Raw genomic sequence first — 49,595 nt, 5'->3', positions numbered from 1 at the left:
TGACGGCCATACCGTTTCCATCCGCACCACAAAATCACACGGCCAGTATAATTACACCCAGATGGGAATGGCCAATACCAGAAACGGGAACCCGACAATCCCTTGGGAGCTCTTCAGAGCATTTGCTGATTCTCGCGGTCAGATTGATTGGCAGAGCCAGCATGCATCCTTCAAGGTCAAGGACCAGAAACCGCGCCTGTCAAAAAAGCTGCGTGAGTTCTTTCGGCTGACAGACGACCCGATTGAATACCTAAAGGAGGAACGCTGCTACCGCTGCCTTTTCACAATCAAGCCAGAGGGGGATGACGAATATGCATGACAAAAGCGTCCTTCATTATGATTTTGAAAAGTCCATGCCATCTTCTCTTAAGAAAGCAGCGGACTGGGCATGGACTTGTTATGAACGTCTTTGCCTGTCCTTTTGCACGACGATCTGTATCAAAGATGCAAAGTGTAAACTGCCGCCCCAATTAGAATCGCACAGCCATGTTGGAATTGAGGAAGCTCAAAAAGCATTTCATGAAGCACTGGCTTATTTGCCTGTAGTCGAGGCTGCTAATGACGAATGCCCGGCATGCACTGTTGTAAAAGCGCTTCACACATTTCCACTAATTGCTGCCCGGTCTGAAGCACCTCCCGTATCAGAAATGAAAATGAACGGTGTTGACTGCTATCCTGAAGTCGTTCCCATGGGAGCCAATACAAAAAGATCGTTTCCTTGCTGTATTATAAATACTTGGATAGGAGACTCCGAACACGTCACAGAAAATCAGTACAGGGAAATGGTGCTCCTCAATATGGATATTGAGGAGCTTCCTCCAATGCCTCCGTGGGAATATGAAAAAATCGAGTATTCCTTTATGCAAGGGCAAGCAGTCGTAAAACGATTATGGGCTATCAAGCAAGGGGAACCGGAAGAAGAAATTAAGAAGAGCGAGTTATTTGGATACAATCTTACCAACGCAATTGCGGCAACGATCTGCTTGAGAGACCTTCTTCGAGCAAATGTATTTTATCCCGGCTCAATACCTAAGGATGATTTTAGTGCCTTGGAACGGTCCCTTCTCGAGTGGATTAACCATTCGGTGGAAAACGAGCCTTTGCTTAAAAAAATATACAGTCAGTTATTTACGGACGAATCATCCGAAGCCACAAATCCGCTGGATACTCTTTCTGCATTCTATTCTGTAATGTTGCTTCATCATCCTGACATGCCTGCAATTAATGCTGACGCCGGAAAAACAAAGGAATCAGTTTCGGAAGTCATGAACAAATGTCTTGAAGACTCGTTGCAGCCGATCAAAGAGGCACGCGACTATATCGTTAACGCAAAGCTGCGAAACTGTATATATCCATCACCAGAAGGAAATGCCCAGTATCGTTCTACTTCAAGGTACTTCATGATGCTCCGAGAATATTGGATGCTTTGCCAAAAAGCTGTTAGTGATCGAACCAATCATCATGTGGCCTGGCACCCATACCCCATGTCAACCATTGTGATTAATTTGAAGCACCGGATTGATACTTGTATCAAGGGGATGTCTGAAACAGGATCTGACATTCCTCCGGATATTAGAAGTGACATGGATTATCTGGTGGAAGCCTTGTTGCACTGGGATGTCGATGAATTCAGCATTGGTGGTGAGGATTTGTTGAACAAGATCCAATCTGTCGCTTTGTGGATAGAAGAAACGGATATTCAAGTTGGTAGATCACTCTCGGCAATGATCCCTGAAGAGCAGACTTATATCGAATACGCACACCAACTCTTCGAGAAATATAACAAGGACGCCAAGACTGCTTTTCAAAAGATGTTGAGCAACGCCGACAAGCAAGCCGCACAGTTCAAAAAAAGACACTCAAGCCGATAGCCCCAAAGAAAAAAATGGTGAGACCTTCCCGCTAGCCCAAGGAACAAAGTGGAAGGATGTTAAAATACGTTTTTTAGAAACACCGGCTGTTTATGTCCCAAAGCATGATATACATGTGAGTATGTCAATAAGGATTACAGTAGGAGACGTGGAAAAAGTTGTTAGCTGTGATTCAATGGGGATGACTAGGAAGAACAATCAAATGCCCAAAGATCAGTGGGTATTACTTTACATGATGGCTCCTAAGTATGAAAAACTTGAAGCTTCTGGAAATGATTTAGGGCCAAGTAAATGGGCGGTATCTCAAATTAAAGAACTCAGGAAATCACTGAAATCGTTTTTCAAGATCCAAGGCAATCCCATCCAAGAATGGGACCGTGATTTCAATCGTTATAGTTGCAATTTTGAATTGATACCGGAGGATCATGGGAAATACTGACCGCTGGAAATCTGAATAAATATCACTTCCCGAAACCTGCGAGAGACTTTTGGTTTGTCTAAACGGGTGGTTTTTCAGACCGTTTGATGTCTTAACACAACCTCAAAATACCGTCATTTGGCTAAATGCTTAATCTGAAAGGATATCTGTAACCGGACGCGTGTTGGACCCTGTCCGAAGAAAACAGAGAATACCGCCCCAAACAGAGAATGAACGTCGGGAGAATGGAGAGAATCTGGTGGCTGGAGAGAGGTTCCGGAAAGATGTCAAAACGACCGAAACCCTTTGAATACAAGGGGAAAAAGAAAACCCGCCTACCCAGATAATTACTCTGGAGAGACGGGTTGCCATTTTCAAAATGGTGGAGGCGGCGGGAGTCGAACCCGCGTCCGAGAACATTCCACTGAAGTTTCTCCGTGCGCATCCCCTGTTTTCATTTAACGCCTTTTCGCTCCCAGAGGCAGGATCGATCAGGCGCGGTCCTGTTGATTTTCGCCAGTTTCCCCACAGGAAAAGGAAACCGGCTATCCTGTCTTGTCGACGCCCTCATCCGACCCGACAGGCGTGGCCGGGAGGACGGTAGCCTATGCGGCTACGGCGTAATCGTAGTTGTCTGCGATTATGTTTAATCCTACCTATTTAACGAGGCCTGTAGGAACCTCGGCACGCTTCTCCAGCTTCAACTATCCCCGTCGAAACCGGTACGCCCCCATGTAAAAGATCGAATGACACTGTTATTATATGAACCATAACCGCTGAAGTCAAGCACAGCGGCGGCCCTATTCCTTCCATTTGCGCGACTTGAGGGCCCGTTCCATCTCGCGCTGATCGTCCCGTTTTTTTATGTCGGCCCGTTTGTCATAGAGTTTTTTCCCCTTTGCCAGACCAATCTCAACCTTGACCTTGCCGTTTTTGAAGTAGACCCGCAGCGGGATCAGTGTAAGACCCTTCTCACTGGTTTTTCCGTACAATCGCCGAATCTCCCGTTTGTGCAGGAGGAGTTTCCGCTTCCGGAGCGGCTCGTGATTCGCCCGGTTTCCGTGGGTGTAAGGGCTGATATGCATGTCGTGAAGGAACACCTCGCCGTCCTTGATCCGGGCGTAGCTGTCCTTGAGGTTCGCCCGCCCTTCGCGGAGGGATTTCACCTCCGTGCCGACGAGGGCAATGCCCGCCTCGTACGTATCGTCTATGTGATAATTTCGGAAGGCCTGCTTGTTCCGGCATATCAGTTTTTCACCAGAGTCCTTTTTCGCCACTGGCGACCTCACATCGTTCCGGTCTTCACTATTCTGAAGACCTGCCCTTTTTTCTTCACCACCTCACGGGCACCGCTCATGAGGTAATCGGGTTTGACATGGCCCAGTGCCCTGAAGATGTTCTCCCTGACCTGAGGATTGTCCTTTTCCAGCTCGTTCAACAGGTTCTTGATATAACTCCTCTTTGAATCTACGCTGGACGGGCAGGGGTTCTCTATCACGGGAAAGGACCGCTCCGCCGCGTACTTCTTGATCAGCGGCTCTCTGATATACGCCAGGGGGCGAATGATATGAAACTTTCCCCGGAAGAGCGGCTGTCTTGGCATCATGGTGCTGATCTCGCGGGCGTAGAACATGTTGAGCAGCAGGGTTTCTATAATGTCGTCCTTGTGATGGGCGAAGGCGATCTTGTTGCACTCCTGTTCCTCGGCTATTTCGACGATTCGCTTGCGGCGCAGGCGGGAACAGAGAAAACAGGGATTTTTGCGGTTAAAGTCGCTGTGGGAAAGGACTCCGATATCGGTTTTCTCCATGATGTATTCACACTGCTCCTCTTCAAAATGCCGTCGGAGCATTTCATAGCCCTCATGGGACGGATCGAAGCCGAGGTCGATATTGACGGCCAGGACCGAAAAGGCCGGCAGATAAATCATGGGGGAACGAAGGAGGTCGAGAAGGACCAGGCTGTCAAGGCCGCCGGAAACACCTACAAGGACCCGATCACCTTCGTGGATCATATCGTATTCAACGGCGGCTCTCTCAAGCCATTTCTTCAGATGCAGATACAATTTCGTCTCTTTTTTCTTTGACACCCGGCCTTCTCCATTCAATAATGCCCGTATATGTTACCATTGTCGGGCATCCTGTTTACCATGAAGGCGGTGAAGTGTCCAATGGGAATACGTGCGGACAGGAAAGGCTTGCTGTCACTGTCTGAGAACAGGCGGGTATACGTTTTTCAGCGCAGGTCCGGGAACCCGCAGGATACGCAAAAAAAGTGGTATTGTTTTCAGTATGTTACTGATAATTTTTATCCGCTCACAAAAAAAATATTTGCAAAATTACCGCATCACATATATACAGAATCATAAATATGGAGTAGAAAGGGGGGGAATTTTTTTTGATATTTTGATTTCTGTTCCCCGCAACGTATTGATACTATACATTTTTTAGAGGACCCCCTTTCAGAACACCAAAAACTTTGTTAGATCTTTTAAGCTCTCCACATATGGGTAAGGCGTATCAACCGGGTAAGGAAATTCATAGTCTCACTGTTGAGCACGTTGCGGATAGTGCGCAATAACGAACCACATGAAACAGCCGTTCATTTTCAGAAGCCTTTGAAGCTTCTCATAGAAAACGGTAACTTCGCCGGAGAGTTTCATACATGATTCCATTACTCATCAATCAATCCGAGTCCATGGTCAAGGTCCGCCTGGTCACGTTGAAGGATCACGCGGAAGACGCCCTGAAACGCTTGCAGGAAATGGGACTGCTCCACGTGGAGGAAGCCCGGGAACTCAACCCCGTCGATCGTGAGGCGATAGAGAACCAGCGGAACCGGGTCAGGACGACCCTGAATACCCTCAACGACATCATCGACCGCCTTCCGGGCGAACGGACCGTATCGATCAGCGACGACGGGAGTCTTGCACTCGACGACATCATTGAGCAAACCGCCCGGATGCGCCGGAGCATTTCGGAAATAACCGACAAATACGACCTGTTCAAGGCCGACCTGGACAACCTGCTCGAACTCGGTCAGCACCTTGAGCTGCTGTCACGGAGCATCGACATCCCCCTCAGAGACCTTCAGTACTCCGGCAGTTACCTCTTCACCAATGTGGTGGTCCAGTCTGAAGAACTGCACCGGATCTTCGCGGAGCGGGCGTTCCCCCTTGTGCTCCATGAAACCTCGGTGGCCGGCGGCGGCGCCGTGGTCACCTACTTCGCGGCCAAGACAACGAACCGGAAAACCATAGAAACGATCATAAGGGACCTTGGGATCGCGACGCTGAAGATGCCTTCCGATGACATCACGGTGGGACAGTTCATAGAGCGGAACAGGGAGATCATACAAAAGCGCCGGCAGGGTCTGGAGGATCTCCAGCGGGAGATCCAGCAGACCGTCGAGAACAACCTCGAGGAACTCGTCCTCTTCAGGGAAGTGCTCGCGGGAGAGGATGAACGGCTGACGGTCCTGCAGCAGGCGAACGAGGCACGCTACGTGACCCTGATCGAGGGATGGGTTCCCGAAAGCCGCTCCGCTGAAATAACGGCGGGACTGCGGGAATTTCTCACTTACTCATATGTGGAAACAACAGAACCCGTCCGCGGCGATGCACCGCCGACAAAACTAAAAAACCCGAAGGGGGTGCAGCCCTTCGAGGTCATTGTCCAACTCTTCAGCCTGCCGAAATATGGAGACTGGGACCCCACACCCAGCGTGGCCTACTTTTTCGCCTTCTTTTTCGGCCTCATGCTGAACGATTTCATTTACGCCGTCGGTCTCCTCTTTCTGGCCCGGTTTCTTCTGGACAAGCTGGTGGACGACCCTACATCGGAAGGAACCCGCCTGTTCCGCAACGTCCTCTACATCAGCGGTTCCGTCGCCGTCGTTCTCGGTATCCTTTCGGGTACGTACCTGGGTGATTTCTTCCAGATGTTCTTCGGGATTCAGCTTGAGTCCCTGGCACTGATCAAGCGGGTCCAGACCCAGCTTTCGAATCCCATCTCCTTTATCATTCTTTCTCTCATCATCGGTCTCATCCACCTGAACATTGCACACATGCTCGCCCTCATCCGGGGGGTAAAGGAGCACCATCCGGGAATCGTTATCAGCAAGATCGGGCTCTTCCTTGTCCAGATATTCGGCATCCCCTACCTGTTCCAGAACATGCTGGGCATCAATCTGCTTCCCCTTGATCCCGCCCTGTACGGATCATTTCTCTATCCGCTTATCGGTGGTGTCGTCCTCGTTATCGTCGGTGCCTTCGTTGAAATGGGCGCTCTCGGCGCCGTCTTCTGGATCTTCGACCTGACGGGCATCCTGGGGGATGTCATGTCCTATTCACGCCTTGCCGGCGTGGGACTGGCGACCTTTTACCTCGCTTCATCCTTCAACCTCCTGTCTGACTGGGTCTCAAAAACGATCTCATCGGCCGTTCCGGGCATCATCGGCATCATCATGGCTTTTCTCGTCGGTGTCGTCCTGCTTCTGGCCTTTCATATATTCAACCTGCTCCTGAGCACGCTGGCCGCTTTCATCCACTCGCTCAGGCTCTGCTTCGTCGAATTTCTCCTGAAGTTTTATGAGGGCGGAGGGAAGGAGTACGCGCCCTTTCACCTGAAGTTTCGAAAAGAAATAATTGTCGGGAAAAAATCTTAAAGAGAGGTGAAAAAATATGACTGAACTGCAAGCCTTGGCAACGATCGGTGGTGCGATAGCACTGATAGGGGGCCTGGTCGGATCGGCAATCGGCATCGCCATGGCCGCATCTGCCGGACTGGCGACGTTATCGGAAGATTCGGGCCAGCTCAGGAACGTTATCGTCCTGGCATCGATGCCGATGACGCAGAGCTTTTACGGCTTGATCATTCTTATCATTATTCTGACCGTTGTCCTCGCGAAAATAGACGTGGCGGGGCTCGGCGGCGGAATGGGGGTCCTGGCCATCGGGATCATGGCAGGGTTCGCAGAATTCTTCTCGGCCATATACCAGGGTGCCGTGTGCTCCTCGGGTATCGCTCTCCTTCCGAAAACAAAGGGCCGGATCCTGACGGCATCAATGATGCTCGCCGTGTTCGTCGAGTTGATCGGTGTTCTCGGCCTGGTCTTTACCATCATGGCACTGAGTATCCTCAAGCTTATGTGAACCGGGAAGGGTGAGAGATATGGAATCCGATAACATCAGAGAAGCCATCCTGAAAAAGGCGCGTGGCGAGGCGGAAGCGATCATAAAGGATGCCGAATCGAGGGCGGGCGAGATCATATCGCGCGCCAGGGGACAGAAAGAGGAAAAGCTCAAGGAGGCCCAGAAGAAGATTATCGGCGAAGCGCGGCGCGAAGAGGCGAAAATGCATGCCCAGGCGTCCCTGCAGGCCCGGCAGCAGATCCTGCGTGAAAAGGACGAGATCATCAAACAGATCGTGGAGCGCGTCAAAAAGGAACTGTCCGGCAAGGCAACGGACAGGAAGATCCTGCTCCACCTGATACGGGAGTCCCTCGAAGCCTTCGGCTCCGATGATACCCTCAGGGTCCTCGCGGCATCCAAGGACCTGAACTCCATCAAGGAAGTGGTGGCCGAAGAGAACGGCCTCGGACAGAAGATCACCGAAGTCAAGGAATCGGACATGCTCGGCGGCGTGATGATCGAGACACTGGACGGAATGGTCAGTATCGACAACACCTTTGACATGAGGCTGGAAATGCTGATGCCGAAGATCCTGCCAGAGGTCGGCAAGAAACTCTTTGGGAGTTGATACCGTGAACCTTGTCAGCATCCGTTACGCATTCACATCGGCCTACCTGAAGGCAAAGGACGCACGGGGGATCGGCCCCGACCACATCGATGCCATGCTCCAGCGGGCATCGACCGTGCAGGACGCCCTGGAAAACATCCGGGACACCGACATCGGGGAATTTCTCCTGAACCAGCCGATCAGGAACTTCACGGAAGCCGAGGCGTGTCTCTGGACCTACCTGGCGGGTTGCATGGAGAAGCTCGAGCGATTTCCCCTGCCCCGGGACATGTCGGTCATGCTCACCCGCTACAAGGAAAAATTCGACGTGGCGAACCTGAAAGCGGCCCTGCGGGGAAAACTCACCGATGAAACACCACCGATGATCCCCCTGGGAACGCTGTATGAAAACGGGTTCCTTGAGCTGCTGGTGGACGCGGACACGCCTGACACGATCAGGGACATCCTCGAAAAATGCGGGCTTCACGGCTACCTGTCGATCGTGAGAGACCTGAAAGAAAACGACCCGCGGTCGAATTTCGAAATCGAGTTCAGGCTCGACCGGCACTACATGAAGACCCTGCTGGAGACCATGGCGGCCATGAGCGACGGCAGGGTTCTCGGCACGGCATTGCGAATCATGACTGACCTGACCAATCTCCAGGCCGTTTTCAGAACCGTCCTCCGGGAAGAAACGGTACCCGTCGTCGATTTCATCCTTCCAGGCGGGCACTCCTTTTTCGAGGCGGACATCCGTGAGCTCTTTTCCCTGAAGGCACAGGAACTTCCGGGAAAACTGGAAGGCTCGGAATACAACCAGACGGCCCTTGAGATCATGCGCTCCTATGACAAGGAAAAATCCATAACCGTCGTTGACAGGGTCATCGAAAAACACAAGTACCGCTTGCTGAGAAATATTCTCTCTCCGCGGGCCATGTCCCCCTGCAACCTTTACTGGTATCTCTATCTTCGTGAAATAGAGATCCGGAATCTGCGGCTTATTCTGAAATCGGTCTCAGAGGGGATCGCCCCATCGGAAATACGGGACTATCTGGTGACGGCATTATGAACGGACAGGACACACTGAACATCGGGGTCATCGGGAACGCGGATCAGTCGACCCTCATGCGGCTGGCCGGGGTCACCCGGTACCGGGTGCTTGACGAGAACGACCGGGACTTCAGGGACATGTTGAGAAAGGCTCTGAAGGACTTCGCCGGCGACAGTGAGATCGCACTCATTATCATTCCCGAGACCTGGCAGGAGCATGTTGACGACATGGTGAGAGACATGAGGAAGAAAAAGCGGATTACCACCGTCGTCGTCGCGACACCGTCCTCCTACGCGGCGGAACCGGAGAATGTGAAGGAATACTACAAGGCCTATACGCGGCGGATGATCGGATTCAATATCGAGATATGAATTCCGGGAGACTGCCGAGAGTAACAATATTCCGGGCGGGATTGACCACCCGGTGCTGGTATAGAGAACAATAAAATTACCGAAGCGAGGCATGACCATGGGGAAAATCTGGAGAGTATCGGGGCCTGTCGTAATCGCTGATGATATGAGGGGATCACAGGTATACGAAGTCGTCGATGTGGGAGACGAACGGCTCACGGGTGAGATCATCGGCCTTGAACAGGACAAGGCGGTCATTCAGGTATATGAGGACACCACGGGACTTCGGGTGGGCGAGCCCGTCGAGGGGACCGGAGAAATTCTGATGGTCGAACTCGGACCGGGGATCGTCGGCAACATCTATGACGGCGTTCAGCGCTCCCTTGTAACCATGAAGGACGACATCGGAGACTTTCTCCTCCGGGGGGCGCGTACCGCCGCCCTGGACCGCGAAACAAAGTGGCATTTCACTCCCACCGTCAAGGTCGGCGATCCGGTGAGTGAAGGCGACATCATCGGCACGGTCCCCGAGACGGGCCTCATCGAGCACAGGGTCATGGTCCCTATAGGGGTACAGGGAACCATCACCGAGATCGCCGAAGGCGATTATACGGTCAAGGACGCCGTGGCCACCATCGAGCATAACGGCTCGAAACGGCCCTTGACAATGATGCAGCGGTGGCCGGCGCGAAAACCCCGCATTTACAAGAAACGCTTCGACCCCGAAGACCTGCTCGTCACGGGAACACGGATCATCGATTACCTTTTTCCCCTCGCCCTGGGAGGCAAGGCTGCCATTCCGGGCGGGTTCGGCACGGGGAAAACGGTCAACCTCCAGCAGATGGCCCGATGGTCGCAGACACACCTCAATATCTACGTGGGCTGCGGTGAGCGTGGAAACGAGATGGCCGACGTTCTGTACAGCTTCAAAAAACTCAGGGACCCCGCCACGGACCGGTTGCTCCAGGAAAAGGAGATATTCATCGCCAACACATCGAACATGCCCGTTGTCGCCCGGGAGATCAGCATCTATCTCGGGATTACCATGGCAGAATACTTTCGGGATATGGGATACGACGTCCTGCTGGTGGCCGACTCCACCTCCCGCTGGGCCGAGGCGATGAGGGAGATCGGCGCCCGGCTTGAGGAAACACCCGGCGAAGAGGGATTCCCCACCTATCTCGGTTCCCGGCTCTCAAGTTTCTACGAACGTTCCGGGCGCGTCGAGTGCATCGGGAAACCGGACCGCATGGGTTCGGCCACGGTTATCGGTTCCGTCAGCCCTCCCGGCGCGGACTTCAGCGAACCCGTCACACAGGCGACGCTGCGCATCATCGACGCCCTCTATTCCCTGGACGTGGCCCTGGCCAACAAGCGCCATTTTCCGACCATCAACTGGCTCCAGAGTTACAGCCTCTACGCCGAATCGGTCGACAAATGGTGGAACAAGGTCAGTCCCGATTACACCGATGTGCGGAACAGATCGCTCATCATCCTGCAGAACGAAGCTGAACTCGAAGAGATAGTCAGGCTCGTGGGTCCCGAGGCACTGCCCGAGGACGACAAGCTTCTGCTCCTCATAGCGCGCATGATCCGGGAGGATTTTCTCATGCAGAGCGCCTATCACCCGGTGGACACCTACTCGCCTCCGGAACGTTCACACATGATGCTGAGCACCATCATCAAGTTCTATGACCTGGCAAAGGAACTCGCTGAATCAGGAATGCTGGTCAACGAGATGTCGCAACTCAAGCTGGTGCAGAGGATCTCGCGCATGAAGGATGTTCCCCATGATGAATTCAAGGCCTATATGAAAGGCATCTGGGATGAAATGGAAAAGATGGCCATCACCCAGGAAGGAGGCGTGTAATGGAAGCCCTGCAGCTTTTCACGCGACAGACAAAGGCGATCAGCACGGCCAGACGGTCCCTTCTCATGATCGAAAGCATACCCGGCATCCGGTTCAACGAGATCGTTGAGGTGGAGCTCGGTACGGGGGAAACGAGAACGGGACAGGTCATTGAAGTCGGCAAGATCATGACGGTCGTCCAGGTCTTCGGCGGTGTCAGTGAGGTGGACCTCCTTAACAGCAAAGTGCGGTACAAGGGCGAAACGCTGAAGCTTCCCGTATCCCCGGACCTCCTGGGACGAATCTTCGACGGCAGCGGAAACCCCATTGACGGAGGACCGGCGATCATCTCGGACAATTACGTTGATATCAACGGCATTCCGGCTAACCCCGCGTCACGTATGCCGCCGGCTGAATTCATCGAAACGGGGATATCCGCCATGGACGGCCTGAACGTTCTCGTCAGGGGACAGAAGCTTCCCATATTCAGCGGCTCCGGCCTCCCTCACAACAAGATCGCGGCTCAGATCGTGCGGCAGGCGGCGCTGAAAGGGAAAGCCGAGGAATTCGCCATCGTCTTCGCCGCCATCGGCGTCAGTTACGATGACGCCGCGTACTTCATCTCCAACCTCGAAGAAACGGGCGCGCTCAGCAGGGCCGTGGGATTCATAAACACGGCGTCGTCCCCGGTCATCGAGCGCCTTTCGACGCCGCGGCTGGCCCTCACGGCGGCGGAATACCTGGCCTGGGAACTGGACCTGCACGTTCTCGTCATTCTCACGGACATAACGAATTACTGTGACGCTCTTCGCGAACTGGCGGCCATGCGCGGTGAGATACCCAGCAGGCGTGGCTATCCCGGATACATGTACACGGACCTGGCCTCCCTGTACGAGCGGGCCGGCAGGATCGCCGGGAAGGAGGGCTCCGTCACGATCCTCCCGATCCTGACCATGCCCGATGATGATATCACCCATCCTATCGCCGACCTGACAGGCTATATCACGGAGGGACAGATCGTTCTGTCCCGTTCACTGGAGCGGAAAAGGATCTATCCTCCCATTGACGTGTTCCTCTCCCTGTCGCGAATGATGAAGGAAGGGATCGGTGAGGGAAACACGCGGGAAGACCACAACAATGTGTTCATGCAGTCCTATTCGGCCTATGCCGAGGGAAACTACCTGCGTGAGATCTCGACGGTCATCGGCTCCGAGGCGCTGAGCGACAGGGACAAGATATATCTCGAAGCGGCCGACCGGTTTGAACGGGAGTTCATATCCCAGAACCAGTTCGAACGGCGCAGTGTCGAGGACACCCTGGGTATCGCCTGGAACATCTTTTCCATGCTTCCCCGGGAGGACCTCAAACTGATACAGGAAGAGTACATCCGGAAATATCTGCCGGAAAAGAAGGCTACCGAGTGACGATATGGCGACGAAAGTTCAGGTCACGCGACCGACGAAGATCGAACTGGCGAGGCTGAAACGGCGGCTCAAGCTGGCCACCAGGATACAGAAGATCGTCAAGGACCGTCTTTCCATCCTGGTGATGGAATTTCTCCAGACCGTCAAGGAATGCGCCGTGGTCAAGGAGCGGCTCCTCGCCGAGTATGCCGAAGCGTACAAGGCCCTTTCCATCGCGACGGGATACCACGGTGATTTCCAGATAGAGAAGGAGCTTCTGGTCCCGGGACGGATCATCGAAATAACGGCCGGCATACGGAACGTGGCGGGCGTCAGGATACCGCTTTTTGAAATCGAGAAGACCGAGCACGTGCATGCCCGGCAGCGGCCCATGACGGACACGTCGTCGCTCCTGGATAAAAGCACCGAACTGGCGCAGCGCTGCCTCGCCACTACGGTCGAACTGGCGGAACTCGAAAGCGCCCTGGAGCTCCTCGGCGCTGAGATAAACAAGGTGAAACGGATCAACAACGCGTTGGAATATATCGTGATCCCCGGCCTCGGCGAGACCATCAAATACCTGAACATGAAGTTCGAGGAGCGGGACCGCGAGGAAGTGGCGCGGTTGAAACACGTCAAGCTTCTGATAGAAAAGAGAGAGGCTTTCGCGTACTGATGGCGTCTTCCGAAAAGCTATTCCCCGATTACCTGGTGGGGGAACTCAGATCGATCAATGCCCATCTTCCAAGGGCGCGGAAGTCTCTGGACGCTCTCTTACATGAAGAACGTCCGCATGTCGTGTGCGGCGACGGCAGCAGGCATCTGTTCAAAAAAAAGGAGCTCCATTTCCTGGCGGGAATTCTCAGTGAAGATGAACAGCAGCTTCTGATGCTGCCGATCCTCTTGGAGGTATCGTCGGACCAGGGGGGTGTCGTCATACGGTCCCGGGAAGGCCTGGAAATCAAGGTCCTTGAAGCGGTGCTGGACATGGCGCTGCCCCGCGGCGACGACAGGATCATCATTTTCCGCCCCCAGGTAAACGTGGTGAGGCGGGTCCTGAAGACGACGACCCAGTATGTTTTTCTTTGAGATGACGCAGCGAGGTGCGTTATGAAACAGGTATTTGCCGACAGGCTCATCAACATTCTTGAAGCCCACCGTGACGAGATCGCCACCCAGTGGTGCAACGCCGTGAGAAGCAACCCGAGGACCCCGTCTTACCACCGGGTCCCACAGGAAAAGTGCCGGCAGAACGCGATCGGCTTTTACAAGAAACTGGAGCGGATCTATCACAGCGAGAAACCCTACACGGAAGTACGCGACTATTTCACGGCCTACGCGCGGACCCAGCACGGAAACAAGATCCCTCTTCACGAGGCGGTTTACGCGCTCATAATGATGCGGCGGCACATGTGGCTCTACGCCGATTTCCAGGCCCCGTTTCTCACCGCCGTTGAGCACCATCAGGCGGTGGAGACCATCAACAAGACGATCCGTATTTTCGATCACGGGATCTACCTGGTCATCCAGGAATACGGGAGAATCGAAAAAGGATAAGGAAAGCACCAAAGGAGAAGAAGCCAATGGCCGAACAGATGCAGACAACCATCCAGGAGATCGAGCGCGAAGCGGAACGACTGATCACGGAAGCCAGGCAGAAGGCGAAGGAGATCATGGAACGGGCGAAGAAGGAATCGGGGGATATCCTTTCAAAAGAGCTTGCCCTGGGCGATATGGAAAAGGAACGGGACAAGATCCTGTCCGACGCCCGCGAGGAAGCAAAGAAGCAGCTCGACGAAGCCCAGAAAAAATCGGCAAAGATCAAGTCGTCGGCATCGGCGAAGGTGGATGAAATGGTCACCCTCATCATCGGCCGGATAGAGGGAACTCGATAACCATTCGTCTCCCCGGGCATCGGTGCGATACTCGCCTTCCGGTGCCCCGCGTACCTTCAGACCGGCACGGACGCAGCCCCGCCGGTCCGCTCCACACCTCAATCCCCTTGTTTCAGTGATCAAAAACTATGGATTGATTCCTGGATTCTGTGATACAAGTTTCCCGAACCACCGAACCCATCAAGGAGGCGTTATGACCGAGATCATTGATGTATATGCCCGGGAAATACTCGATTCACGGGGAAACCCCACCGTTGAAGCGGAGGTCACCCTCAGCAGCGAAATAACCGCGAGGGCTTCCATACCGTCGGGGGCTTCCACGGGTGAGCACGAGATGCTTGAACTGCGCGACGGCGACAAAAAAAGGTACCTGGGTAAGGGTGTCCTGAACGCGATCGAAAACGTCATGTACCGCATCGGCCCGGCCATTATCGGCATGGACTGTCTCTACCAGAGGGAGATCGACCAGGCCATGATAGAGCTGGACGGAACGGAAAACAAGGGCAACCTCGGCGCCAACGCCATCCTGGGAGTATCACTGGCCTGTGCCCGCGCGGCGGCCGAGGTCGTGGGTCTTCCCCTGTACCGCTATATCGGCGGGATCGTCGCGAAGGAACTCCCGATCCCCATGATGAATATTCTCAACGGCGGCCAGCATGCCGATAATAATGTCGATATCCAGGAGTTCATGATCATGCCCGTGGGAGCCCCGAATTTCGCGGAAGGCCTGCGGATGTGCAGCGAGGTCTTCGCACACCTCAAGATGGTCCTGAAAAAGAAGGGATACAGCACGTCGGTCGGTGACGAGGGCGGTTTCGCGCCGAACCTCACGTCCAACACCGAGGCCGTTGAACTGATCCTCAAGGCGATAGAAGCGGCGAGATACAAACCGGGAGAGGATATCTGGATCGCTCTCGATGCCGCGGCGAGCTCCTTCTATCACAAGGGGACCTACGTACTTGCCGCCGAGAAGAAACCGAAGAAGAAAGCCCCCGAGCTGGTGGAATTCTACCGGAACCTGGTCGATTCCTATCCGATCATCTCCATCGAGGACGGCCTGGCCGAAGACGACTGGGACGGCTGGAAGCTCATGACCGAGGCGCTGGGCTCCAAAGTTCAGATCGTGGGAGACGACCTCTTCGTAACGAACAAGAAACGCCTTAAGAAAGGCGTCTCCCTCGGGGTGGCCAATTCGATCCTCATCAAGCTCAACCAGATCGGCACGGTCACGGAAACGCTCGAGACCATCGAATGTGCCAAGGAAGCGGGGTATACCACGGTCATTTCCCACCGGTCTGGGGAAACGGAGGATCACTACATCGCTGACGTGGCGGTCGCCATGAACTGCGGGCAGATCAAAAGCGGCTCGGTATCGAGAAGCGAGCGACTGGCAAAATACAACCAGTTGCTTCGAATCGAGGAAGAACTGGGAGAAACCGCCGTATACCGGGGAAAGGAAGCCTTCTACAGCATCCGGTAGCACCGTCCGGGCGGGGTTATTCAGCGGTCATAGGAACGAAAGAGATTGGTAACACCTCCCAGCATGAAGGATACCGTTTCCTCGGCAATATCGACGAGGTCCTCTGGATGTCCCCGCCAGAGCAGGTAATGGCAGGCGATGCGTTCGTAGATACCGACGATGCAGACGGCAATGAGTTCCGGGGACGCGTCGGTAACGAACTCCCTGTTCAGGTCCGAAGCGATACGGATTACCGCCTCCCTGATATCAGAGGACAGTCTGATGAAGAGCTTTTTCCGCTGCTCTTCAACCTCGGCGCTCTGACCGACGGATTCCCGGAAAAATATCGTTATCTTCTCAGGATACCGCAGGCAGAAATCATTCAGGAACGCCACGGCGATATTGCGGAGGCTCTCAAGGGACAGTTCCGCCTTCCGCAGCTCATCGCCGAGCAATTTCCGCAGGTCGTAGCCGATATCCTGCATCAGCGTGATGAGGAGGTCCTCCTTGTTCTTGAAATAGAAGTATACGGCACCCGTTGATACTTCCGCCATGTCGGCGATCTCTTCAATGCTCGTCTGGTGGTATCCCTTCCGGCCGAAGAGCGTTTCAGCGGCGGCAAGGATGGTCTTCAGGCGTTGCTCCCGTTCACGCTGCCTGCGCAGCGCGCTCCGTGACGGGGTGCCGTTCTGTTCCTTCATTTTTCCCATCGTGATCCTAAAAACCCTCGATGCGCGCTATAATTTCCGACATGACCTCGTTGGCGCCGCCGCCGATCGACATGATGCGGGCGTCCCGGTAATACCGGGAGATCTTCGTCTCGTTCATGAATCCCATTCCACCGAACATCTGAAGGCATCCGTCGGCAACCTCGGACATGAGCGGCCCCGCGAACAGTTTTCCCATGGAAACTTCACGGGTCACGTCGCGACCCTCCATCTTCATCCGGACGATATGGTATGTCAGCTGTTTGAGACATTCGCTTTTCGTCAGGTAATCGGCCAATCGGTGTCTCAGGACCTGCTTGGTGATGAGCGGCTTCCCGAAGACGATGCGCTGCCGCAGGTAATCGACGGTCATGTTCACCATGTTCCTCACGGCGACATGGGTCCCCGGCAATATGGCGAACCGCTCGTGCTGGAACTGTTTCATCTGGTAAATAAACCCTTCTCCTTCCTCGCCGATCATGTTCTCGACGGGAACCTTGACGTTGTCGAAGAAGAGCTCCGCCGTGTCGCTGCTTCTGAGGCCCAATTTATCGAGTTTCTTGCTCACGACAAACCCCGGAAGATTTGTGGGAACCACAAAAAGACCGAAGGAATGGTATCCGTCCCCTTCCCCTGTTCGTGCCAGCAATGTCAGGAAATCCGCCTGGACCCCGTTGGTAATATAGGTCTTCGACCCGTTCAACTCATAGTGGTCACCTTTTCTTACGGCCCGTGTTTTGATGGCAAAGACGTCAGACCCTGCGTCGGGTTCGGTCACGGCGATGGCGGTGACCATGTCACCGGCGATGGCGGGCTTCAGGTAGGTCTCTTTCAGATATTCGCTGCCAAAGGCGTCGATCGCCGGTGTCGCCATGTTGGTCTGAACGGCGATCGCCGTGGGCACACCCATGCCGTGAACGTTGCCGATCTCTTCCAGCAGTATCGTCTCGAACCAGTAATCAAGGCCCTGTCCGCCGTATGCCGGGTCGTAGCGGATACCGAGAAATCCGAGACCACCCATCTTCTTGAAGAGGTCGTGCAGGGGTGCCGTCGTCTCTTCCCATTCGTCCATGTTCGGGTTGATTTCCTTGTCGACAAAGCGTCTTATCGAATCTCTGAAGGCATCGTGTGTTTCATCGAAATACATGGGAACCTCCTTTCCCTCTCATCGAGGCCTGACGTCATCTGGTACGATGGATTCCGGAATGTCTGCATATTTCGCTCGCAGGTATTCCCCGAGGGTCTTGGCCTGGGGATCGCTCCGCAGCGACGCGGCCACACCTTCACCGAGAACACCCTTGATATAGAAATTAACAGCCAGGAGATTGGGCATCTCGTAGCGCTCCATGTCATAGTCCTTCATATCCTTCAGGAGTTCCTTCAACCGTTCCGTCGTCAGAAACTCCCGCAGGAAGGCATAGGCTTCGGGCGTTTTTGCCCACACCCCCAGGTTCGCGTTACCGCCCTTGTCGCCTGAACGGGTAGCGAAGACCCGTCCCAGGGGAATCCTGACAGTCCTGCCTGCCGGTACCGGCGGGATCGTGACCCTCGAAGCCTCGGGAACAGGGGCTCCGGGCTCCACCGGAGGCGGTTCCACCGGAATCTCATCACCATTCATCACGACCTTCTGCTGGAGGTTCTTGACGGAGATCAGTGCCGGCCAGTGCATGATCGCCGGCGTTCCCTTTGTGGGCGGCGCCGTCGCCGTAAACCCGGGAATGTTGGCAAGCCCCAGCTCGACGATCTTCGCCGAGAATTTGCCTACCTTCTTCGCGTCGGGATCCATCACCGACACCCGCAGATAGGCGAAGGCCTCGTCATTGACCGCGGGATCCTCCTTGTCGGAACGAACAAGCTGAACGTCCTCGACGGCAAAGGTCCCTCTTCCGCCGATGCTCGCGAACAGGGCTTCCTCGAAGACCTGGGCCTTTTTTTCGATATCAAGGCCCGTCAGCACGATCGTCATCGAGTTCCGGTATCCGCCGAGATTATTGATGCAGACCTTGGTCGTTTCGGGCGGCGGCTCACCTTTCACACCCGTGATCCGTACCCGGTCCGGGCCTTCCTGGGATATCCCGATGGTATCGAACCGTGCCGCCGCGTCCGGGGTCAGATACTTCGGTTCTCTCACCTCGTAGAGAAGCTGGGCCTTGACGGTATCCACCGACACCAGGCCGCCCGTTCCGGGGTGCTTCGTGATAACGGAGGAGCCGTCCTCGAACACTTCCGCGATCGGATAGCCCACATTGACAAAGGAAGGCACTTCATCAATGAAAGAGTAATTGCCGCCTGTTGCCTGGGCGCCGCACTCCACGATGTGGCCCGCCACGGCGGCGCCGGCAAGTTTATCCCAGTCGGTGCGCTTCCAGTCAAACCACCATGCCGCTGGGCCCATGACCAGGGACGCATCGGCGATCCGCCCTCCCACGACGATATCGGCACCCCGCGACAGGGCTTCGACGATCCCCCAGCATCCCAGGTAGGCATTTGCCGTTATGGGATTGGCCCCCGCATCCTTGAGCGCGATCCCCTTGTCGAGATGAACGAAGGCTTCGCCGGCTTCCTGGAGCTCCTGCAGCCGTCCCATCAGGTCGTCTCCCTCGATACAGGCGATCTTCGGGTGAAGACCCAGGGTATCGGCGATCTTCCGGAGTTCTTCCACGAGCCCTCGGGAATTCAGGCCGCCCGCGTTCGAAACGATCTTGATATTTCTGTCGAGGCACTCCCCCATGACCTGTTCCATCTGCTTGAGAAAGGTCGGCACGTATCCCGCTTCAGGTTTCTTGAGCCGCAGGCGGAAAAGGAGCGCCATGGTCAGCTCGGCCAGATAGTCCCCCGTGAGAAAATCGATGGGGCCTCCCTGCACCAGTTCCCGCGCCGCCTCCAACCGGTCCCCGAAATAGCCGCTGCAGTTGGCGATGATGACCTTATCTTTTCCTTTACGATTTTCTTTCCCCATGTACACTCCCCCAGTCTGTGAAAAATGTTTTTCAATCAGGTATTGTTTCGGGTGGATTAGACCTTTTTCCGGGCACCATGCACTCGCAGCGAAGCGGCCGCACACGCAACAAATCACCTTCCCTTGAATACGGGCGGCCTTTTTTCGATGAACGCCGTAATGCCTTCCACGGCATCTTCCGTGCTCGCCACTTCCCCGATCTTCTTTGCGAGGAACTGAAGCGCCTCGGCAAGCTGCATGCCCTCCATCTCATAAAACGCTTCCTTGCCGATCCTGATCCCGATGGGACTCTTCGCGGCAAGGGCTTTCAGCACCTCCGCCACCTCCTCATCGAGCCTGTCCGCCGGCACCACCCGGGTAACGAGCCCCCTGTCGAGTGCCTCCCGGGCCGTCAACCGCTCACCGAGAAGGATCATTTCCATGGCCTTCTTCTGAAGCACATTGCGGAAGATCAGGGCGCCGATCATCATCGGCCAGAGACCGACATTCACTTCCGGCGTTCCGAACCGGGAATCGTCACTGGCGATCACGATATCGCAGGCAAGCATGAACCCCATGCCGCCGGCCAGGCAGAATCCCTTCACCCGTGCCACTGTCGGTTTCGGAAAACCCGCGATCTTGTTCAGGAGCGCCGCGTAGTCGGCGAACACATCACGGCCTTCAGTCGATACGGCCCCACTGAGCTGAGCCCCCGTGCAAAAGGCCTTCTCACCGGCGCCGGTCACCTGCACGACCCTGACGGCCTCGTCACGGGCCGCCTGGTCCAGATACTCGTGTAAAAGCGCCACCGCCTCCGGTGTTATGGCATTCCTTTGCTGCTCTCGATTGATCGTGATATAGGCGACCCCGTCCCTTACATCATACAATACGTGCCGTTCATCCATGGTACGCACCTCCTTATCCGCGTCCGGTTCGAATTCAGCCGCCTGCTTCCTGCTGCTCCGCCGCCGGCTCCCCGTCCCTCTCAATATCGACCAGTACCTGCCCGGGCATGACCTTGTCTCCCACGGCAACATTGATACTCGTCACCGTGCCGTCAAAAGGCGCCGCCAGGGTAGTCTCCATTTTCATGGCCGTGACGACGATGACACCGCTGCCGGCAATCACCGTGTCACCCGCAGCCACGAGAATCCTGACGACAACGGAGGGCATGGGCGGCGTTATATCCTGTGGAATTTCCCGGGGGCCCCTTCTGTTTCGGGAAACCTGTTCCAGGGCATCAACATCCCGAACCACATACGGAACACCTGCTATAACGACGGTCTTTTCCCCCCCGTTGCCCGTCACATAGGCGGTGACACCGATCCCGTCTATCACAAGATGGAGCTGATTATCGGAAACACGGGAATAACTGACGTGCATCTCTTTTCCATCGAGGGAAACCTCTACTGTGTTCTCCTTCGCCGTGTCGCAAGCGACAGGAATGATCTGATCGTCGATCTTCAGCCGGTATTCCATCCTCTCAGCGCCCCCTGTTACTCCTGTTCCTCATGATCCTTTCAGCGACCCCAATTCCCCAGTGTAAACCAGGGAGAACGAAGGGACGCTTCGCTTCCCTTGAATGACGGCGTCCCCCTCCTGCCGGCCAGTTCGTCGATCACAAAGGCGACGGCGGCCTCGCCCGCGTGGGTCCTCTCCGGTTTCCAATCTGAAAAGTGAGCGGCAATGAAGTCGGTGAAGGTCTCGCCGCTCTGAAATTCCCGTGAACGAAGCACATCTATCAAAAATGGGATGGGTGTCCTGATCCCCAGGATAACGTATTCACGCAGCGCCTGTATCATCCGCTGCACCGCCTGTTCGCGGTTCCCGGCGAGAACTACCAGTTTCGACAGGATCGGGGCATACTCCACGGGAACCGGAAAGCCCGAATACACACCGCAGTCATTACGGACCCCCGGTCCCGAGGGCTCACGCATGAAGTGGATCATCCCCGGTGAAGGATAGAACTCCTGTTCCGGGTCTTCCGCGTATATCCGGCATTCGATGGCATGCCCCCTTCCGATGATATCGCTCTGGGAAAACGGCAGGGGGTGCCCGGCGGCGATTTCCAGCTGACACCTGACGATATCGATACCGGTCAGCATCTCCGTTATCGGATGCTCGACCTGCAAACGGGTGTTGACTTCCAGAAAGTAATATTTCCCGTCCTGATCGAGCAGAAACTCCACGGTACCCGCATTGAGGTATCCAGAGGCGCGGGCGGCGGCCACGGCCGCCTTTCCCATGGCTTCTCTAAGCTCGGGATCCATGGCCGGTGAGGGTGTCTCCTCGATTATCTTCTGGTGACGCCTCTGGATCGAACACTCCCGCTCAAGCAGGTGAACCACATTCCCATGATGGTCAGCCAGTATCTGGAATTCGACATGTCTCGGCCGCACCAGATATTTCTCGAGGTAGATCGAACCGTTCCCGAAAGCACTCTTGGCTTCGCTTGAGGCTGAAATACAGGCCTCTTCGAACGCGGCCGCTCTCTCGACGATGCGCATCCCCTTCCCACCGCCACCGGCGGCCGCCTTTATGAGCACGGGGTAACCGATCTCCTCGGCTTCACGGGCAAGCACCGCGTGGTCCGACTCGGCTGAAATCATTCCCGGAATGACGGGCACACCGCTTTCCATCATCGTCCGGCGGGCGATCGTTTTATCTCCCAGTTCCTCTATCACCCGCGCCGGAGGACCGATGAAAACAAGGCCCTCCTCTTCGCATCTGCCGGCAAATACAGGGTTCTCGGCCAGAAACCCGTATCCGGGATGGATCGCTTCCGCACCGGTTTCCCGTGCGGCGTCGATTATTTTGTCTATGTTCAGATAACTTTCCAGCGGATCGGATTCACCAAGGCACACCGCCTGGTCTGCTTCCAGGACATGGAGGGCGGTACGGTCCGCATCGGAATAGACGGCCACCGTGGCAACGCCCATTTCCCGGCAGGTCTTCAAGATACGGCGGGCTATCTCCCCACGGTTCGCCACAAGGATTTTTTTAAACATGTCATCTCCCGGTTGACCTGTCATATCGAGTGGGACCGGCCCAGCCGGCCGCAGAAGCCGGTTATCGGCCCCTTACATTCTGAAAATACCGTACCCGAACACATCATCACGGATGGGTGCGTTCGCGGCGGCGGAAATGGCAAGGCCGAGCACGTCCCGGGTAGCGGCGGGATCGAGTATGCCGTCATCCCACATGTTGGCCGTGCTGTACAATGCATTGCTCTCCTTACGGGCATTCTCGATAAGGGGGTCCCGTATGAGGGCCTCTTCCTCGGGGGTCATGGGCGGCTTTCCCTCCTTGGCAAGCTGGTCGTTCCGAAGTGTAACGAGGACACCCGCGGCCTGTTCGCCACCCATGACGGCGATCTCCGCGTTCGGCCACATCCAGAGCAAGCGGGGTGAGTACGCCCTGCCGCACATGGCGTAGTTACCCGCGCCGTAGGAAGCACCCACGATAACGGTGAACTTCGGCACCGTCGCCGTCGATACGGCGTTGACCATCTTATGTCCGTTCTTCGTGATCCCAAGTCGTTCGTATTCGCTGCCCACGATGAACCCGTTGATGTTCTGAAGAAAGACGAGAGGGATTTTTCGCCGGTCGCACAACTGGATGAACTGGGTCCCCTTCAGGGCACTGTCCGGAAAGAGGACACCGTTGTTCCCCAGGATTCCCACGGGATAACCATGGATAAACGCCCAGCCGCACACCAGGGTGGGGCCATAGAGTTCCTTGAACTCAAGGAACTCGCTCCGGTCCACCATGCGTGCGATGATTTCCCTGACATCATAGGGCACCTTCAGTTCCCTGCTGACGATACCGTAGATCTCTTTCGGGTCATAGAGCGGAGGTGCCGGCTCTTGCAAGGGATGCATGGATTTTTCAGCAGGAGGCAGGTTCTTTACTATCTTTCGAAGGATCTCGATGGCATGGGTATCGTCCTCCGCGAAATAATCGGATACCCCCGAATCCCGGCAGTGGAGATCGGCGCCTCCCAGCTCATCGGCCGTCACTTCTTCACCGGTTGCCGCCTTCACCAGCGGCGGTCCGCCGAGAAAGATCGCTCCCGTTCCCCGTACGTGCACCGTTTCGTCCGACATGGCGGGAACATACGCGCCGCCCGCCGTGCACAACCCCATCACCGCCGTTATCTGGGGAATTCCCATCTTTGAACAGATGGACTGGTTATAGAATACTCTCCCGCCGTCATCAATGTCGGGAAAGACCTCCGACTGCAGGGGCAGAAACCCGCCCGCCGAATCAACGAGCGTCACGGCGGGCAACCGGTTTTCCATGACGATCGTTTGCACACGCAGCGTTTTTTTCACGGTCATCGGATAGGTCGCGCCGCCCTTGATGGTCGGATCGTTGCCGCTGACCAGGACCTCTTTTCCTTCCACGACGCCTATCCCCGATACAAGACCCGCTCCGTGGACAGCTCCGTCATACATGCCCCTGGCCGCCAGTGGAGCTATTTCAAGAAAGGGGGTATTCCGGTCAAGGAGAAGCTCGAGCTTTCTGCGAATGGGAAGTTTTCCTTGGTCCGCCAGGCGATCACGCGCTTTCTGCGACCGGTCCTCCCGTGCCTTTCGCAGTTCCTCCCGCAATTCGGCGAGGAGCGTTTCCATCCGCTCATAGTTCTTCTTATATTCATCAGACTTTGTATCTATCCGGGATTCAATGCTGTCCATATCTCGACATCCTTTCACCGCATACCGGCCCACACCGTTAAGCGGGAATATTGTCGTTCAGTTGTTGAATATGATTATGTGATATAATGATGTTCATTATAATAGTCAAGCTTTTTCAGAGGAAATATCGATTTTTGTCGGAAAGGAAGGGGAAAAGCGCCCGATGAATCGGCAAACTGCATCCGTTTTGACGTCATTGCCCAGTAGAGGTGGGCGTGGAATGGTTCCGTCCTGTTGAAAGTTATCCTATCGCATGAAAGTGAAGAGCCTGCGCCGCAGGGTCTCGAAGTTACTGCGGTCGACGTCGAGCGACAGGAGACGCGGCTGTTTTTCCCCGGACGGTTCCGACATCTCTATGATCCCCGCGTCGGTGAGGAACCGAAGCGCGTTCCGGTAGGTATCACGGGAAAGGGCTTCCGGCTTTGATATTTCACCCTTTTTGTACATCTTTGTGCCCAGTTTCTGGATCTTTTTGACGATATCCTTTTCCGGCCGGGCCTTTTCCCGAATATAGGTGCATCCGCGGACGGTGATCCAGTAGGATTCAATGTAATTATTCACGAGGCCGGCAAAGCCCACGAGGTCCCGCCGTCCCTTTCCCTTCACTTCTATCCACGTTCCGGCCCCGTCCTCGAATCCGGCTATCATGCCCCTGTTTCTGAAATAATCAAGGATCTGTGCTACCTCTTCAACGTCGGTGACGCTTTCATCAAAGATGAATTCATGGCGGAACAGGCGCTTGAGAAACCGGAAATCGTCAACGATCCGATACAGGGAGACTTCGTCGTTCTCACTTGCCAGAATGGCCGTTGCCACAAAGGATATGGGCAGGAAAAAATGCAGGATATTACTCTTGTAATACTCAAGATTCAACCGCTTATCTTCATCGATGGCATAGATGACCTCTTCGAACTCCTCGTCCTCTTCATCATCAGGTCCCATTTTTTCGATCAGGCCCGATGCCTCGAGTTGGCTCAATGCCTCGGCAAGCGCCTTATCACGCTGATCCATGGTGGCGGCGAACTTGACCTTCCGGTAATCAAGATAATCAATGAATTCGAATATGTAATTCATCAGCTCGTCGTTCGTGACACCCCGCCTGAAATGACAGAGCAGGCCCGCCGCAACAAGGGAATAGGGGGTGATGACGGAATGCTTGTTGATCTCGTGGGCGATCTCATAGCTCATTCTCCGGTAGAGCCGCTGCCGTTCCTCCACCGACATGTCGTCGATAGGAACTTTCTGGGACGCGAGATAGGCCTTCATCTGGATCGGTTCACCCACATTCATGTATATCCTGCCGTATCGCTTTTTCAGGACCTTCCTGCTTTTTATGAGCGTCGACGTCTTTTCGGGCTCTTTTTCGCCACCGCCCAGTTCCTTGAGATAGGATGTCTCCTCCACCACCCGGTCGTAGCCGATATAGACGGGGACAAAGGCGAGATCGTTGCATGCCCCTTCGCGGTATGCCTGTATGATCATCGACAAAAGCCCGAACTTCGGCATGACCATTTTGCCGGTCCTGCTTCTTCCTCCCTCGATGAAAAACTCCAGGGGAAACCCCTCCTGGAGAAGCACCTTGATGTACGTTGAAAATACCTGACCATAGAGTGGGTCGCCCCTGAAACTTCTCCGAAGGAAAAAGGCCCCCGATTTTCTGAAGATATGGCCCATCGGCCAGAAAAGCAGGTTATTACCGGCGGCGATGAAGGGCTGCTGAATGTTATTACGATACAGGACATGGGACAGCAGAAGGTAATCAATGTGACTTCGGTGACAGGGAACCACCACAAAAGGCATTTTCCGTGCTACCTCTCGTATCCGGGCAAGCCCCTCGCGGTCTATGACGACCCCGTCGAAGATACTGTTCCAGAGCCAGCTCAGCGCCCTGTCGAAAAGACCGATATATATCTCGCTGTAGTTCGCGGCGATCTCCAGCAGATCTTTCCGCCCTTCCTTTACGAGATCCGGGTAACTTTTCTTCCCCGAGGCGGCCATGTCTTCCATGAACGCGACCAGCGCCGGGTCCCGGAGCACCATCCCGATGACCTCTTCTCTCGATTTCAGCACCGGTCCCACAACGGTCCGTTTTTCAGCATTGATTCGCTCTATCAGATCACGACGCAGCATGTACGCCATGATATCAACGGAATTTTTACTGTGCTGCTCGACATAATCCCTCAAATCAACCGGATCGGCGGCGAGGATGAAGGCCTGCTTGGAATGTCTCAAAAAGGTCAGGATCCGCTTGACGGCACCGGGATTTTCGGACTGACCGAATAAAATATCGCCGATACCTTTATCCTTTTTTTCTCTTTGTCTGCCGTAGGTGACCAGGATGGGAACGAGGTACACGGGCACCTCTGTCTGGATGGCCGCATCGATCAGAAAGGCAAGGGGGTCTTTATTAAAGGTGCTTCCGATGGAATCGGAACCTCGAAGATAGATGACGGAGCTTTTCTTTTCCTCCGTTACTTTTTTCAGATATCCTTCTTTGTAGGGATTATGGAAGATCCGCGACAGCAGCGCTCTGAAGGCATTGGTAAAGGGCTGCCAGAGAACCATGCAGATGCCGTGGCAGTATTCCGGCTGGTCGATACCGGTCCGTCCCGCAAGATTTCTGAGGATCAGACAATTCAGCTGGCTCTTGTTCTTGAGCGTATAGACGACGATACCTTCGTTGCCGAGATTCCGTATCTGCTCGAGCGATCCGTCATCAATATTTACCCGGGACAGCAGCCGGTCCAGTATCCAGAAGAAGGGAAACCTTCTTCGAGGATACAGGGTATTGACGTAATATTCACCGATCTTTTTTTTCCATGATTGCAGGGCTGTTTGTATCGACATAATGTAAGCTCTTCCAGGGTTTCTGACCCAGCACATCCGTTATATCCGTTCATTCAGACCCTCGTAATTCACGGGACACAGCTCGGGGAAACGCTCCGTCATGTAATCCCGAACGTATTCTTCAACTTCATGGGCCTCCATGAATCCCAGGATATTTTGAATCAACTCGGTTGATTCACTGTAAGTGGATTCCCGCATTATTTTCTTTATCCGAGGTATCGCCAGCGGCGTCATGCTCAGACCATCGAGGCCCAGTCCCATGAGCACCAGGGCATACAGAGGATCACCGGCCATTTCACCGCACATCGCAACCTTGATCCCCGCGCGATGTCCCGCCTCCACCACCTGCTTTATCAGGCGCAGAATAGCGGGATGGCATGGTTTATAAAGATAGTCCACCCGTTCGTTCACCCGGTCGATGGCAAGGGAGTATTGAATGAGGTCGTTCGTCCCGATGCTGAAGAAATCGACCTCCCTGGCCAGGAGATCGGCGATCACCACCGCCGAGGGGACCTCTATCATGATTCCCAGTTTGATCCCTTCGCCATAGGGCTTCCCCTCTTTTTTCAGTTCGTCCTTTACCTCGGCGATGATCTCTTTGACGTGCCGTATCTCCTCCACACCGGATATCATGGGAATCAGTATGCCTGTATTCCCCAGTACGCTCGCCCTGAGAATGGCCCGAATCTGCACCTTGAAAAGATCAATCTCACGAAGACAGTAACGAACGGCGCGCAGCCCCATTGCCGGGTTCATTTCCTCGGCCAGACGGGGATCTGAAATGAACTTGTCCCCCCCCAGATCAAAGGTCCGGATCGTCGCCCACTTGATACCTTCCGTCTCTATGACCCGCTGGTAGTGATAGTAGTGCTCCTCTTCCGTGGGCAACTGCTCCTTGTTGATATAGATGAATTCCGTCCTGAAGAGACCGACGCCGTTGGCTCCGTGAGATACGGCGGAAACGGCCTCATCGCTGAACTCTATGTTCGCCCCGATACCGATGCGGTGCCCGTCTTTCGTAACGGAGGGAAGGGGTGCCTCCTTATTGAGGTCCTCCTCCATGATATGGTAATGCCGCCTCTTCTCTTCGTACCGTTTGATCAGCTCCGGATCCGGGTTTACGATAACGGTACCCCAGGTACCGTCAATGATCACGATGTCGTTGGTTTTGACCACCTCCGAGACGTTCTTGAGCCCGACGGTGGCGGGGATCTCTATGGCCCGGGCAATGATCGCCGTATGCGAGGTCTTGCTTCCCACATCGGTGGCAAAGGCAAGTATCTTTTCGGTTTTCATCTGAACCGTGTCAGCGGGCGAGAGGTCGTGGGCTATCAGAATGACCCTGTCCGGGATGTCCACTATGCTTTCATGAGTGTCACCGGAAAGGTTCCTGAATACGATCTGGGCCACGTCTTCAATATCCTTGATGCGGCCTTTCAGGTAGGCGTCCTCGATCTTTTCGAACATCTCACGATAGCGGGACACGCTGAGGCTCAACGCCCATTCCGCATTGATGCTCCGGCTTCTGATGTTCCGCACCGTGCTGCCGACGAACTTCTCATCCCTGAGGATCATGATCTGTACATCAATAAAGAGCGGACCGATCTCCTCGCCCTCTCCGAGACGTTCCTTGATGTTCAGAAGCTCCTTTTCCGATTCGTCCAGGGCCTTACGGAACCGTTCAACCTCTCGTTCGATCACGTCCTTGCCATAAAGATTGTAGTGCAGTGCCTTAACGTCCCTGCGGTCCAGGACATATGCCTTTCCGCTCACAATGCCGGGAGACACACCGATGCCCCTGAGAAGAACTGTTTTCTTTATCTTTTCCTGATCCAATTACCGATGTCCTCGCTGCAAATTCACAAATCTCTAAACCTCTGACAGATGCGACGGATTCTCAAAAAGCCCGCATCATGGATCAATCCTGACACCCTCGTTAAATTCGTAAAGCGGCAAAAATGAACCCTTACGAAGTCGTCAGTCTTCACCGAACTTGTTCTCTATCAGCCTGGCAAATTCCTTCATGGCCCGGTCCGCATCGGTACCCTCGGCCCTGATGGTGATGTTGCTTCCCTTGGGACAGGCAAGGGTAAGAATATCAAGAATACTGGTTCCGTCAACCTCAATCCCGTCTTTTTCGAAAGATATCCTGGCGTCATATTTACTTGATACGTTCACCAGCATGGCAGCGACACGGGCATGCAGCCCAAGCTCATTCTTCAGTGTAAAATTCTCTTCTTTTCTCATATACTCAGGCAGGAAACGGCCGGCGTGATCGAACAACCAGCCCCGTTTCACTGTTCCATCCAACATTCAAACCGTACGGTCCGCATCACAGTACCGAAACAACACAGACAAGAAAAGCCACCCCATAGAGAACAGCAAGGACCGGCACGCCTCGTTTTATCAGCCAGTAACAGGCAAGGACGGTCCCGAGTATTCCCGTCATCAGGAGTATCTGAGCCACGCCACCGGACGCTGGATGAGCAAGGGGGATCGCCAGGGCCGCGATCATGGAAAGAACCACGGCCGACATCAATTTGATCTGGCTGGTCCGCTCCGGCAACTTGAGGGAACCGATAAAGTTCAACGCACCCCGGCCGTCACGACATCCCTCGACAAACGCCCAACCCCTGAAAGGAAGATGAACCGCATTGTAGAGGCCGACCATGAGCAGCGGGGCGGCCGCAATGCCGCCCAGAGCCGCCATCACCCCCACAAAGGCGGAAAAAGGTTTCCACGCACCCCAGAAGAAGGGATCACCCAGCGCCGCATAGGGGGCCATGAGGGCCTCTTTCAGCCCGTCCACACGCCGCCGCTGCTCATCGTCCGATGCATCGTACTCGAGCCGTGCGACAGTGCCAAGAATGGGTGCGGAAAAATAAGGATGCGAATTGAAAAACCGTATGTGGCGTTTCAATATGTCAGACTGTCTCTTTTTTTCATCTATCCCTTTCACCAGAGGGATCAGAGCAAAGACAAAACCCAGGTTCTGCATCTTCGAATAGTTCAACGACGCCTGGATCAAAAGAGAACGGAAAAAAACCCGCACCAGGGACCACGTTCCAGGTCGTCTTTCCCCCCACCTTTCCACGGTTTCTATACCTCGCCCCCCTGCGGCCGGTACATGGATTTTCCTCTCTACAATCCTGATTTCCTTGCTAATCCAAGAACGCGGTACGCTAACATGATTAGTATTCTAAGTCAACCGTAATTGAAAAAACATTTTTTTGTTGACACCGTAATTTTTTTCTGTTACGACGCCCCCGAAAATCAGCGACGATGTCCGGCGATGAGTGTCCTTGTTCGGTTGTAGTTCCTTCATTGACATATTCATTGAACAGCAGTGGCGCTCAGAGTGAAAAGCCGGGTGAGTTGGCGACCATTCACGGTATGTCATCACGCTCCGGCTGAACAAACAAAGCACGAAGGTCAAGTCGGGTAACTGAAAAGGCTACCCGATTTTTTTACGTGCCATACCACAGAGAAAGGGGGAATGATACCCATGGTTTGTCAGACCGTAAAGGCAGGAACGGAATGTGTGTTCATGAGCAAGAAAGGCTGCACCTTTAATGGTGGAAGCTGTCACACTATCATCGAAAAATGTGAAGGCTGCGGTAGAATACTCGAATCTTCAGGAAACAAATATTGCATGCTTTATCCGGACCCGGCCGGCAAATGGGCTACCGGCATATGCCCCTCGGCCACGCATGCCAAGAAATCGAAAGAAGAAAAAGTGCAGAAACTCAATCCGCTGAAGGCATCAAAACGAAAAGCGGGGAGATAGCCATTCTTCATTGATCGTACAAGACCTGTGAAAAAAGAAAACCGGTTAAAAGAACACTCCTTTAACCGGTTTTTTTGTTTTCTCGGGCCGGGCGCCTGTCAACCGATGATCTTTTTCAATGCCATCAATTCCTTTTTTACCGCCATGAGAAGCCGGTAATGGGAATCCGAAAGGTCCGCAGATTCAGACTTCATGTCTGAGAGCCTCTGTTTCGCCCCGGCAATGGTGAACTTCTCGTCGTAGAGGAGGTCCCTGATCATCAGAAGTTCCTCCACGTCCTTTTTCCGGTACAGGCGTTGATCGGAACGGGTCCTCAGCGGTTTTACCGTCCGGAATTCAGATTCCCAGTATCGAACCACATATGGCTCCACGCCGAGAATCCTGCTTACCTCACCGATACGGAAGTAACTCTTGTCGGGAATGGTACCTTCCATGGTTCCCGGCTCCTTCCAGACGGACACAGAGGATTTGTCCCTCAGTCATTCAATGCATTCTTGAGGATCTGGCTCGGCTTGAAGGTCAAAACCCTCCTGGCGGGAATCACCAATTCTTCTCCGGTCTGGGGATTCCGGCCCTTTCGCGCCTTTTTGTCCCTGACCTGGAGGTTCCCGAATCCGGATATTTTTATACTCTCACCTTTGACCAGATTCTCCTTGATAACCTCGAAAATCGATTCAACCAGTTCCGCGGAATCCTTCCTGGAAATTCCCAACTGGTCATGAACGATCTGAACGAGATCCGACTTTGTCATGAGTCACCTCTTCCTGATATTCTTCAGACTTCCATTCCTCTTATCTTCGCCCCTGTTGTCTTTACGATCCCGTCCACCAGATCCTTGTGCGAGGCATTTACTTCTTCGTCGGTAAGGGTCCTGGCCGGCGAACGGTACGTGAAACGCAGGGCAATGCTCTTCATGCCTTCGGGAATCCCTTTTCCGGAATATACATCGAAAACACAAACGTTTTCAAGGAGTTTCTCCTGTTTTCCCCGGGCGAGATCAATTATCCGCTCCGCTTCAAGGGCCGAATCGACCACGAAGGCCACGTCCCGGGAAGAAGCCGGGTAACGTGGAATTTCCTGATACTGTATATCGCCCGTAAAGAGATCGAGCAGTTCCTGCAGTTCCAGCTCAAAGATGACCACCCGGTTCTTCAGATCCATATTCTCGAGAACGTCCGGGTGTATCTCTCCCAGAAAGCCGATATGCCGGCCGGCCGCGATAATATCGCAGGACCTTCCGGGATGAAGAAACGGCACGGTACATCCCGAGCGGTAGATAACGTCATGTATTTTCAGGGAATCGAACACGTTTTCAACGGCACCCTTCAAATCGTAGAAGTCGGACTCTTCATCATTGAAATGCCACAGGTCACCAAAACGCGACCCGCTGATGAACCCTCCCAACCGCTCCCGCTCGTGGGGCAGGGTATCCTCTCCGGTACCGATAAAGACCTTCCCCATCTCAAACATCTTGAGATCCTGGGTTCCCGTGTTCGCGTTCCTGAACGCCGTTTCCAGAAATCCATAGGTCAGGACGGTCCTCATCACCGATGTTTCTTCCGTGAGTGGATTCTTGATGCGCACATAGCGCCGGCCTTCGTCGTTCTCGGGAAGATTCAGCCGGTCGGCCAGCATCGGGCTGGTAAAGCTGTAATTGATCACTTCCGAGTATCCCATTCCGTTCAGGACGATGCGGATCGTCTCCATCAGGGTCCGTTTTCTGTCCCGTATCTCCGATACCGTCGACTGACGCGGCAGCGTCACAGGTATCTTGTCATAGCCGTATATCCTTGTGATCTCCTCGATCAGATCGGCCTCCCGGGATATATCGACCCGGAAGGTGGGCGGCGTCACGCGGTAGGTCCCGGCACCGTCACGGACAACTTTCATCTCAAGGTTTTTCAGGATGGAAACCGCCGAGCCCTCCTCTATGGTAATCCCGGCAAGCGCCTGCACGCGCTGCAGCCGCAGGGGGATATCCGTCACGGGTTCAATTTTCCTGGGATAGGCATCGATGAAACCACGGCAGACGGTACCTCCCGACGTTTCGGCGATCAACCGGGCGGCCCGGTTCGACGCCTTGATGACACCCTCGGGATCGATGCCCCGCTCGAAGCGGAACGCCGCGTCGGTGCTCATGCCGAGAGCCCGTGACGACCTCCGGATAGAAGCAGGGTTGAAATAGGCGCTTTCAAGCAGGACGGTTTCCGTATCATCGGTGACTTCCGAATTGAGACCGCCCATAATGCCGGCCACCGCCACCGGCTTCACCCCGTCGCATATCATCAATGTATCGGCCCTCAGGGTCCGCGTTTTTTCATCAAGGGAAATGAATTCCTCTCCTTCCCCCGCCCCCCGCACGACGATCCGTCCTTCCTCGAGATACCGGAAATCAAAGGCATGTAAGGGCTGGCCCATCTCCATCATAATGAAGTTCGTCACGTCAACCACGTTATTGATCGCCCGAAGGCCCACCGCTTCAAGTCTCAGCTTTATCCACAGGGGAGAGGGCCTGACCGTCACATTCCTGATGATCCGCGCCGAGTATCGGGGACACAGGTCGGGCGAGAGAATGTCCACGGATGTTATATCGCGGATATCCTCGCCGGACTCGGAAACGGTCATGTCCGGATATCGCATCGCTTTCCCCGTTATGGCCGCTATTTCCCTGGCAATACCGAGGATGCTGAGGCAATCGGAGCGATTGGGCGTAATGGACACATCAAAGGTGATATCCTTCAGATCAAGCGCATCCGCCAGATCATCCCCCGGTTTCAGTGTATCGGGCAGTGCCATGATGCCCGAGGCATCATCTCCGATTCCCAGTTCCTCGTCGGAACAGAGCATTCCTTCCGACAGCTCGCCCCGGATCCGCGATCGTTTGATCGTGTACCCGCCGGGGATGGTCGCCCCAACGGTCGCCAGCGGCGTCAGCATCCCTTCTGCGACATTCGGCGCGCCGCAGACGATCGGAAGCGTCTCCGTACCGGTCCATACCTCACAGAGGGACAGCTTCTTTGAATCGGGGTGCGGTTTTACCGAATCGATCCGGGATACGATCACACCGGTAAAACCGGGACCGGATTCTTCGATCGACTCCACCTCGAGTCCCGCCATGGTAAGCTTCCCGGCAAGCTCTTTGGTGCTCATTTCTATGTCAACGTAATCTTTCAACCACCGTAAACTGACTAACATATGCCGCCGGATCTCCTTCGATCTGGTGTTTTCATGAATCTAAACGGGGTAAGCGCATCACTGCGAGAAGAACGGAACTGAACGCCGCACATGGCCTTTACAGGAAGTTATCAAAACTGTTCCAGAAACCTTCGATCGTTCTCGAAGAACATTCGAATATCGGAAATTCCATATTTCAGCATGGCGATCCGTTCCACGCCAAGCCCGAAGGCGAACCCGGTATATTCTTCCGGGTCATATCCAACAACCTTGAAGACCTCGGGGTCCACCATACCTGATCCGAGGATCTCTATCCATCCGCTCTGACCGCAGACGCGGCATCCCGAACCCTTGCAGATGACGCACTGCATATCGACTTCCGCGCTCGGCTCCGTGAAGGGGAAAAAGCTCGCGCGAAACCGCAACGCCGTATCCATTCCGAACATCTGCCTGACAAAGTAGGTCAGCACTCCCTTGAGGTCACCGAAGGTCACATCTCTGTCGACGAGAAGCCCCTCCACTTGGTGAAACATGGGAGTATGGGATATATCCGAATCGGGCCGGTACACCTTCCCGGGAGAAACGATCCTGACGGGTGGCCGCTGCCGCTCCATGGTCCTGATCTGGACGGGTGATGTATGGGTGCGGAGAACGGTGCCCTCCGTTATGTAAAATGTGTCGTGCATGTCCCGGGCGGGGTGATCCGGGGGAATGTTCAGGGCTTCAAAATTATAATAATCCAGTTCAACTTCCGGGCCTTCGGCAATTGAAAAACCAAGGGTGGCGAAAATGTCGCAGATCTCCTTCTCAACCCGGGTTACCGGATGGACCGTACCGTACGGGGTCCTCCTCCCCGGCAGGGTAACGTCGATCTTCTCCCTTTCAAGGACCTTCGACGATTCCTGCGAGCCGAGCCTCTCCAGGGCTTCGTCGATCCTTCCGGAAATTGATTCCTTGATGTCGTTGGAAAGTTTCCCGATAAGCGGCCGGTCCTCGGGCGCCACATCCTTCAGCTTTCGGAGGACCTCCGTGAGAAGTCCTTTTCTCCCAAGGTACCGTGTTTTGACGGCGAGCAGTTCTTCTTTGCCGGTCGAGGCGTCTATTTCATCATCGGCCTGCTTTCTGAGACTTTCAAGAACCGCTCTCATTCAGCCTGTTCACCTTTCACAACCGTGACGATCTCAGAAAAAGCCTTGGGATCACTGACTGCGAGCTCGGCAAGAATTTTCCGGTCGATGTCCATGCCGGCTTTCTTCATGCCGTCGATGAATTTGCTGTATGATATCCCGTTCATACGGGCAGCGGCATTGATACGGGCAATCCACAGTTTCCTGAAATCCCGCTTCCGTGCTTTCCGGTCCCGGTAGGAATACTTCATGGCCCGTTCCACGGCTTCCGTGGCGGTCCGGTACAACCTGCTCCGAGCCCCGAAATAACCCTTGGCAAGCTTCAGGATCTTCCTTCTTTTCTTCTTTCCTGATACACTTCTTTTTACCCGTGACATTGTATGTCGATCTCCTTCACTTTATGCGTTTCTATGCATAGGGAAGCAATTTCCTGATCGCTCCGGCGTCCCGTTCGTTCAGATAGGCGTTCTGCCTGAGGTTCCTCTTCCGCTTCCTGGTTTTCTTGGTCAGAATATGACTCGCATATGCCTTGTTCCGCCGTACTTTCCCCGATGCTGTCAGCTTGAACCGCTTGGCGGCTCCTCTGTGTGTTTTAACTTTCGGCATTCAATCACCTCTTCGTTTCCGTAATCACTTCTTCGGAGAAACGATCATCGTCATGTTTCTCCCCTCCCGTTTTGGAGGCTGGTCGATGGTACATCCGTCACCCAATCTGTTCTTGATGTCTTCCATCAGTATTCTTCCCTTTTCAGAATACACGATCTCCCGCCCCCTGAACATCATCGTTATCTTGACCTTGTGATTCTGATCGAGGAATCTCTGTATGTGGCGCAATTTTACCTGCAGGTCATGTTCTTCCGTCTTTGGCCGAACACGTATCTCTTTTACCTGTATGGTGGTCTGGCTTTTTTTCGCCGCCGTCAATTTCTTGCTCTGTTGATACCGGTATTTGCCGTAATCCATGATGCGGCATACCGGCGGCGTTGCCTGTGGTGCCACCTCAACAAGGTCGAGGCCTGCCTTTTCCGCTTCTTCAAGAGCCCGGGCCAGCGGGAGAACACCCAGCTGTTCACCATCAACGGTGACCACCCGTACCTCGTGAACCCTGATCTCATCGTTGATGCGTAAATTCTTAACTATGTGCCACCTCCTGAAAGCTCGTGAGTTTAAAGTTTTATGTTACAAGTTGCAAGTTTAAAATTGACACCTTCGTAAAAAAATCCATACGCGGCGCCCGGTTTCACCCTTCGTCGTTGCCCGGTGCGCATACCGGGGCAGCGGGGAATGCTATTCATAGCGGCCGGTCTTGTCCTGTACGAGAGAGATGAACTCCTCCGGCGACATGGATTCGAGGTTCTTCCCCCCCCGTTCGCGCGGTGTCACGGTGCCCGATGTGACCTCACGGTCACCGACAACCAGGAGATAGGGCGTTTTCTGCATCTGCCCTTCCCGGATCTTGTACCCCAGTTTTTCGTTCCTGAAATCACGCTCCACACGGATACCCGCGTCAAGAAGTTTCTGATAGACCTCCTGCGCGTAAGGTATCTGACTGTCCGTAACGGTAAGAACGCCCGCCTGAACCGGGGACAGCCAGAGCGGAAAGGCTCCGGCGTAGTGTTCAATGAGAACTCCCATGAACCTTTCGATCGAGCCGAGTATGACTCGATGAAGCATGACCGGCCTGTGTCTTTCACCGTCGGGCCCAACATAGCTCAAATCAAATCGCTCGGGCAAGGTAAAATCACACTGGATAGTGGCGCATTGCCACTTTCTTCCCAGGACATCCTTCAGCTTGAAATCTATTTTCGGACCGTAGAAGGCACCGTCACCCACGTTCACCTCAAAGGAGATGTCGTTGTCCTTCAATGCCTGATCGAGGGCGTTCGTCGCGAGTTCCCAGTCCTCGTCTGAACCGATCGAATTATCGGGTCGCGTGCTCAGTTCAACCTCATAATCAAAGCGGAATATCTCCATCGCATAGGCGACAAAGTCGGCGATGGCCCTGATCTCGTCGTTCAACTGGTCGGGTGTGCACAGGATATGGGCGTCATCCTGGGTGAACTGCCGGGCGCGAAGGAGCCCGTGGAGCACGCCCGTTTTTTCGTGACGATGCACGGTGCCGAGCTCAAAGTACCTGAGCGGCAGGTCACGATAGCTGCGGATCTTTGCCTTGTATATAAGCATGTGGGCGAGGCAGTTCATGGGCTTGATGCCGTACAGCTGCTCATCCACCTCGGTAAAGTACATATTTTCCCGGTAATGATCGAAGTGACCTGATTTTTTCCAGAGATCACCCTTGAGGATCTGCGGGCCGATGACGATATCATACCCCCGCTTGAGATGTTCCCTGACCTCCCAGTCCTCGATGATCCTTCTCAGAAGCGCTCCCTTGGGATGAAAGATGATAAGACCGGACCCGGCTTCATCGTTCATCTGGAAAAGGTCCAGCTCCCGGCCGAGCTTCCGGTGGTCCCGTTTCTTTGCCTCTTCCAGAAGGGTAAGGTATTCCGTCAACTCCTCCTCGGAGGGGAAGCCGGTCCCATAGATGCGCTGCAGCATCTGCCGGTTTTCATCACCGCGCCAGTAAGCACCGGCCACGTTGAGCAGCTTGAAGGCCTTGATCATGCCCGTCGAGGGAACGTGCGGTCCCCGGCAGAGATCAACGAAATTACCCTGCTGATAGAGGGATACGGTTTTCACATCCTCGGGAAGGTCCTCGATCAGCTCCACCTTGTAGGTCTCGCCTTTTTCATCAAAGAACCGGATCGCTTCCTCCCGTGACATCACGGTTCGCTCGAAGGGATGGTCTTCCGCTATGATCTCCCGCATCCTGGCCTCGATCCTTTCGAGGTCATCGGGAGTAAAGGTATTTACGTAATCGAAATCATAGTAGAATCCGTCCTCGATCGAGGGCCCGATGGTCACCTTGACACCATCGAAAAGGTCCTTCACTGCCTCGGCCATGATATGGGAAATGCTGTGCCGCAGAACTTCGCGCCCCTCCGGGGATCCAATATCGATAAGGTCGATACGGGAGTCCACCTCCACGGGGCTGCTCATATCGACCAGTTCTCCGTTGAGCCTGGCCGCGACCGCCCGGTCAAGAGCGGATGCCTGCCATGATGACACTATTTCCTTCACTGTTTCCCCCGATCGAAACCGTGACTGTGTCCCGTCGGGGAGTTTTACCTGGATCTCACTCATGATAGTCAGCTACCTTAAAAACATGCCGTGTTCCGACCGTGAAAGGGGCCCTTTTTACCAGAAACTGAAATTCCCCTTATATCTCAATTCGTTATGATTTTACACAATCGCTGATTTAAGAAAGGGCATCATCGGTTTATCCTTCATGATGCCCTTTCCTGACCGAAAATTACATAACAAAACATGGTAGGCACGCAGGGATTTGAACCCTGGACCCCCACCGCGTCAAGGTGATGCTCTCCCCCTGAGCTACGTGCCTACATGGGGTACCCAAAAGTGTGGTTTGCTTAACAGCAAAAAGGGTTTCTGTCAAGAAATAATACATCGATTTCCCCTTCGCGGCCGGATGGTTCCCGGCAGTCACACCGCCGTAAAAACGCGCCCGCGACAGACCATTTTTATTCATTGTTCCTGGGTCCGCGCCCGGCATAGAGAAACCAGACACGTATGTAATACAATCCCGATATCACGGTAACGACCGCCGTCGACCATATGAGCGTCCCAAGGACATTATCCCACGCGTATCGCGGGAAACATTGAAAAAGCAAAACGAATACAACGGTCAGTATCTGGAACACGGTGGTCAGCTTGCTGACGAAGGCCGGTTTCATCTCAAATGAAACGGAAAGTATGAAGAAAAGGAGAATGCCGAGGAGAATGATGGAATCCCTGCTGATGACGATGACGGCAAGCCATCCCGGGATGAATCCCATTATGGAAAGGGAAACAAAGGACGTTGCGACGAGCGCCTTGTCCGCGATGGGGTCCAGATACGCTCCCAGGACCGTCTGCTGGTTGAGGACCCGTGCCAGGAAGCCGTCGAGGGCATCGGTGATCCCGGCAACAACAAAAACGACAAGCGCGGACAGGAAAGAACCGCGGATCAGGAAAATGACAAAAACAGGCACCAGAATAATACGTATCACTGTCAGGATATTGGGAATGTTCATCTCTTCAGGCACCGTTCCTTCCCGCTGCGGGTTCCGCTCACCACAGGGGCCACAGGTCCTGCTCGTGGTCCATGTCCGTCAGATAGTCAGGACCGTTGGGAAGCGTCGAAAGGGTCTCGGTCACCACTTCGGCGACAATTCGCTCATATGCTTCATAACTCTTCATCTCAAGCCGTTTTCCGGTTATATCGTAATTTCTTTCAACCGCCGTGTGTTCCGAGCGCCAGAGCATTTCACCGGTGACGGCGCTTCTGAGTTCGAACCGTGCCGTCACGGACGTAGGCGCATACAGATAGACGGGTGAGGTATCCCACTGAGCAATGGTGCAGTACATTACGGCATCCACACCGAGAAGGTCGCCCATGGTCTGCGGAGACATGGCCGCCGCCGTTCCCCCGGGATTGGTCCCGCTGAATTCCTTGATGCTCCTGTCCACCAGTGCAAGGGGCACCTTGGCATACCCTTTGAAGTACAGTTGCGATTGCACCTCGCTTCGTATCGCCCGCGCCGCCCGTTCATCGCCAGCAGTCGTATTCACCGGCATGACCGCTATCATTCTCACCCCGCGGGAAGCATAGTCGGGTACCACGGCACAGGGGGCCTTCGGCCCGCATCCATATATCGCCACGACAATGACGGACAGGAAAACCAGATCTTTGCAGCATTTCATCATAGTGAGCTTCATCATCTATTTGATTATCGTCAGTTCCACGGCTTCCGGCGAGGCATCAGTAACTGAGAGGAAACCGCCATTCAATGACAGCGAAGAAAGCGACTCGGCAAGGGCCAGGCCGCCTCCCCGGACGGAGACATCGAACCGGGCCATACCGGTCGACATGCTCCGGTATGAAAGATCCGTTACACCTTTTACGGTGTTCTTCAACAGGTCCCTGAATCCGGCAAAATCAGGGTAACTCGCTATTCCCCGGACGGTCAGAGAAACCAGGGGGGGAGCGCTTGTTTCGACACGCCACCCTTGTCCCAGCCGGACAGTTACCTCTTCAGCGGCTCTTGACGCCGCCTGCTCCATCGCTCTGGCGATTCCATCCTCGTCACCGGCACCGACAAAGGCACCATGCGCGTCCGCCGTTGCCACGGTATTTCCATCGGCGGTCCTGAGCGCACGGACGGTCACACGGGCCTCGCAGGATCTCATCGCCGTACCGGCGACAAGCTCCGACGATGATGCCAGCGCTTTTCCAAAAATGACAAGCTCCGCACCGGCATGTTCACCAAGTTCCACAAGCTCTGCGGTACTCAACTCCGTTCCAGGGAACCCGATCGACCCACCCGGCAAGGCGGGGGTAAGCTGATAATATCCTTTTCCCCGAAGCGCTGAACGGAACACGTTTTCCACCACGGACACAACTCCGGCATCATCCGCGCCGCGACCAACAATGATAACCAGTACGCCCGGGTCATCGCCCGTTTTCCGCATCATTCCGAGAGCGGTAAGCTCATCGGCGATCATCTGTTTTATGACGTACGCCCGTATCGCCACCCGGTAGCGGTCTCCGTCGCTGCCTTCATCAACCACAAAGTACTCGTCTATGAAATCCCCGGACCGCAGCAGTATGGCATCATCAATGATCTCCCTGTTATTCTCCATTGCCTCGGGAGACAGGTATCTCTCCAGAGCAAGCGCGACGGCTTTCTTCAGGGCATCGGTGACGGCCATGTCACGGGCCAGGGACATGTTTCCGTCGAAACTCGTTGACTCTCCGACCGCTTCCAGGACGAGATGTTCCCCGACCTGCGCGATTCCATGAACCGCGGGGAGCATCGTAAACGATATAAAGGAAATAAAAAGGAGGAACAGGCGAAGCCGTTTTCGGAGAGACCCGCCGTCAGGTATCAGGGGCATGGAATCAGAGCTTCTCCTTCAATTTTTCGATCTCCTCACGAACAATACGCTCCGCGATGCCGGGAAACATCTCGCGGGCGATCTTTTCGGCCATAGCTGTAACGATCTCGCGCATCTCCGGTGTCAGGGAACCTTCCCCGCCCCCTTTTCCCGGCCCTTCTTCGACAACATCGACGAGCTCGTGGATAACATCGTCTTCGTGTAATACCCTGCCATCGATGATGGTCTCTTTTTTATCGGTCACCGCGTCCCCTCCCCTTCACCAGCCCGGCTTTCACCGGCAGGTTCTTCACTCTCCGAAATGACTGTTCTGAACTACCACAGCCCCCGGCGTTGTTCAAGATATTTCATGAAGGAAAACTGCACACCGGGAAGTGTTCATCCCGTTGATATGGAAGGATATTCATAAAAAAGGGGGTTGAGATCCATACGAATTCCAACCCCCTGAGCAGGTATGTAACCACGCCCGTTTCCGGTTTAGTGGGCGCCTTCCATTGCCATCTTGATATAGATCATTGACAGCATGACGAAGACCAGCGTCTGAATGACCGAGGTAAAGATCATCAGCGCAAACATGGGAAGCGGAACAAGGAACGGGACAAGCAGCAGAATGATCGCCAGGACAAGGTCCTCACCCATGATATTCCCGAAAAGCCGGACCGACAGTGAAAGGGGACGGGCCAGATGGCTGATCAGCTCGATGGGAAGCATGAGGGGCATCATCCACCAAACAGGCCCCAGGAACTGCTTGATATAGGCGAACCCGTGAACCTTGATCCCCACGATGTGGGTCATCACGAAGACCACGAGCGCCATTGATACGGTCGTGTTCAGATTGCTCGTCGGGGATTCAAAGCCCGGAATAATACCGAGCAGGTTCGCCACCAGGATGAACAGGGCGATGGTGGCGATCAGGGGAAAGAACTTGAGGCCGTCGGACCCCATGGACTCCTCCATCAGGCCTCTGATCATTTTCATGATCACTTCAAAAATATGCTGCACTTTTCCGGGATAGATCTGAAGGTTTCGTGTAACGAGAAAGGACAAACCGGCCAGGAGCAGCATGATGAACCACGTATAGGTGACGTGCGGAGGGAAATAGGGGTTATCTAGAAATAACAGAGGATGCATCTTTCTTCCTGAACCTCCTTAGGGGATTTTTTACATTCGCGCCGATAACGGTAATTATTATATTTACCACCACCAGTGACAGACCGATGACAAGACCGATCACGGACACGGGCGTTTGCGTGACTATAACAAAAAGAGCGATTCCCGTAACACCGAAGCGGAGAAAGAACTTGAGCATGATGTACGGTTTCGCCTTGTCCGCGTAAATGAGAAAAAGCTTCTTCAGATCACGGGCAAGCCAGTAAAAATTTACGATGCTGATGAGACCGCCGAAGAGAATTCCAAGAGTCATACCGATGGAGAGGAATATCGAACTTACAAGAACGACGAAGGCCAGGATCAGCCAATTTCCCAGTTCAATCCTTTTTTGTAATGGTGATTTTTCCATCCGACCGAGGCTTCTTTGCCGTGCTACTGGGCCTCTCTTCGCTATCCGGAAGATATCGCTTGAAAAAAAGGTAATAATTCCTGAATCCGGCGACAACGCCGACAACCAGGAAGAGGATCGTGAAAATATTGCGTGTTCCGAATTTCCGATCGAGGTACGCACCGATAAACAGACTGCCAAAGACCGCAATAACCATGGCAATGCCGAGACTGCTGGCATAGGCCATTTCAAGAATAGTGCTCTTATTCCCTTTTTTCATTGACCTGGCGGCTTTTAACACAAAGTTTTTTTGAAGTCAAACAACTTTTCCCGACGATTGTATCCCTAATAAATGCCTATTTCAACCGCTCTTTATACCACTCGATGGTCCTCTTCAGGCCCTCCCTGAAATCGGTCCCGCTCTGAAATCCGAACTCCCGCAAGGCCCGTGACGTGTCGAGCATACGTCGCGGCTGCCCGTCCGGCTGCGACGTATCCCATCGGACCGTTCCCTGGAACCCCGTCAGCTCCACGATGAGCGCGACCAGGTCCCGGATGGATATCTCGAAACCGGCCCCGATGTTCACGGGCTCACTTCTGTTGTACCGTTCCATGGCAAGGATGATGGCCTCCGCCGCATCTTCCACATAGAAAAATTCCCGGGTCGCCTCGCCCGTTCCCCAGACCGTAATTTCCTCCTCCCCCGCCTCAATGGCGTCGACACACTTCTTGATGAGGGCGGGAATGACATGAGAAGAGCGGGGGTCGAAGTTATCTCCCGGCCCGAAGAGATTCACGGGAAGGAGGAAGATGGAGTTGAAACCGAACTGTCGGCGATAGGCATCGGACTGGACCAGCATCATCTTTTTCGCCAGGCCGTAAGGTGCGTTCGTTTCCTCGGGATAGCCGTTCCAGATATCATCCTCCCTGAAGGGGACCTCCGTAAATTTCGGATAGGCACAGATCGTCCCGATGGCCACGAACTTCTGAATTCCCTTCAGATACCCCCCGTGGAGAAGCTGGGTCCCCATCATCAGGTTCTCATAGAACAGCGTCGCCGGGTTCTCGCGGTTGAACCCGATGCCCCCGACCTTCGCCGCCAGGTGGATGACGATATCGGGGTTGAGCTCATCGTACATCCGGCGCACATCGGTAGCATCGACAAAATTATATTCCGGAAGGTCAGCGACCAGTATGTTCCGGTACCCCCGCTCTCTCAGTTTCCTGATGAGGTGGGTCCCCAGAAACCCCTTCCCTCCAGTAATAACGATTCTCGATTCACGATTCACGATTCACGAACCCCGCCGATTCCCGACCACAAATCCCGCGTCTACCAGCGTCTTTTCCTTCTGCGCCGTTTCCAGGTCATGGTCGATCATCATGTCTATGAGGGCTTCGAAGCCGACCCGGGGGACCCAGCCCAGCTTCTCGCGCGCCTTGGAGGCATCTCCGAGCAGCACATCGACCTCGGTGGGCCGGAAATACCGCTTATCTATTTCCACGTATTGCTTGTAATCAAGGTCGAGCTTTTCAAAAACCCGCTCGGCGAACTCGCGGACCGAGTGTGTCTCGCCCGTGGCGATAACGAAGTCGTCGGCCCTTTCCTGCTGGAGCATTATCCACATCGCCTCCACGTAATCGCCGGCGTATCCCCAGTCCCGCTTTGCCTCCAGATTCCCCAGGTAGAGCTTATCCTGAAGGCCAAGTTTTATCCGTGTCGCCGCCCGGGTGATCTTTCTCGTCACGAAGGTCTCCCCTCTTCTCGGCGATTCATGGTTGAAGAGGATGCCGTTACAGGCAAATATGCCGTAAGCCTGTCGATAGTTCTTGACCACGTAATAGGCATACACCTTCGCCGCGGCATAGGGACTCTGGGGTTCAAAAGGGGTCTTCTCGCTCTGGGGCGGCGGCGCCGCGCCGAACATTTCGCTCGACGACGCCTGGTAGAATTTTGTCTCGATGCCTGTTTTGCGGATCGCCTCCAGAAGCCGTATCGTGCCGACACCCGTCACATCACCCGTATACTCGGGCATGTCGAAACTGACGCGCACATGGCTCTGGGCGCCCAGGTGGTAGATCTCATCGGGCCTGATATCGAAGAGCAGGTCCATCAACTGGCCCGAAACGGAAAGGTCTCCGTAATGGAGATACATCCGGGCCTCGGGATCGTGAAGGTCACGGTAGAGATGGTCGATACGATCCGTGTTGAAGGTGCTGGACCTCCGGATCAGGCCGTGGACCTCGTACCCTTTGTTCAAGAGAAATTCGGTAAGATAGGAACCATCCTGGCCGGTGATTCCGGTGATAAAGGCTTTTTTCACAGGGGGCCTCCTTTGTCATATTCCATATGGAAATCTATAACCCATTACCATTGAGCAAATTATATGTTGAAAGTTAGTTTATCGTAATACGATCCTTGTTGGCATCGAAAATCTTCGCCCCCACGCCTTTCACTTCCATCAAGCCTTCCGGCGTTTTGAAGGGACCGTTCAGATCACGGTAATCAACGATACGCTGAGCGACGGTCTTGCCGATCCCGCTCAGAGTGCACAGATCATCCGCCGACGCCGTGTTGATATTGACCGGTTTCATCTCATCGGCAAAAACAACGGGAACCAATGAAACGACCAACGAAACGACAAGCAGTACAACAACGAACTTCCTGACTCTCATCATATCATCCCCCCGGATTGTATTTGGTAATGGGTTATAGATTATACCCGCCGGTATATCATTCCCTATGGAAAAGAGCTTTTACGATGCATCGGGTCGGATACGCGATGCTCAGCGAATGAACCCGCGCATCCTTAGAGCTGCGGCGAGTATTCAGCCACGATCTCGTGCAGTTTCTTCTTGATCGCCGGTGCGTCATGGGTACGGGCGATCCTCTTCAGTTCCTCGATACAGGATTCCAGGCGCCCCCGGTCCACGGTATTTCCCCGCAGGACCAGTATCTTCTCATGCTCCGTCGATACGATCCCCTCGCCTTCGGTGATCAGTTCCTCATAGAGCTTCTCACCCGGCCGCAGACCGGTGAACGCAATGGGGATGTCCGTGTACGGTTCAAGGCCGCTGAGGCGGATGAGGTCTTCCGCCATATCGAGAATGCGAACGGGGGTACCCATGTCGAGGATAAATATCTCACCGCCTGTTCCCATGGCACCCGCCTGGAGGATCAACTGAGCCGCCTCGGGAATACTCATGAAATATCGTGTCACTTCGCGGTGGGTCACCGTGACGGGCGTGCCCCGCGCTATCTGTTCCTGGAAAAGGGGAATGACCGAACCGGAACTGCCGATGACATTTCCGAACCGGACCGCCATGAACCGTGTCCGGCCGCCGTTGATGGATTCGATGAGCATCTCGGCGACCCGTTTCGTCGCACCCATCACATTTACGGGGCGTACTGCCTTGTCCGTCGAGACCAGCACAAAGCGTCCTGTTTCGTATCTCAGGGCCGTCTCTGCGACATTCCGGGTGCCGCAGATATTGTTGACAACGGCTTCCCAGGGATTCACTTCCTGCATGGGGACATGCTTGTACGCCGCGGCATGAAAGACCACATCGGGACGGAATTCACGGAAGGTCTGTTCCAGGGATTCCTCGTCCCGTATATCGACCAGGAAGGGATGAACGGGAATATCTTCAAAGAGCTGCCGGCACTCCATTTCGATACTGAACAGGTTGAACTCACTGAAATCGAGCAAACCCAGCGCCGCCGGTCCGAACCGGCATATCTGCCGCACCAGCTCGGAACCGATTGATCCGCCGGCCCCCGTGACGAGGACCTTTTTCCCCGAGAGATACTGTTCGATCCCGTCCTCATCGAGATGGACCTCTTCCCGGCCGAGGAGGTCTGCCAGGGTCACATCCCTGATCCGCTTCACCGACACCTTGCCTTCGATCAGTTCCCAGATGCCCGGCACGGTCCGGAACCTCTTTCCCGTCTGCTCGCAGAGGCCGACGATCCGCCGCATCTGCTCGCCCCTGACGGAGGGGATTGCAATAATGATCTCCTCCACCCTATTCTTTTTCACCACCTTCTGGATCTGATCAACGGCTCCCAGGACGGGCACACCATGGATGGACCGGTTCATCTTGTGTGTATCGTCATCCAGAAACCCGACCACGTTATACTGGAGATTCGCCGTTTCCATGATCTCTCTCAACAGTTTCTCCCCCGCATCACCCGCTCCGATGAGGAGGATGTTTTTCGCGTCCGCCGGTGGCTTCCATAGTGAAGAAACCGCGAAATGCCCGTTCATCCGCGAATAGAAGAGCCTGATCGCGACCCGGTATCCTCCGACCATGAAAAAGGTGAGGATGAAATCTATGGCGAACACGCTTCTCGGAAATCCGATAAACCGGACGGCGAGAAGCAGCATCAGCGCGATTATGGCCGACGATGTCAGGCAGGCCTTCAAAAGATCGATGATGTCATGCAAGCTCGTGTAGCGCCACATGCCCTTGTACTGGTCGAAAAAGTTAAAGCATAAAAGCTTCAACGGCACGACCCAGACAACGGTCTTTACGAATCCTGCAAAAAATACCGGGGGGATATCGCCGTCAAACCTGAGAAAATAGGCGGCGTAATACGAGAGGAGGACGAGAACCGCGTCCCCTAGAAGCATGAACCAGAAGTTCTTATTTCTTACCATGAACGGCATTCTAATAACACATAATGGTCTGATTGCAACAATTTTATGCGGCTTTGCAGTTGCGGATCACCGCCACGATCCGCTCGAGGTCGTCCTTTGACAGGGCCGTTCCCGAGGGCAGGCAGAGACCGCGTTCAAAGAGGTACTCGCTGACCGCTCCTCCCACAACCCGTGCTTCATACCGCCTGAGCCCCCTGTTTCCATTCCCGATCCCCGATTCATAATCCGTAATCCCTAATCCGTAATCCTTAATCCCTTTCACATTGAACACCGGCTGCGCGTGCATCGGCTTCCACAGGGGCCGCGATTCGATATTTTCCGCCTCGAGGGCCCGGCGAACCTGTTCCCGGTCGGCACCGAATGCTTCAGGTTCGATCAGAATAACCGTCAGCCAGCAGTTCGATTTTCCATAGGGAGCCTCGGGCATGAAGGATATGCCGGGAAGCTTCTTCAAGGCATCCTGATAGAATTCACGGATGCGGCGACGGGCATCGACCCGTTCGTCAAGGACCCGCAACTGTCCCCTGCCGATGGCGGCCACGATGTTGCTCATCCGGTAGTTATAGCCTATCTGCGAATGCTCGTAGTGGGGCGCATCATCCCTTGCCTGTTGCGACAGGAACCGGGCCTGGTCGATCATCGCCCTGTCATCCGAGGCAAGCATGCCGCCTCCGGAGGTGGTGATGATCTTGTTCCCGTTGAAGGAGAACACCGCGGCCCATGCCCCAACACCGGCGCTTCGGCCCCTGCAGGTTGCACCGAGGGATTCGGCGGCATCAACAATAACGGGAATTTCATAGGGTTCACAGATGTCGCGGATCCTGTCCAGGTCGGCGCACTGTCCGTACAGGTCAGTTGGGACCACCGCTTTCGGCAGGCTGCCGGCCGCGGCACACCGTTTGAGTTCCTCCTCGAGCAGCCCCGGGTCCATGTTCCAAGAGACACGGTCGGCATCGATAAAGACGGGACGTGCCCCCTGAAAGATGATGGGAGTGACGCTGCCGATGAAGGTCAGTGTTGAGGCGAAGATCTCGTCGCCGGGGCCGGCATCGAGAATCCGCAGGGCCAGGTGTATCGCCGCCGTTCCGCTCGCCAGGGCCACGGCATGGGAGATCCCGACCCGCTCGCAGAACTCACGTTCAAAGGCGTTAACCTGGGGCCCCAGGGGAGCAATGTAATTACTTTCAAAGGCTTCCCGGATAAAATCGAGTTCCTGTCCCCCCATGTGGGGCGGGGAAAGGAAGATGCGTTTTGTTTTTGTTTTTATCATTTAGACAAATCTGCTTTGATTTACGCAATATGTGGCTTGGTTTTTTTTATCACTTTCGCTGGAACCCCGGCGGCGATACAGTTCTCGGGAATGTCACAACTAACAAAACTCAATGCACCGACAATAGAATTTGCACCTACAGTCACACCCGGCATGATAACACTGTGGCTTCCCACACGACAGCCCTTCTTCAGTAACACTGGTCCGCTTTTTCCATCAATGGTAGAGACGGAATAAATGGAACAATGTGATCCTATTTGTACAAAATCCTCAATCGTGACTCCATATTTTGCATTGATGTAACTGAAGGCACCTATGTCCGTTTTATAACCTAATCTCAGTCCATAAACATTCCGGACCACCCAGTTATACTTGGTCGGTTTCCCCTCTTCAATCTCAGGATATTCCCAATCAGCAAAACGGTCTTGATCACTCATTGTTTTTTGATCCTATAAATTCTTCCATTGTTGCTTGCCCTGGCTGATTAATTCCCTCACGTTTCAAAATTTTCCAAATCGTTAAAATAATAATTTTTAAATCCAGCCAGAATGATTGATTATCGACATACCATACATCATACTGAAATTTTTCTTCCCAGGTAATTGCATTACGACCATTTATCTGCGCCCAACCTGTGATACCCGGCTTTACTTCATGGCGGCGCGCCTGCTCGGGTGTATATCTCTCTAAATATTGCATAAGTAATGGTCTGGGTCCGACAACACTCATATCGCCCTTTAAAACATTTAACAATTCTGGCAATTCATCCAAACTGGTGCTCCGAAGAAAACGTCCGAATTTAGTCAAGCGGTGTCTGTCAGGTAACAGACTCCCGTCCTT

At 54.3% G+C, this 49,595-nt stretch carries 51 protein-coding genes, 1 tRNA gene and 1 other RNA gene (1 of these 53 only partly in view); 16 read left to right on the top strand and 37 right to left on the bottom strand.

The annotated features are described in order from the left end of the window. The 3 genes from JXO48_03665 to JXO48_03655 form a co-directional block, all read left to right on the top strand. Window positions 1–319, top strand: a 319-nt coding sequence (locus JXO48_03665) for a hypothetical protein (GenBank protein ID MBN2282966.1), incomplete at its 5' end; no start/stop codon positions are given. Continuing rightward, complete coding sequence (locus JXO48_03660) at window positions 312–1,871, top strand: hypothetical protein (GenBank protein ID MBN2282965.1); 1,560 nt, start codon at window positions 312–314, stop codon at window positions 1,869–1,871. The genes JXO48_03665 and JXO48_03660, both read left to right, overlap by 8 nt. 148 nt (window positions 1,872–2,019) lie before the next feature. Next, window positions 2,020–2,310, top strand: a complete 291-nt coding sequence (locus JXO48_03655) for a hypothetical protein (GenBank protein MBN2282964.1) — start codon at window positions 2,020–2,022, stop codon at window positions 2,308–2,310. Between the two features lie 359 nt (window positions 2,311–2,669). Here the strand turns inward: JXO48_03655 and ssrA are convergent. The 3 genes from ssrA to JXO48_03640 form a co-directional block, all read right to left on the bottom strand. Continuing rightward, window positions 2,670–3,021, bottom strand: a transfer-messenger RNA (tmRNA) gene (gene ssrA / locus JXO48_03650). Window positions 3,022–3,089: 68 nt separating this feature from the next. Then, complete coding sequence (smpB, locus tag JXO48_03645) at window positions 3,090–3,566, bottom strand: SsrA-binding protein SmpB (protein ID MBN2282963.1); 477 nt, start codon at window positions 3,564–3,566, stop codon at window positions 3,090–3,092. Window positions 3,567–3,574: 8 nt separating this feature from the next. Continuing rightward, the gene (locus tag JXO48_03640) at window positions 3,575–4,303 is read right to left on the bottom strand and encodes a tRNA 2-thiocytidine(32) synthetase TtcA (protein MBN2282962.1); all 729 of its coding nucleotides are present in this window, start codon (window positions 4,301–4,303) and stop codon (window positions 3,575–3,577) included. 650 nt (window positions 4,304–4,953) lie between these two features. On the opposite strand from JXO48_03640, the gene JXO48_03635 reads away from it, so the two are divergent. From JXO48_03635 to eno, 12 genes are all read left to right on the top strand, one after another. After that, on the top strand, window positions 4,954–6,954 hold the full coding sequence (locus JXO48_03635) for a hypothetical protein (protein ID MBN2282961.1): 2,001 nt from the start codon (window positions 4,954–4,956) through the stop codon (window positions 6,952–6,954). 16 nt (window positions 6,955–6,970) lie between these two features. After that, window positions 6,971–7,441: an ATPase gene (locus JXO48_03630; GenBank protein ID MBN2282960.1), complete on the top strand. Its 471-nt coding sequence runs from the start codon at window positions 6,971–6,973 to the stop codon at window positions 7,439–7,441. A 19-nt stretch (window positions 7,442–7,460) separates the two neighbouring features. Then, complete coding sequence (locus JXO48_03625) at window positions 7,461–8,048, top strand: hypothetical protein (GenBank protein MBN2282959.1); 588 nt, start codon at window positions 7,461–7,463, stop codon at window positions 8,046–8,048. A gap of 4 nt (window positions 8,049–8,052) precedes the next feature. Next, window positions 8,053–9,096: a V-type ATPase subunit gene (locus tag JXO48_03620; protein ID MBN2282958.1), complete on the top strand. Its 1,044-nt coding sequence runs from the start codon at window positions 8,053–8,055 to the stop codon at window positions 9,094–9,096. Next, window positions 9,093–9,449, top strand: a complete 357-nt coding sequence (locus JXO48_03615) for a V-type ATP synthase subunit F (protein MBN2282957.1) — start codon at window positions 9,093–9,095, stop codon at window positions 9,447–9,449. Before JXO48_03620 ends, JXO48_03615 begins: the two co-directional genes overlap by 4 nt. A gap of 91 nt (window positions 9,450–9,540) precedes the next feature. Then, window positions 9,541–11,298 (top strand): V-type ATP synthase subunit A, encoded by a 1,758-nt coding sequence (locus JXO48_03610; protein ID MBN2282956.1) that lies wholly within the window; start codon window positions 9,541–9,543, stop codon window positions 11,296–11,298. Further along, entirely contained in the window at window positions 11,298–12,701 is a 1,404-nt protein-coding gene (locus JXO48_03605) for a V-type ATP synthase subunit B (protein MBN2282955.1), read from the top strand. Before JXO48_03610 ends, JXO48_03605 begins: the two co-directional genes overlap by 1 nt. A gap of 4 nt (window positions 12,702–12,705) precedes the next feature. Continuing rightward, a complete protein-coding gene (locus tag JXO48_03600) occupies window positions 12,706–13,356 on the top strand; it encodes a V-type ATP synthase subunit D (GenBank protein MBN2282954.1) in 651 nt (216 codons plus the stop codon). Next, entirely contained in the window at window positions 13,356–13,769 is a 414-nt protein-coding gene (locus tag JXO48_03595) for a DUF61 family protein (protein ID MBN2282953.1), read from the top strand. The genes JXO48_03600 and JXO48_03595 overlap by 1 nt, the downstream gene beginning before the upstream one ends. A 21-nt stretch (window positions 13,770–13,790) precedes the next feature. Continuing rightward, a complete protein-coding gene (locus JXO48_03590; protein ID MBN2282952.1) occupies window positions 13,791–14,237 on the top strand; it encodes a hypothetical protein in 447 nt (148 codons plus the stop codon). Window positions 14,238–14,263: 26 nt separating this feature from the next. Continuing rightward, window positions 14,264–14,575, top strand: a complete 312-nt coding sequence (locus tag JXO48_03585; GenBank protein MBN2282951.1) for a hypothetical protein — start codon at window positions 14,264–14,266, stop codon at window positions 14,573–14,575. A gap of 193 nt (window positions 14,576–14,768) precedes the next feature. Then, entirely contained in the window at window positions 14,769–16,055 is a 1,287-nt protein-coding gene (gene eno / locus JXO48_03580; GenBank protein ID MBN2282950.1) for a phosphopyruvate hydratase, read from the top strand. Between the two features lie 20 nt (window positions 16,056–16,075). On the opposite strand, the gene JXO48_03575 is transcribed toward eno, so the two are convergent. The 11 genes from JXO48_03575 to JXO48_03525 all read right to left on the bottom strand — a co-directional run bounded on the left by JXO48_03575 (window position 16,076) and on the right by JXO48_03525 (window position 30,317). Then, a complete protein-coding gene (locus JXO48_03575) occupies window positions 16,076–16,735 on the bottom strand; it encodes a TetR/AcrR family transcriptional regulator (GenBank protein MBN2282949.1) in 660 nt (219 codons plus the stop codon). A gap of 16 nt (window positions 16,736–16,751) precedes the next feature. Then, complete coding sequence (locus tag JXO48_03570; protein ID MBN2282948.1) at window positions 16,752–17,888, bottom strand: acyl-CoA dehydrogenase family protein; 1,137 nt, start codon at window positions 17,886–17,888, stop codon at window positions 16,752–16,754. 18 nt (window positions 17,889–17,906) lie between these two features. Beyond that, window positions 17,907–19,700 carry a DUF1446 domain-containing protein gene (locus JXO48_03565; GenBank protein MBN2282947.1) on the bottom strand — a complete coding sequence of 598 codons (1,794 nt, stop codon included), beginning with the start codon at window positions 19,698–19,700 and terminating at the stop codon, window positions 17,907–17,909. 113 nt (window positions 19,701–19,813) lie between these two features. Further along, a complete protein-coding gene (locus tag JXO48_03560; protein MBN2282946.1) occupies window positions 19,814–20,584 on the bottom strand; it encodes an enoyl-CoA hydratase/isomerase family protein in 771 nt (256 codons plus the stop codon). Window positions 20,585–20,618: 34 nt separating this feature from the next. After that, entirely contained in the window at window positions 20,619–21,158 is a 540-nt protein-coding gene (locus JXO48_03555) for a biotin/lipoyl-binding protein (protein ID MBN2282945.1), read from the bottom strand. Window positions 21,159–21,199: 41 nt separating this feature from the next. Continuing rightward, window positions 21,200–22,687: an acetyl-CoA carboxylase biotin carboxylase subunit gene (locus tag JXO48_03550; GenBank protein MBN2282944.1), complete on the bottom strand. Its 1,488-nt coding sequence runs from the start codon at window positions 22,685–22,687 to the stop codon at window positions 21,200–21,202. Between the two features lie 72 nt (window positions 22,688–22,759). After that, complete coding sequence (locus tag JXO48_03545; protein ID MBN2282943.1) at window positions 22,760–24,376, bottom strand: methylcrotonoyl-CoA carboxylase; 1,617 nt, start codon at window positions 24,374–24,376, stop codon at window positions 22,760–22,762. A 246-nt stretch (window positions 24,377–24,622) separates the two neighbouring features. Beyond that, the gene (locus tag JXO48_03540; GenBank protein ID MBN2282942.1) at window positions 24,623–27,223 is read right to left on the bottom strand and encodes a 1-acyl-sn-glycerol-3-phosphate acyltransferase; all 2,601 of its coding nucleotides are present in this window, start codon (window positions 27,221–27,223) and stop codon (window positions 24,623–24,625) included. A 39-nt stretch (window positions 27,224–27,262) separates the two neighbouring features. After that, window positions 27,263–29,059: a phosphoenolpyruvate--protein phosphotransferase gene (gene ptsP / locus JXO48_03535; protein MBN2282941.1), complete on the bottom strand. Its 1,797-nt coding sequence runs from the start codon at window positions 29,057–29,059 to the stop codon at window positions 27,263–27,265. A 141-nt stretch (window positions 29,060–29,200) separates the two neighbouring features. Next, on the bottom strand, window positions 29,201–29,470 hold the full coding sequence (locus tag JXO48_03530) for an HPr family phosphocarrier protein (protein ID MBN2282940.1): 270 nt from the start codon (window positions 29,468–29,470) through the stop codon (window positions 29,201–29,203). Between the two features lie 85 nt (window positions 29,471–29,555). After that, the gene (locus JXO48_03525) at window positions 29,556–30,317 is read right to left on the bottom strand and encodes a PTS system mannose/fructose/sorbose family transporter subunit IID (protein MBN2282939.1); all 762 of its coding nucleotides are present in this window, start codon (window positions 30,315–30,317) and stop codon (window positions 29,556–29,558) included. A gap of 411 nt (window positions 30,318–30,728) precedes the next feature. Between JXO48_03525 and JXO48_03520 the strand changes: the two genes are divergently transcribed. Continuing rightward, window positions 30,729–31,010 (top strand): PxxKW family cysteine-rich protein, encoded by a 282-nt coding sequence (locus tag JXO48_03520; protein ID MBN2282938.1) that lies wholly within the window; start codon window positions 30,729–30,731, stop codon window positions 31,008–31,010. 98 nt (window positions 31,011–31,108) lie between these two features. Here the strand turns inward: JXO48_03520 and JXO48_03515 are convergent, their stop codons facing one another. The 23 genes from JXO48_03515 to JXO48_03405 all read right to left on the bottom strand — a co-directional run. Next, the gene (locus JXO48_03515; protein MBN2282937.1) at window positions 31,109–31,444 is read right to left on the bottom strand and encodes a MerR family transcriptional regulator; all 336 of its coding nucleotides are present in this window, start codon (window positions 31,442–31,444) and stop codon (window positions 31,109–31,111) included. 41 nt (window positions 31,445–31,485) lie between these two features. Beyond that, entirely contained in the window at window positions 31,486–31,761 is a 276-nt protein-coding gene (locus tag JXO48_03510; GenBank protein MBN2282936.1) for an integration host factor subunit alpha, read from the bottom strand. A gap of 23 nt (window positions 31,762–31,784) precedes the next feature. Beyond that, window positions 31,785–34,205: a phenylalanine--tRNA ligase subunit beta gene (locus JXO48_03505; GenBank protein ID MBN2282935.1), complete on the bottom strand. Its 2,421-nt coding sequence runs from the start codon at window positions 34,203–34,205 to the stop codon at window positions 31,785–31,787. A 110-nt stretch (window positions 34,206–34,315) separates the two neighbouring features. Continuing rightward, window positions 34,316–35,332, bottom strand: a complete 1,017-nt coding sequence (gene pheS, locus JXO48_03500) for a phenylalanine--tRNA ligase subunit alpha (protein ID MBN2282934.1) — start codon at window positions 35,330–35,332, stop codon at window positions 34,316–34,318. Then, on the bottom strand, window positions 35,329–35,688 hold the full coding sequence (gene rplT / locus JXO48_03495; GenBank protein ID MBN2282933.1) for a 50S ribosomal protein L20: 360 nt from the start codon (window positions 35,686–35,688) through the stop codon (window positions 35,329–35,331). Before rplT ends, pheS begins: the two co-directional genes overlap by 4 nt. A 31-nt stretch (window positions 35,689–35,719) precedes the next feature. Next, window positions 35,720–35,917, bottom strand: a complete 198-nt coding sequence (gene rpmI, locus JXO48_03490) for a 50S ribosomal protein L35 (protein ID MBN2282932.1) — start codon at window positions 35,915–35,917, stop codon at window positions 35,720–35,722. Between the two features lie 24 nt (window positions 35,918–35,941). Continuing rightward, window positions 35,942–36,451, bottom strand: coding sequence for a translation initiation factor IF-3 (infC, locus tag JXO48_03485; protein MBN2282931.1), 510 nt, complete (start codon window positions 36,449–36,451; stop codon window positions 35,942–35,944). 147 nt (window positions 36,452–36,598) lie between these two features. Further along, entirely contained in the window at window positions 36,599–38,515 is a 1,917-nt protein-coding gene (gene thrS, locus JXO48_03480) for a threonine--tRNA ligase (GenBank protein MBN2282930.1), read from the bottom strand. 184 nt (window positions 38,516–38,699) lie between these two features. Beyond that, a tRNA-Val gene (locus JXO48_03475) sits at window positions 38,700–38,774 on the bottom strand. 139 nt (window positions 38,775–38,913) lie between these two features. Then, window positions 38,914–39,465 carry a CDP-alcohol phosphatidyltransferase family protein gene (locus tag JXO48_03470; GenBank protein MBN2282929.1) on the bottom strand — a complete coding sequence of 184 codons (552 nt, stop codon included), beginning with the start codon at window positions 39,463–39,465 and terminating at the stop codon, window positions 38,914–38,916. A gap of 37 nt (window positions 39,466–39,502) precedes the next feature. Further along, entirely contained in the window at window positions 39,503–40,153 is a 651-nt protein-coding gene (locus JXO48_03465) for a DUF799 family lipoprotein (protein ID MBN2282928.1), read from the bottom strand. Then, window positions 40,154–41,329 carry a hypothetical protein gene (locus JXO48_03460; protein ID MBN2282927.1) on the bottom strand — a complete coding sequence of 392 codons (1,176 nt, stop codon included), beginning with the start codon at window positions 41,327–41,329 and terminating at the stop codon, window positions 40,154–40,156. A gap of 4 nt (window positions 41,330–41,333) precedes the next feature. After that, window positions 41,334–41,573: a hypothetical protein gene (locus tag JXO48_03455; protein MBN2282926.1), complete on the bottom strand. Its 240-nt coding sequence runs from the start codon at window positions 41,571–41,573 to the stop codon at window positions 41,334–41,336. A 233-nt stretch (window positions 41,574–41,806) separates the two neighbouring features. Further along, window positions 41,807–42,460 carry a F0F1 ATP synthase subunit A gene (atpB, locus tag JXO48_03450; GenBank protein MBN2282925.1) on the bottom strand — a complete coding sequence of 218 codons (654 nt, stop codon included), beginning with the start codon at window positions 42,458–42,460 and terminating at the stop codon, window positions 41,807–41,809. Beyond that, entirely contained in the window at window positions 42,435–42,848 is a 414-nt protein-coding gene (locus JXO48_03445; protein ID MBN2282924.1) for an ATP synthase subunit I, read from the bottom strand. Before JXO48_03445 ends, atpB begins: the two co-directional genes overlap by 26 nt. Continuing rightward, window positions 42,817–43,107, bottom strand: coding sequence for an AtpZ/AtpI family protein (locus tag JXO48_03440; GenBank protein MBN2282923.1), 291 nt, complete (start codon window positions 43,105–43,107; stop codon window positions 42,817–42,819). The genes JXO48_03445 and JXO48_03440 overlap by 32 nt, the downstream gene beginning before the upstream one ends. A 76-nt stretch (window positions 43,108–43,183) precedes the next feature. Next, window positions 43,184–44,119 (bottom strand): GDP-L-fucose synthase, encoded by a 936-nt coding sequence (locus JXO48_03435; GenBank protein MBN2282922.1) that lies wholly within the window; start codon window positions 44,117–44,119, stop codon window positions 43,184–43,186. Then, window positions 44,120–45,148, bottom strand: a complete 1,029-nt coding sequence (gene gmd, locus JXO48_03430) for a GDP-mannose 4,6-dehydratase (GenBank protein ID MBN2282921.1) — start codon at window positions 45,146–45,148, stop codon at window positions 44,120–44,122. 73 nt (window positions 45,149–45,221) lie between these two features. After that, a complete protein-coding gene (locus JXO48_03425) occupies window positions 45,222–45,503 on the bottom strand; it encodes a helix-hairpin-helix domain-containing protein (GenBank protein ID MBN2282920.1) in 282 nt (93 codons plus the stop codon). Window positions 45,504–45,634: 131 nt separating this feature from the next. Then, complete coding sequence (locus JXO48_03420) at window positions 45,635–47,494, bottom strand: polysaccharide biosynthesis protein (GenBank protein ID MBN2282919.1); 1,860 nt, start codon at window positions 47,492–47,494, stop codon at window positions 45,635–45,637. Window positions 47,495–47,528: 34 nt separating this feature from the next. Next, on the bottom strand, window positions 47,529–48,755 hold the full coding sequence (locus JXO48_03415) for an aminotransferase class I/II-fold pyridoxal phosphate-dependent enzyme (GenBank protein ID MBN2282918.1): 1,227 nt from the start codon (window positions 48,753–48,755) through the stop codon (window positions 47,529–47,531). A gap of 20 nt (window positions 48,756–48,775) precedes the next feature. After that, on the bottom strand, window positions 48,776–49,192 hold the full coding sequence (locus tag JXO48_03410; GenBank protein ID MBN2282917.1) for an acyltransferase: 417 nt from the start codon (window positions 49,190–49,192) through the stop codon (window positions 48,776–48,778). After that, window positions 49,185–49,595 carry the 3' portion of a sugar transferase gene (locus JXO48_03405; GenBank protein MBN2282916.1) on the bottom strand. 219 nt of this gene lie beyond the right edge of the window, so only the last 411 of its 630 coding nucleotides appear in the window; its start codon lies off the right edge, out of view — the gene reads right to left on this strand; its stop codon occupies window positions 49,185–49,187. Before JXO48_03405 ends, JXO48_03410 begins: the two co-directional genes overlap by 8 nt.

The sequence above is a fragment of the Deltaproteobacteria bacterium genome, assembly GCA_016933965.1.
Lineage (GTDB): Bacteria > Desulfobacterota > Syntrophia > Syntrophales > UBA2210 > JAFGTS01.
The sequence above is the reverse complement of the archived record's forward strand: the minus strand, read 5'-3'. Positions and strand labels throughout refer to the sequence as shown.

Bases quoted from the DNA above. Each gene is read 5' to 3' on its own strand.
- JXO48_03615 (MBN2282957.1), top strand. From the start codon at position 9,093: ATGAACGGACAGGACACACTGAACATCGGGGTCATCGGGAACGCGGAT.
- JXO48_03555 (MBN2282945.1), bottom strand. From the start codon at position 21,158: ATGGAATACCGGCTGAAGATCGACGATCAGATCATTCCTGTCGCTTGC.
- JXO48_03465 (MBN2282928.1), bottom strand. From the start codon at position 40,153: ATGATGAAGCTCACTATGATGAAATGCTGCAAAGATCTGGTTTTCCTG.
- JXO48_03420 (MBN2282919.1), bottom strand. From the start codon at position 47,494: ATGCCGTTCATGGTAAGAAATAAGAACTTCTGGTTCATGCTTCTAGGG.
- pheS (MBN2282934.1), bottom strand. From the start codon at position 35,332: ATGAGAGCGGTTCTTGAAAGTCTCAGAAAGCAGGCCGATGATGAAATA.
- JXO48_03640 (MBN2282962.1), bottom strand. From the start codon at position 4,303: ATGATCCACGAAGGTGATCGGGTCCTTGTAGGTGTTTCCGGCGGCCTT.
- JXO48_03410 (MBN2282917.1), bottom strand. From the start codon at position 49,192: ATGAGTGATCAAGACCGTTTTGCTGATTGGGAATATCCTGAGATTGAA.
- JXO48_03625 (MBN2282959.1), top strand. From the start codon at position 7,461: ATGGAATCCGATAACATCAGAGAAGCCATCCTGAAAAAGGCGCGTGGC.
- JXO48_03570 (MBN2282948.1), bottom strand. From the start codon at position 17,888: ATGTATTTCGATGAAACACACGATGCCTTCAGAGATTCGATAAGACGC.
- JXO48_03575 (MBN2282949.1), bottom strand. From the start codon at position 16,735: ATGAAGGAACAGAACGGCACCCCGTCACGGAGCGCGCTGCGCAGGCAG.
- thrS (MBN2282930.1), bottom strand. From the start codon at position 38,515: ATGAGTGAGATCCAGGTAAAACTCCCCGACGGGACACAGTCACGGTTT.
- rplT (MBN2282933.1), bottom strand. From the start codon at position 35,688: ATGTCACGGGTAAAAAGAAGTGTATCAGGAAAGAAGAAAAGAAGGAAG.
- JXO48_03530 (MBN2282940.1), bottom strand. From the start codon at position 29,470: ATGAGAAAAGAAGAGAATTTTACACTGAAGAATGAGCTTGGGCTGCAT.
- JXO48_03565 (MBN2282947.1), bottom strand. From the start codon at position 19,700: ATGGGGAAAGAAAATCGTAAAGGAAAAGATAAGGTCATCATCGCCAAC.
- JXO48_03595 (MBN2282953.1), top strand. From the start codon at position 13,356: ATGGCGTCTTCCGAAAAGCTATTCCCCGATTACCTGGTGGGGGAACTC.
- JXO48_03445 (MBN2282924.1), bottom strand. From the start codon at position 42,848: ATGGAAAAATCACCATTACAAAAAAGGATTGAACTGGGAAATTGGCTG.
- JXO48_03585 (MBN2282951.1), top strand. From the start codon at position 14,264: ATGGCCGAACAGATGCAGACAACCATCCAGGAGATCGAGCGCGAAGCG.
- rpmI (MBN2282932.1), bottom strand. From the start codon at position 35,917: ATGCCGAAAGTTAAAACACACAGAGGAGCCGCCAAGCGGTTCAAGCTG.
- JXO48_03425 (MBN2282920.1), bottom strand. From the start codon at position 45,503: ATGATGAGAGTCAGGAAGTTCGTTGTTGTACTGCTTGTCGTTTCGTTG.
- JXO48_03545 (MBN2282943.1), bottom strand. From the start codon at position 24,376: ATGGACAGCATTGAATCCCGGATAGATACAAAGTCTGATGAATATAAG.
- JXO48_03515 (MBN2282937.1), bottom strand. From the start codon at position 31,444: ATGGAAGGTACCATTCCCGACAAGAGTTACTTCCGTATCGGTGAGGTA.
- JXO48_03610 (MBN2282956.1), top strand. From the start codon at position 9,541: ATGACCATGGGGAAAATCTGGAGAGTATCGGGGCCTGTCGTAATCGCT.
- JXO48_03510 (MBN2282936.1), bottom strand. From the start codon at position 31,761: ATGACAAAGTCGGATCTCGTTCAGATCGTTCATGACCAGTTGGGAATT.
- JXO48_03660 (MBN2282965.1), top strand. From the start codon at position 312: ATGCATGACAAAAGCGTCCTTCATTATGATTTTGAAAAGTCCATGCCA.
- JXO48_03635 (MBN2282961.1), top strand. From the start codon at position 4,954: ATGATTCCATTACTCATCAATCAATCCGAGTCCATGGTCAAGGTCCGC.
- JXO48_03550 (MBN2282944.1), bottom strand. From the start codon at position 22,687: ATGTTTAAAAAAATCCTTGTGGCGAACCGTGGGGAGATAGCCCGCCGT.
- JXO48_03415 (MBN2282918.1), bottom strand. From the start codon at position 48,755: ATGATAAAAACAAAAACAAAACGCATCTTCCTTTCCCCGCCCCACATG.
- JXO48_03470 (MBN2282929.1), bottom strand. From the start codon at position 39,465: ATGAACATTCCCAATATCCTGACAGTGATACGTATTATTCTGGTGCCT.
- JXO48_03440 (MBN2282923.1), bottom strand. From the start codon at position 43,107: ATGAAAAAAGGGAATAAGAGCACTATTCTTGAAATGGCCTATGCCAGC.
- eno (MBN2282950.1), top strand. From the start codon at position 14,769: ATGACCGAGATCATTGATGTATATGCCCGGGAAATACTCGATTCACGG.
- JXO48_03520 (MBN2282938.1), top strand. From the start codon at position 30,729: ATGGTTTGTCAGACCGTAAAGGCAGGAACGGAATGTGTGTTCATGAGC.
- atpB (MBN2282925.1), bottom strand. From the start codon at position 42,460: ATGCATCCTCTGTTATTTCTAGATAACCCCTATTTCCCTCCGCACGTC.
- JXO48_03605 (MBN2282955.1), top strand. From the start codon at position 11,298: ATGGAAGCCCTGCAGCTTTTCACGCGACAGACAAAGGCGATCAGCACG.
- JXO48_03540 (MBN2282942.1), bottom strand. From the start codon at position 27,223: ATGTCGATACAAACAGCCCTGCAATCATGGAAAAAAAAGATCGGTGAA.
- JXO48_03560 (MBN2282946.1), bottom strand. From the start codon at position 20,584: ATGGATGAACGGCACGTATTGTATGATGTAAGGGACGGGGTCGCCTAT.
- JXO48_03630 (MBN2282960.1), top strand. From the start codon at position 6,971: ATGACTGAACTGCAAGCCTTGGCAACGATCGGTGGTGCGATAGCACTG.
- JXO48_03600 (MBN2282954.1), top strand. From the start codon at position 12,706: ATGGCGACGAAAGTTCAGGTCACGCGACCGACGAAGATCGAACTGGCG.
- JXO48_03505 (MBN2282935.1), bottom strand. From the start codon at position 34,205: ATGTTAGTCAGTTTACGGTGGTTGAAAGATTACGTTGACATAGAAATG.
- JXO48_03590 (MBN2282952.1), top strand. From the start codon at position 13,791: ATGAAACAGGTATTTGCCGACAGGCTCATCAACATTCTTGAAGCCCAC.
- JXO48_03460 (MBN2282927.1), bottom strand. From the start codon at position 41,329: ATGCCCCTGATACCTGACGGCGGGTCTCTCCGAAAACGGCTTCGCCTG.